The sequence below is a fragment of the Lacinutrix sp. MEBiC02404 genome (genome assembly GCF_053601575.1).
Map to the genome: position 1 here is coordinate 57,672 of NZ_JBSHNV010000225.1, position 43,108 is coordinate 100,779.

Annotated in this window: 41 protein-coding genes (1 of these 41 running past the window's edge); 14 read left to right on the top strand and 27 right to left on the bottom strand. The window is 32.8% G+C overall.

Features of this window, described 5'->3' with window-relative positions:
- A protein-coding gene (locus ACVCXO_RS19250) for a bifunctional helix-turn-helix transcriptional regulator/GNAT family N-acetyltransferase (protein WP_452231233.1) crosses the window boundary here: on the top strand, nucleotides 1-700 show its 3' portion. Its footprint begins 251 nt before the window's first position; 700 of the gene's 951 nt are visible here — the last part of the coding sequence; its start codon lies beyond the left edge, outside the window; it ends in the stop codon at nucleotides 698-700.
- A 92-nt stretch (nucleotides 701-792) separates the two neighbouring features.
- Here ACVCXO_RS19250 and ACVCXO_RS19255 read toward each other — a convergent pair whose 3' ends face one another.
- Both ACVCXO_RS19255 and aceB read right to left on the bottom strand, forming a co-directional pair.
- Nucleotides 793-2,418 carry an isocitrate lyase gene (locus ACVCXO_RS19255; protein WP_452231234.1) on the bottom strand — a complete coding sequence of 542 codons (1,626 nt, stop codon included), beginning with the start codon at nucleotides 2,416-2,418 and terminating at the stop codon, nucleotides 793-795.
- A gap of 255 nt (nucleotides 2,419-2,673) precedes the next feature.
- The gene (gene aceB, locus ACVCXO_RS19260) at nucleotides 2,674-4,272 is read right to left on the bottom strand and encodes a malate synthase A (RefSeq protein WP_452231235.1); all 1,599 of its coding nucleotides are present in this window, start codon (nucleotides 4,270-4,272) and stop codon (nucleotides 2,674-2,676) included.
- Nucleotides 4,273-4,399: 127 nt separating this feature from the next.
- Between aceB and ACVCXO_RS19265 the strand changes: the two genes are divergently transcribed.
- Nucleotides 4,400-5,875 (top strand): helix-turn-helix domain-containing protein, encoded by a 1,476-nt coding sequence (locus ACVCXO_RS19265; protein ID WP_452231236.1) that lies wholly within the window; start codon nucleotides 4,400-4,402, stop codon nucleotides 5,873-5,875.
- Between the two features lie 67 nt (nucleotides 5,876-5,942).
- Here the strand turns inward: ACVCXO_RS19265 and ACVCXO_RS19270 are convergent, their stop codons facing one another.
- The 10 genes from ACVCXO_RS19270 to ACVCXO_RS19315 all read right to left on the bottom strand — a co-directional run bounded on the left by ACVCXO_RS19270 (nucleotide 5,943) and on the right by ACVCXO_RS19315 (nucleotide 17,173).
- Complete coding sequence (locus ACVCXO_RS19270) at nucleotides 5,943-6,596, bottom strand: peroxiredoxin-like family protein (protein WP_452231237.1); 654 nt, start codon at nucleotides 6,594-6,596, stop codon at nucleotides 5,943-5,945.
- A gap of 167 nt (nucleotides 6,597-6,763) precedes the next feature.
- Entirely contained in the window at nucleotides 6,764-8,473 is a 1,710-nt protein-coding gene (locus tag ACVCXO_RS19275) for a hypothetical protein (protein ID WP_452231238.1), read from the bottom strand.
- A gap of 140 nt (nucleotides 8,474-8,613) precedes the next feature.
- Nucleotides 8,614-9,147 (bottom strand): hypothetical protein, encoded by a 534-nt coding sequence (locus ACVCXO_RS19280; protein WP_452231239.1) that lies wholly within the window; start codon nucleotides 9,145-9,147, stop codon nucleotides 8,614-8,616.
- A 68-nt stretch (nucleotides 9,148-9,215) separates the two neighbouring features.
- Nucleotides 9,216-9,518, bottom strand: coding sequence for a GIY-YIG nuclease family protein (locus ACVCXO_RS19285; RefSeq protein WP_452231273.1), 303 nt, complete (start codon nucleotides 9,516-9,518; stop codon nucleotides 9,216-9,218).
- Nucleotides 9,519-9,595: 77 nt separating this feature from the next.
- Nucleotides 9,596-10,831 carry a DUF6638 family protein gene (locus ACVCXO_RS19290; protein ID WP_452231240.1) on the bottom strand — a complete coding sequence of 412 codons (1,236 nt, stop codon included), beginning with the start codon at nucleotides 10,829-10,831 and terminating at the stop codon, nucleotides 9,596-9,598.
- A gap of 208 nt (nucleotides 10,832-11,039) precedes the next feature.
- Entirely contained in the window at nucleotides 11,040-11,627 is a 588-nt protein-coding gene (locus tag ACVCXO_RS19295) for an NUDIX domain-containing protein (RefSeq protein WP_452231241.1), read from the bottom strand.
- Between the two features lie 169 nt (nucleotides 11,628-11,796).
- Nucleotides 11,797-13,755 carry an AAA family ATPase gene (locus tag ACVCXO_RS19300; RefSeq protein ID WP_452231242.1) on the bottom strand — a complete coding sequence of 653 codons (1,959 nt, stop codon included), beginning with the start codon at nucleotides 13,753-13,755 and terminating at the stop codon, nucleotides 11,797-11,799.
- Between the two features lie 280 nt (nucleotides 13,756-14,035).
- Entirely contained in the window at nucleotides 14,036-14,476 is a 441-nt protein-coding gene (locus ACVCXO_RS19305) for a hypothetical protein (protein ID WP_452231243.1), read from the bottom strand.
- 28 nt (nucleotides 14,477-14,504) lie between these two features.
- Complete coding sequence (locus tag ACVCXO_RS19310; RefSeq protein ID WP_452231244.1) at nucleotides 14,505-15,542, bottom strand: hypothetical protein; 1,038 nt, start codon at nucleotides 15,540-15,542, stop codon at nucleotides 14,505-14,507.
- Nucleotides 15,543-15,829: 287 nt separating this feature from the next.
- A complete protein-coding gene (locus tag ACVCXO_RS19315) occupies nucleotides 15,830-17,173 on the bottom strand; it encodes a microtubule-binding protein (protein WP_452231245.1) in 1,344 nt (447 codons plus the stop codon).
- Nucleotides 17,174-17,344: 171 nt separating this feature from the next.
- Here ACVCXO_RS19315 and ACVCXO_RS19320 point away from each other — a divergent pair, with 171 nt between their 5' ends.
- The 3 genes from ACVCXO_RS19320 to ACVCXO_RS19330 all read left to right on the top strand — a co-directional run bounded on the left by ACVCXO_RS19320 (nucleotide 17,345) and on the right by ACVCXO_RS19330 (nucleotide 18,663).
- The gene (locus ACVCXO_RS19320; RefSeq protein ID WP_452231246.1) at nucleotides 17,345-18,130 is read left to right on the top strand and encodes an MBL fold metallo-hydrolase; all 786 of its coding nucleotides are present in this window, start codon (nucleotides 17,345-17,347) and stop codon (nucleotides 18,128-18,130) included.
- Between the two features lie 83 nt (nucleotides 18,131-18,213).
- Complete coding sequence (locus ACVCXO_RS19325; protein WP_452231247.1) at nucleotides 18,214-18,459, top strand: hypothetical protein; 246 nt, start codon at nucleotides 18,214-18,216, stop codon at nucleotides 18,457-18,459.
- Nucleotides 18,460-18,663: a hypothetical protein gene (locus ACVCXO_RS19330; protein ID WP_452231248.1), complete on the top strand. Its 204-nt coding sequence runs from the start codon at nucleotides 18,460-18,462 to the stop codon at nucleotides 18,661-18,663.
- A gap of 55 nt (nucleotides 18,664-18,718) precedes the next feature.
- Here the strand turns inward: ACVCXO_RS19330 and ettA are convergent, their stop codons facing one another.
- From ettA to ACVCXO_RS19355, 5 genes are all read right to left on the bottom strand, one after another.
- Entirely contained in the window at nucleotides 18,719-20,410 is a 1,692-nt protein-coding gene (ettA, locus tag ACVCXO_RS19335) for an energy-dependent translational throttle protein EttA (RefSeq protein ID WP_452231249.1), read from the bottom strand.
- Between the two features lie 66 nt (nucleotides 20,411-20,476).
- On the bottom strand, nucleotides 20,477-20,659 hold the full coding sequence (locus ACVCXO_RS19340) for a CAL67264 family membrane protein (RefSeq protein ID WP_452231250.1): 183 nt from the start codon (nucleotides 20,657-20,659) through the stop codon (nucleotides 20,477-20,479).
- Nucleotides 20,660-20,921: 262 nt separating this feature from the next.
- The gene (locus tag ACVCXO_RS19345) at nucleotides 20,922-21,359 is read right to left on the bottom strand and encodes a MarR family winged helix-turn-helix transcriptional regulator (protein ID WP_452231251.1); all 438 of its coding nucleotides are present in this window, start codon (nucleotides 21,357-21,359) and stop codon (nucleotides 20,922-20,924) included.
- Nucleotides 21,360-21,397: 38 nt separating this feature from the next.
- Entirely contained in the window at nucleotides 21,398-21,928 is a 531-nt protein-coding gene (locus tag ACVCXO_RS19350; protein ID WP_452231252.1) for an NADPH-dependent FMN reductase, read from the bottom strand.
- A gap of 91 nt (nucleotides 21,929-22,019) precedes the next feature.
- Complete coding sequence (locus ACVCXO_RS19355; RefSeq protein ID WP_452231253.1) at nucleotides 22,020-22,376, bottom strand: DoxX family protein; 357 nt, start codon at nucleotides 22,374-22,376, stop codon at nucleotides 22,020-22,022.
- A gap of 145 nt (nucleotides 22,377-22,521) precedes the next feature.
- Between ACVCXO_RS19355 and ACVCXO_RS19360 the strand changes: the two genes are divergently transcribed.
- On the top strand, nucleotides 22,522-24,150 hold the full coding sequence (locus ACVCXO_RS19360; protein ID WP_452231254.1) for an acyl-CoA carboxylase subunit beta: 1,629 nt from the start codon (nucleotides 22,522-22,524) through the stop codon (nucleotides 24,148-24,150).
- Between the two features lie 57 nt (nucleotides 24,151-24,207).
- On the opposite strand, the gene ACVCXO_RS19365 is transcribed toward ACVCXO_RS19360, so the two are convergent.
- The 4 genes from ACVCXO_RS19365 to ACVCXO_RS19380 form a co-directional block, all read right to left on the bottom strand.
- Nucleotides 24,208-26,394: a YfbK domain-containing protein gene (locus tag ACVCXO_RS19365; protein WP_452231255.1), complete on the bottom strand. Its 2,187-nt coding sequence runs from the start codon at nucleotides 26,392-26,394 to the stop codon at nucleotides 24,208-24,210.
- 94 nt (nucleotides 26,395-26,488) lie between these two features.
- Nucleotides 26,489-27,568 carry an AMP-binding protein gene (locus tag ACVCXO_RS19370; RefSeq protein ID WP_452231256.1) on the bottom strand — a complete coding sequence of 360 codons (1,080 nt, stop codon included), beginning with the start codon at nucleotides 27,566-27,568 and terminating at the stop codon, nucleotides 26,489-26,491.
- Nucleotides 27,568-28,533, bottom strand: coding sequence for a CPBP family intramembrane glutamic endopeptidase (locus tag ACVCXO_RS19375; protein WP_452231257.1), 966 nt, complete (start codon nucleotides 28,531-28,533; stop codon nucleotides 27,568-27,570). The genes ACVCXO_RS19370 and ACVCXO_RS19375 overlap by 1 nt, the downstream gene beginning before the upstream one ends.
- 2 nt (nucleotides 28,534-28,535) lie before the next feature.
- On the bottom strand, nucleotides 28,536-29,570 hold the full coding sequence (locus tag ACVCXO_RS19380) for an o-succinylbenzoate synthase (RefSeq protein ID WP_452231258.1): 1,035 nt from the start codon (nucleotides 29,568-29,570) through the stop codon (nucleotides 28,536-28,538).
- 87 nt (nucleotides 29,571-29,657) lie between these two features.
- On the opposite strand from ACVCXO_RS19380, the gene ACVCXO_RS19385 reads away from it, so the two are divergent.
- Both ACVCXO_RS19385 and ACVCXO_RS19390 read left to right on the top strand, forming a co-directional pair.
- Nucleotides 29,658-30,575 (top strand): sterol desaturase family protein, encoded by a 918-nt coding sequence (locus tag ACVCXO_RS19385; RefSeq protein ID WP_452231259.1) that lies wholly within the window; start codon nucleotides 29,658-29,660, stop codon nucleotides 30,573-30,575.
- Nucleotides 30,576-30,603: 28 nt separating this feature from the next.
- The gene (locus ACVCXO_RS19390; RefSeq protein WP_452231260.1) at nucleotides 30,604-31,395 is read left to right on the top strand and encodes an SDR family oxidoreductase; all 792 of its coding nucleotides are present in this window, start codon (nucleotides 30,604-30,606) and stop codon (nucleotides 31,393-31,395) included.
- Between the two features lie 182 nt (nucleotides 31,396-31,577).
- Here ACVCXO_RS19390 and ACVCXO_RS19395 read toward each other — a convergent pair whose 3' ends face one another.
- The 3 genes from ACVCXO_RS19395 to holA form a co-directional block, all read right to left on the bottom strand.
- Nucleotides 31,578-32,342, bottom strand: coding sequence for a GIN domain-containing protein (locus ACVCXO_RS19395; protein WP_452231261.1), 765 nt, complete (start codon nucleotides 32,340-32,342; stop codon nucleotides 31,578-31,580).
- A gap of 72 nt (nucleotides 32,343-32,414) precedes the next feature.
- Nucleotides 32,415-32,780, bottom strand: coding sequence for a cupin domain-containing protein (locus tag ACVCXO_RS19400; protein WP_452231262.1), 366 nt, complete (start codon nucleotides 32,778-32,780; stop codon nucleotides 32,415-32,417).
- A 68-nt stretch (nucleotides 32,781-32,848) separates the two neighbouring features.
- Nucleotides 32,849-33,853 (bottom strand): DNA polymerase III subunit delta, encoded by a 1,005-nt coding sequence (holA, locus tag ACVCXO_RS19405; RefSeq protein ID WP_452231263.1) that lies wholly within the window; start codon nucleotides 33,851-33,853, stop codon nucleotides 32,849-32,851.
- Between the two features lie 107 nt (nucleotides 33,854-33,960).
- Here holA and ACVCXO_RS19410 point away from each other — a divergent pair, with 107 nt between their 5' ends.
- The 4 genes from ACVCXO_RS19410 (at nucleotide 33,961) to ACVCXO_RS19425 (ending at nucleotide 36,734) form a co-directional block, all read left to right on the top strand.
- Nucleotides 33,961-34,413: a type I restriction enzyme HsdR N-terminal domain-containing protein gene (locus ACVCXO_RS19410; RefSeq protein ID WP_452231264.1), complete on the top strand. Its 453-nt coding sequence runs from the start codon at nucleotides 33,961-33,963 to the stop codon at nucleotides 34,411-34,413.
- Nucleotides 34,414-34,424: 11 nt separating this feature from the next.
- On the top strand, nucleotides 34,425-34,751 hold the full coding sequence (locus ACVCXO_RS19415; RefSeq protein ID WP_452231265.1) for a DMT family transporter: 327 nt from the start codon (nucleotides 34,425-34,427) through the stop codon (nucleotides 34,749-34,751).
- Between the two features lie 39 nt (nucleotides 34,752-34,790).
- The gene (locus ACVCXO_RS19420; protein ID WP_452231266.1) at nucleotides 34,791-35,768 is read left to right on the top strand and encodes a glycosyltransferase family 2 protein; all 978 of its coding nucleotides are present in this window, start codon (nucleotides 34,791-34,793) and stop codon (nucleotides 35,766-35,768) included.
- A gap of 105 nt (nucleotides 35,769-35,873) precedes the next feature.
- Nucleotides 35,874-36,734: an OmpA/MotB family protein gene (locus ACVCXO_RS19425; protein ID WP_452231267.1), complete on the top strand. Its 861-nt coding sequence runs from the start codon at nucleotides 35,874-35,876 to the stop codon at nucleotides 36,732-36,734.
- A gap of 189 nt (nucleotides 36,735-36,923) precedes the next feature.
- On the opposite strand, the gene ACVCXO_RS19430 is transcribed toward ACVCXO_RS19425, so the two are convergent.
- Both ACVCXO_RS19430 and ACVCXO_RS19435 read right to left on the bottom strand, forming a co-directional pair.
- The gene (locus tag ACVCXO_RS19430; protein ID WP_452231268.1) at nucleotides 36,924-37,271 is read right to left on the bottom strand and encodes a VOC family protein; all 348 of its coding nucleotides are present in this window, start codon (nucleotides 37,269-37,271) and stop codon (nucleotides 36,924-36,926) included.
- A gap of 60 nt (nucleotides 37,272-37,331) precedes the next feature.
- Entirely contained in the window at nucleotides 37,332-37,952 is a 621-nt protein-coding gene (locus tag ACVCXO_RS19435; RefSeq protein ID WP_452231269.1) for an L-threonylcarbamoyladenylate synthase, read from the bottom strand.
- Between the two features lie 47 nt (nucleotides 37,953-37,999).
- On the opposite strand from ACVCXO_RS19435, the gene ACVCXO_RS19440 reads away from it, so the two are divergent.
- On the top strand, nucleotides 38,000-38,863 hold the full coding sequence (locus tag ACVCXO_RS19440) for an alpha/beta hydrolase fold domain-containing protein (protein ID WP_452231270.1): 864 nt from the start codon (nucleotides 38,000-38,002) through the stop codon (nucleotides 38,861-38,863).
- 20 nt (nucleotides 38,864-38,883) lie between these two features.
- On the opposite strand, the gene ACVCXO_RS19445 is transcribed toward ACVCXO_RS19440, so the two are convergent.
- Nucleotides 38,884-41,226, bottom strand: a complete 2,343-nt coding sequence (locus tag ACVCXO_RS19445) for an ATP-dependent helicase (RefSeq protein ID WP_452231271.1) — start codon at nucleotides 41,224-41,226, stop codon at nucleotides 38,884-38,886.
- Between the two features lie 150 nt (nucleotides 41,227-41,376).
- Between ACVCXO_RS19445 and ACVCXO_RS19450 the strand changes: the two genes are divergently transcribed.
- The gene (locus ACVCXO_RS19450) at nucleotides 41,377-42,927 is read left to right on the top strand and encodes an FMN-binding glutamate synthase family protein (protein WP_452231272.1); all 1,551 of its coding nucleotides are present in this window, start codon (nucleotides 41,377-41,379) and stop codon (nucleotides 42,925-42,927) included.
- Nucleotides 42,928-43,108: the final 181 nt, after the last annotated feature.

The window sequence follows — 43,108 nt, forward strand, 5'->3', positions numbered from 1 at the left end:
AACGGTAACCGCATCTAAAACAGATAAAAGAAAAAAGAATATTCAGCTATCAAAAAAAGGAGAACAATTTCTTATCGAAGTCCATCCAATTTGGAATGCAATTGATCTAGTAATAAAAGATTTTACGACAGATGCTTCTACTTCTTTAATAGAACATTTAAATAGACTAGAAAGTAAATTAAATACGCAATGTATGAGTCAATTAATTATAGATAAAATACAAATGAAAACACAAACAGCATTAGAAATTATCGCTTTTAAGAACAAGTATGCCAGCGATTTCTATACTTTAAATATGGAATGGTTAAAAAAATATTTTGAGGTAGAACCTTATGATAAAAAGGTATTAAGCGAACCTGAAAATTATATTATAAATAAAGGCGGGTATATATTTTTCGCAAAATTAAATGACGAAATTGTTGGTACCGTTGCATTAATGCCAATACAAGAAAAAGGAACGTTCGAACTAACAAAAATGGCAGTTTCGCCAGAACACAGAGGCTTTAAAATAGGACAGAAACTCATGCAACATTGCCTAGACTTTGCCAAAGAACAAGAATTTAAAAGACTACTACTCTACTCTAGCCGAAAATTGGAAAATGCCATCTACATTTATAGAAAATTCGGTTTTATTGAAGTACCTGTGGAAGCAAATTGCGTTTATGAACGTTGTGATATTAAAATGGAATATCCGCTGTAAATAGAACAAAAAAAAGACGTTTCTAAAGTAGAAACGTCTTTTTAACCAACTAAACTTAACTATTAAATTTGTATAACTACTGTGCTTCCACCTTAAGCACTTAGTTTCTCTGCTTTTACATTATTTGTTTCTTTAACCTCAAATTGATTAGAAGTATTATTTTCTCCTCCAGCTTTTAAGGCTTTATCTCCTGCAAAAAATGCTTTATGGTCATCTCCAAGATCAGAACCCGCCATTCTTTGATGCTTTACACAAGAAACTCCTTTTCTAATTTCTTGTCTTTGTACACCTTTTACGTATGCTAACATGCCATCTTCACCAAAATAACCTTCGGTTAAATCATTCATGTGTAATGCCGTTGTATGATAGGTTGGTAAAGTAATTAAATGGTGAAAAATACCAGCTTCTCTTGCTCCATCCTTTTGGAACGTTTTAATTTTCTCGTCTGCGCGGAAGCACAATTCGGTATTATCATATGCTGCATTCATTAAATTATTTCTGTCGTAAGCAGTCATATTTTCTCCTTCCGCAAGCATTTCTTCAAATACTTGTTTACGGAAATTTAAGGTCCAGTTGAAAGATGGCGAATTGTTATAAACCAATTTTGCATTCGGCACCACTTCTTTCACTCTATTTACCATGTGTGCAATTTGTTTCACATTTGGTGTTGGTGTTTCAATCCATAATAAATCTGCGCCATTCTGAAGACTTGTAATACAATCTAAAACCACACGATCTATATTCGATCCTTCTTTAAATTTGTATAAACCGTTTGGTAAACGTACCGGACGCACTAATTTGCCATCTCTTTTAAGCAATACATCATCTTCTTTTGCATCTGTAATAGCTATCTCTTTGGCTTCTACGAAAGCTAAATACTGCGACGCTAAATCTCCTGGCTCCTGACTCACTGGAAGTTTTTGTGTTAAACCTGCTCCTTCCGAATCTGTTCTTGCTACAATAATTCCGTCTTCTATTCCTAACTCTAAAAAAGCATAACGAATAGCGTTTAGTTTCGCAATAAAATCTTCATGAGGAACGGTTACTTTTCCATCTTGATGTCCGCATTGTTTCGCATCACTTACTTGGTTTTCTATCTGAATAGCACAAGCGCCAGCTTCAATCATTTTTTTAGTTAACAAATAGGTAGCTTCTTCATTACCAAAACCTGCATCAATATCTGCTATAATTGGAACAATATGTGTCTCAAAATTATCTATCTCATTTTGTACATCTTCCCCATTTTCTAGTCTTTTGAATAAATCATTTAATTCGATAGCATCTGCCTGACGTAAAAAATCATAGATTTCAGCTATAAGACTTGGTACTGCTGTTTTTTCGTGCATAGACTGATCTGGTAATGGTCCAAATTCAGAACGTAATGCGGCAACCATCCAACCAGAAAGGTATAAGTATCTTTTGCTCGTTGTTTTATGATGCTTTTTAACAGCAATCATTTTTTGTTGCGCAACAAATCCGTGCCAGCAACCTAATGATTGTGTGTAGTTTGATGTATCCGCATCATAGGCAGCCATATCTTCACGCATAATTGCTGCAGTATATTTAGCGATATCTAAACCTGTTTTAAAGCGATTTTGTGTCACCATTCTAGCAGCACTTTCTGGACTTATGGCATTCCAAGTATTTCCATACTTTGCTTTAAGATTTCTTACTGTTTCTAAAGCCGAACTATAATTACTTTGTGCTAAATTTTTCATAATTTTGTATTTATGTATTAAGATTTTTTTCTAGATTTTGATATTGTTGTCTCGCAAACTATTGCAGTAGTTGCGAGACTTTTTTTTTACCCTTAGTATGCGATAGAACTTCGTTGTGAAGTTTGGAGATACAATAAATACTAGTGTTTTTTATTTTTAGCATAGCATTGTTATGGTGAAAATAAAAGGCGCTGCGCAGCGATAGTATTTGCAGTAGCTCCAAGCTGTAATAGATTTTCTATTGTATACTATGGGTTAAATGTATTGGTATGCTGGAAGCGTTAAAAACTCTTCGAATTTTTCCTGGGTTACTAGTCTTTCAAACAACTGAATTGCTAATTCAAACTTGGTATTTTCTATCTTATCGGAACCAATTATGGTAATTATTTTTTCGACTTCACTATCCAAAATAGCATCAAATAAAGTTCTCGTAAACAATCTACCATCCTCTAACTTGACTTCGTTTTTTAGCCATTGCCAGACTTGTGTTCTGGATATTTCGGCAGTTGCTGCATCTTCCATTAAATTGTAAAGAGCTACAGCTCCATGACCTCGTAACCAAGCTTCGGTATATAAAATACCTACATTAATATTTTTTCTTATTCCTGCTTCGGTAACGGTTCCTTGAGGGATTTCGACTAAATCTTCAGCGGTAATATGTACGTCTTCACGAAGTACATCCAATTGGTTTGGTGTTAGCATATATTTGTTAAATTCTTCCATAGCCACTGCTACCAAATCTGGATGCGCAACCCAAGTACCATCATGACCATTTTTAACTTCGCGTTCTTTATCTTTTCTTACTTTTTCTAAAGCTGCAGCATTTGCTTGTTCGTTATTTTTAATCGGAATTTGTGCCGCCATTCCTCCAATAGCAAGAATTCCTCTTTTATGGCAACGTTGAATTACTAACTTTGAATAGGCATCCATAAACGGAGTTGTCATAGTTACTTGATCGCGATTAGGAACTACAAAATTTGGATGGTTTCTGAATTTTTTGATGTACGAGAAAATATAATCCCAACGACCACAATTTAAACCTACAATATGCTCTTTCAGCTCATAAATAATTTCATCCAACTGAAAACTTGCTGTAATCGTTTCTACTAATACCGTTGCTTTAAAAGTTCCTTGGGACACATTTAAATATTCTTGTGCGAAAACAAAAACTTCATTCCACCAACGTGCTTCTAAGTAATGTTCTAATTTTGGAAGATAGAAATATGGAGCAGTTCCATTTTCTAGCATCGCTTTGGTGTTATGAAACACATACAAACCAAAATCTACTAAGCTTCCAGAAGCTTCTTCATTATTAATTAAAATATGTCTTTCATTTAAATGCAAACCTCTTGGTCTCACCAATAAAACCGCTGTTTTATTATTTAATTGATACGACTTATCTTTTCTAGAATCATACAAAGAAATCGTTTTATTATTGGCATCTATTAAGTTTTGCTGTCCTTCAATAGTATTCGTCCAGGTTGGTGCATTACTATCTTCTAAATCTGCCATAAACGTTTTTGCGCCAGAGTTTAAAGCATTAATAATCATCTTTCTATCTACAGGACCAGTAATTTCTACCCGTCTATCTTGCATATCTAACGGAATTCTACCTGCAGTCCAATCGCCTTCTCTAATATTTTTAGTCTCTCTAGGAAACTCTGGAAATTTGCCAGTATCAAAAACGGCTTGTTCTTGTTCTCGTCTGCTTAATAACTCTATTCTTTTCGAATTAAATTTTTCATGTAAAGCAGTTATAAAAGTTAAAGCATTATCGGTTAAAATTTCTGGATAGTAATTTTTCACCTCCTTTGCGAATTGGATCTTCGTTTGTTTTAAAAGTATGTTTTCCATGTTGTTATGATTTTACTCTACAATATTAAAACAAACTTTTTAATAAAACAAGCGAACGTTCGCTAAATTTTATATTTCCGCTTTTTTTATAAAGTTCGCAATATTTTGTATCTTTGATTTTATAATTATGGAAGAAGAATATATAAAGCTCATATTTGGCTTGAAACTCAAGCAAATACGCACAGACAAGGATTTATCGCTTTTTGGTTTATCGAAACTTTCTGGGCTCTCAAAATCGTATTTAAACGAAATAGAAAAAGGAAAAAAATATCCAAAACCAGATAAGATTGCCACACTTTCTGAGAAATTAGATATCCCTTATGACCAAATGGTATCGCTAAAACTAGATAAGAACCTCGCTCCTATTGGTGAGATTCTTCAGTCGAAGATTTTAAAAGAAATTCCGTTAGAAGTATTCGGTATTAAAGAAAGCACTCTAATTGAAATTGTGGCAAATGCGCCAGCAAAAGTAAATGCTTTTATTAGTACGATTATTGAAATTGCAAAACATTATAATTTTAGTAAAGAAAGTTTTTACTTGGCTTCGCTGCGTTCGTATCAAGAAGCAAACAATAATTACTTTAATGATTTAGAAGAAAGTGTTATTGCTTTCGCGAAAGCATATCAAGTCGATTTAACCCAACCGATTACTTCTAAGGATTTGGAAGATATTTTAGTGGAAGAATACGGTTACACCATTCATAATAACGAATTAGACAAACATAAAAGCTTAATTAATCTACGTTCTGTGTTTGTGCCAAAAAACAAAACCTTACTGTTAGCTAGTGAAATTGATGATGCACAGCGGACTTTTATTTACGCCAAGGAATTAGCATATAATTATTTAAAATTAGAAGATAGACTGTATACTTTCTCTTGGATTAAATTTGAAAATTTCGATCAGGTTTTAAACAATTTTTATGCTTCGTATTTTGCAGGAGCATTAATTTTACCAAAAGCATTAATCACACAAAAACTAAAACTCATTTTTGATAAAAAGACTTTTGATACTTCTCTTTTTGAGAAAACAATGCAAAGTTTTAATGCTTCGCCAGAATCTTTTTACCAACGTTTAACCAATATTTTACCCAAAGAATTTAATATTCAGAATTTATTCTTTTTACGATTTACACATAAAGCCGGTAGTGATAAATATCATCTTAAAAAAGAATTACATTTATCACATCAACATTCTCCTCGTGCTAATGAAACGAATGAAAGTTATTGCCGACGCTGGGTTTCTTTACATGTATTAAAAGAAATTAGCGCCAACCAAAAAGAGCATGTATTTGATATGCAAATATCGAATTACCCAAGTGATAATATGAAGTATTTAGTGCTTTCTTCCGCTACTAAAGATCCTTTTAGAGAAAACCATTATCGAAGTATTAGTATTGGATTATTAATAAACAAACAACTACTTAAGAAGCTTCATTTTGCGGAAAACAAAAAAATAATAACACAAGATGTTGGTGTTACTTGTGAGCGTTGTGCGATTCATAATTGTGCAGTTAGAAAAGCGCCAGCTATATTTTTAGATCGACATGCAAAAAACAAAAAAATTGAAAATGTGGTAAGCGATTTGATGGAGAAGTTTAGTTAGAAAATAATTTTATAAAGGATACATTTTTACAATTACTAAAACACCTTTAAATTTTACACGAATATGGCTAATTAAGATAATTATTTAAAGCATCTATAACTTCATTTGGTTCTGAACGTGTTCTATAATCTACATTGACATAGCTCCATTTTACTAAGCCATCAGTACCTAAAACAAAAGTAGCTGGAATAGGTAATATATTTCTATTTCCATTATTAATTGTTTCTAAGTCGAGATTACGATCTACTCGCATGTGCTCCATTAAAAACTCAGGAACTTCCCAAGCAACTCCATATTGCGAAGCTACTTTTGCATCTTGGTCTGATAATACTATAAATTCTATTTCACTAATTTCATTTTTAGATAAGGAACCATCAGGCACCTGAGGACTAATAGCGACTAATGTTGCTCCTAGTGCTTTAATATTCTCTAATTTAGCTTGTAAAGCTCTAAGTTGTAAATTACAATATGGGCACCAATCCCCACGATAAAATGTAATAACCACAGGCCCTTTATCTAATAAACTCTTTAGTGTAACTAAATTTCCTTCAGGATTTGGAAGCACAAAACTTGGTGCTTTTTCACCAACCATAATAGCATTTTCTCCCTCCTGGAAAGCTTTTGCTTTATTAATAATAGCATCAACACCTTTCATAAAGTCAGGCTTAGCTTTTCTCCCAGCTGCAATTTTAGCATCTGTTTGCTCTTTTAAGGTTTTCATTAATTTTTTTAATTAAAAGCAGTACCGCTTATTTTTTTAGTGCATTTCTAATTGAGAAATATTTTTTATTAAGTAAATACTTTGATCACAATATGTGAATTGATAGCAAAAAAATACTTGAAACCGTTTACTAGATTTTTCACTAGTTTTACATCAAAAAGAAATCGCTACTCTTCTATTTTAACAGTTTCCTTTAAAGCCTTAATAGAATCAATCTGACGTTGTAATTTTTCAATTTGCAACGACTCTTTATCCACAGCAGGAATTGCTTTTATAGAATCTAAAATCTTTTGCGCTGTTTCTATCGTTTTTGTTTCCTCTGCAAAATAATAGCCAATACCTTCACTAGATCTCCAAGCTTCGTTTAATTGGTCGTATACTGTTTTTTCCCATTGACTCGGGTGTTTCGCATCAATCCAAACCACATCTCTATATTCACTATCTATTAAAGCTAAATCTGGAGTTGCAGAACCATCAAATTGTGCACTTTCGTCTCTTATTGCAGAAACGGTTCCTAGGAAAAACATACGTTTTCTACCAGCTATATCTTTAATATACGGTCTAAATTCTACAGGTTTGTTGACCGACCAATCGTATTCTTTTCTAGACTCTATTACTTTTAAAGGCATTGCCGAAACTCCTGCATATCCTTGCTTTTTGGAAGCATGATCATAATAATACAAAGCATCTGTACCATCTGCAGGAACAAATACACTATAGGTTAAACTGGTACGTTCATCACCAACTGGTTCTAAACCAAACCAATGATATAAACCACTATAAGCACTTACTTTGGTATCTGAAAAATCGAAATCCGTTACAAATGGTTGCTGATTTTGATCGTTCGGTAAATTCGGAATTTTAACTGCTGTTTTCATATTCCAAGGTAATGGATCACTAAATCCGCCAAGAAATTTTAAAGATTCTGCTTGCAGGCGAGAAACCTTTTCCGACAAGGTATTTTGTTTCGTTAAATACGGATGGTTTTGCATTTCTTCAGGTGAAATAAAAGTCCCTTTACCAATAGTAACACGTTCTAGATAATCATTAAAATCGTGTTCTCCACTATCTACAACCATTACACCTCCAAAGGTTGGATATGGAAATAAGAAGCCTTTCCACTTAATTAAACTTACGACTTCTACCCATTTTCCGGAATCATTTTTCATATAAAACGTATCGCTTGGCTCGTAATTAAAAAGCATCCAAGGATTAAAACGTTGCACCACTGCGTTGTATGTATTTCTACTAAACTTTAGAGATTCACCAATAGAAAAAGTTACTGCAATTCTGTTTTCACTAGAAAAACGTGGAAAAGGTGTGGTACTCGAAACCGAAAAAACTTCTTCGGTATTATCACTCATCCCTTGCCAAACGTATTTCTCTGTAGGCTGGATTGCCATCGTCCATTTATTTAAACCATCTACTCGAACTAAATGCGGTAAAGAAACATCTTTCGTTTCACCAACACTTTCGTTAGCCATCGAATAAATGTTTCTTAAAGGCTGGATACGTTCGTTTTGCGTTAAAGGCAATTCGTTTATTTCAATTTTATTCAGATTATTAAAAACGTTATATGTTTTCATATAATCATACATTTTAAAATGCCAACCTGCAAAATAAAGGATCCCAAAGAAAAGCATCATCATTACCAAAACACCAATTCGGCTCCCTCCAGAAGCTGTATTTCTAAATCTTCGCAAACCAAAATAGAGCACAATAGCACTTAGAAGAATTACAAAAATGTACTTTCTAAAAAATAGTAAGGCTGGTTGATAATCGTCACGCAACACAAATAATGTGATGATTAATATTAGCAATCCAATAATTACTATTCTTTTTTGCTTTCCTCCTTTATTCCAGTAGTTTTTTAACATTTTTTATAGCTTTTTGCCACTAGTTATTAGCCTTTAGCTACTATGGCAATTTGTTAGTTTTTTGTTTTGTCATTCTGCGCTACGACGCAGAATCTATTATTTTTTTGTGGATTCCGCATCCAATGCGGAATGACAAGTAGTTACATTAATCCTTTATCTTTTAAACGCTCTCTTGCGCTCTTCGTTTCTACTTTTGTTTCGTCTTTAATCTCTGCAATATCATCTTCTCTTTTAGAAAAAGTTTGTTCTCCTTTTTCCTTTAAGTCCTCCATAAAATCTTTTCCTTTTTCAATAGTTTCATGAAAAACATCTTCAATAGATTCGCTTTGTTCGTCTATCACTTCGCTAGATTTAAACACAAAATTAGCAATATAAGTTCCTACTAAGGTTCCTACAATCATCGATGCGAATAAAGAAATAGTTGCAATATCTATAGGAATTAAAAATCGTGCGATTACAATTCCTACTAAAAACAAGGAAGTAATAAATACAATACGCAACAATAAAGATTGCTGATATACAAAGCCTTTTTTACTTGTGGCACGCATTTGTAATTCTTTAGCATTAAAAAGCTTATTAAAAAAACGATAAACGCCATTTCCTTGTGATTCTCTCCAATACAGAAGGATTCCGAATAAAATAGAAGCGATAAATATGATTAGTTCTAGTGTCATGTTTTGTTAGTTGTTTTGTCATTCTGCGCTTAGCCTGTACTCAACTTGATTGGGTAACGCAGAATCCATTAATATTTCCAATCGGATGATAAATCCTCCCAATTCTTGTTTTCTTTTTCAATCAAATCAATTTTCCATTGTCGATTCCAATTCTTTAATTGCTTTTCTCTTTTAATTGCATCGTTTACATATTGAAATTGTTCAAAATAAACTAAAATATGCAAACCATACTTTTTAGTAAAACCTTCATACAGCTTATTTTTATGCTCAAACATCCTTCTTTCTAAATCATTCGTCATTCCAATATATAATGTTCCATTTTTCATATTAGAAAGTATATATGTGTAATACTGATGATAATTTCCTTTCATTTTATAATGGATTCCGCATCCAGTGCGGAATGACAAACCTATGTTTAAACTATAACTACTAAATTAGTCTAATTTCTTTATATATTGTTACTAATAGTTTCTATAACCCAATCTTTCATAGAGTCACTAAAGGTTTGATATGCTTTATAAAAAGCTTCTTTATCATACCAATATAAAAACAACACATCTTTTGATGAAACATTAATTAGCAGTTTCCAGATTAAATCTTGGTGTTTTGCATTTAACGACGAATGTGGTTGGTGTAATGCATCATAAAACTTTTGATCCACTAAATCATGGATTTTAAAAGCATTGCTTCGCTCTATTTTTTCTAAATAGATTTCTACGCCATTTACACGCTTTAAAGCTTCTGCATCTATGGTATTTAAGTATCTTCTAAATAGCACATTATCATTCAGAATATCTTTTATAGGATGTTTGGTTTCTTTTAATTCTTGATACAGCATCATTTTTTTTACACGACTGTATTGTGGCTTCTCTATAACTTTTTCTAAATCACATTCTATTAACATATGATTTCGCAATTTCTCCATCAGTTCTGGCTGTTCAATATGATAAATTAGCACGTCGTGAATGGTATCTTTTATCGCTTCTTTATAGGTATCCATATCTTCGAAAACCACAATTTCGCTAATAAAATCTCTTAATACATAAACGCCTCCAAGCGCTCTTGTATAAAAAGAGTTGGTTTGAAATTCTAAAGCTGGTAATTCTAAATCTCTCTCACGCAAATCACCAAAGGTCTTCGCCGATTTTAATAATTGCTGTTGTAAATCTTCATCTATAAAATTATTACCTGTTTTAAACTTTTCTATTAGTTGAAATTGCTCTTTTTGCACATGATACAATTCATTTATCAAATGAAAATTAATAGAAACAGTATCATATTTAAGCACATCTAATGGCTCATAAAAAGCATCAATATGCTGATTGAAATCTAAACAAATAGCGCAATCTCTAGTGATATCATTAATTTTACCTTCGTACGTACTAAAAACAAGTTTCATCATTTCCCGATCAAAAGTGTGATATGGAATATAAACTGGTTTTCCTTTTTGTAATGGTGAAATAATAATGCCGTGCGGATTAGCATCACCATGATTTAGGTAATGCATGTCTTTTTTTTCTGCAGCTATTTCCGGACTCCAACCAACGCCGTCGATAGAAAAACTAGTAAGTGTGGTTGCATCAAAGCCTAGTTTCACTAGACATTTGTTGTAACGTTCTACTAATTTTCCACTTATTGGAATTAGTTCACTTTGGTATAAATTTGCTGCTTTTAATTTTTGCATCTTTTTATTTCTTCATCAGTTCGAGGACAAAAACGAATTGCTTCTCGATACTATTTTTTAAATTTCCACCTGTATCTGCAATCTAAATACATTTTAAATGGAATAGCTTCAAAAATCACTTGCTTCTCGATACTATTCTCTCCTTCGTCGAAAATCACTTGCTTCTCGATACTATTTTCTCCTTCGTCGAAAATCACTCGAAGTGACGTTATTGTTCTTTTAATAAATTATTAATCTGTGCATATTGCAATAACATAATTGTTTTTGCATCCATAATCCTTTGATCGTTCATCATTTGAATAGCTTCGATAAAAGAAATTTCTAAAACTTCGATTTCTTCGTTTTCACTTTCTAATCCGCCACCATCATTTACCTGCATGGCGTCTGTATATTCTGCGACAAACAAATACATTTTTTCTGTAACTGCTCCTGGAGAAGTGTATGCTTCTAAAACTTTAGTTGCTTTTGGTATTTTATAACCAACTTCTTCTTCTACTTCTCTAATAATACAAACTTCGGGTGCTTCGTTTTTATCAATTGCACCTGCGCAAACTTCAATAGACATGCCGTCGTTTTTATTGTTTGCATACGCAGGCATTCTAAATTGTTTGGTTAAAATAATGGTCTGTTTTTCTTTGTTATATAATAACACGCAGGTTCCGTCACCTCTATCGTAACTCTCTCTAGATACGCGTTTCCAGCTACCATCGTTAAATTGATAATCGTAATCAATTTGATTTAAAGTTGCCCATGCATTGGAGAGTATTTTAGTTGTTATGTTTTTTAGTTTGTTCATGTTTTAATTTCAAATTTCAGATAACTATTTCTCGATACTATTTTTCGTAGCTCAAAAATCACTTGCTTCTCGATACTATTTTTTCGTGCCTCAAAAATCACTTGCTTCTCGATACTATTTTTTCGTGCCTCAAAAATCACTCGAAGTGACATACGTTTTCATTATTCAACTATTTATTACCAAAAGTATCTCTTGCTTTTAAATCAATATTCATTTGATTGATTCTAGCATCTACCTTACGTTTAAAGTCGGTATCTGCAATTGTTGCTACATTATCTAGGTAACGCACTACTTCTTGTCTTCTTATTTCTGAAAAATCTAAACCTTTCATATTGGCACGCATTAATTCTTGTAGCATATTAAACTTGGTATCGTAATCTTTTTTGAAATAGATTTCCGGATTATCGAACCAATCTTCTTCTAAATCGAAATCGGTTAAACGAAGTGAAACAGCACTTTGAATATTACGAACATCACGAGAAGAAAAGAAAGGAAAGATCTTTTGAATCTCCATATATAGATTTGCATAAAACAAATGATGATTCGTTTTAAAATGCTTTTCTACTTTACCATAAGCATCTAAAACACGCTGTTCTGTTGGTTTATTAGAAACATTTAGAATTTCTCCCATACTTTTTGCTAATCCTTGATCTTGCAGATAACTATAATTTTCTGGACCTTGCATATTTACAAAATCTGGCATGGTAGTATCTAATTTACGCCACCATAAATGATCTTGATCTAAAAAATCATGCTCGGTTCTTGCGCCATCAATTTTAAAACGTCCTTGCACACGAGAAATAACTGCTTTATCTAACATTTCTGGAAGATTGGTAAATAAACCTACCGAACTATTTCCATAATTTACAGCATAAGCACCTTCCGTATAACGTAAAAACACTCCGATTACTTCTTTAACTCCAGCGGAAACACCTTGCGCCGTTCGTTCTTGTAAATTGTTTTCGGCATCATCAATTGGTGCAAAAATTAATTTTGTAGGATCTTGTAATGGTTTCATCCATTCCACCATTTTTTCGGCAGAACCACCTTGAAAGGTACTAATTAAAGTATCTGGCATTGGGTGAAATAAAAATGGAATATCTAAATTATCTGCATGTTCTTTTAGTCGTGTTGCAATAGCTGCAATAAGCATACTTTTTCCCGTTCCCGGAATACCATATCCCATAAAAACAGGCATAAAACCACCAAGTTCTTGAAACGGATTCAATTTTGCTTCAAAATCATAACTCAGCATACGTTCTGTTAAACGTCTAGCAAAGTGTTTTGCATCTCTATTACCTACAATTTGCTCGAATTGTATTTTATTAAATTCGATACTTTTTGCTGTTCCTTGAAATACATTATCCCAACCAGAAACTGCAAAATCACTTTTTTCTAGCTTGTAGGTTCTATCTACAATAGTTTCGGTGTATTCTAAACTACTTTTACGCAGTTGAATTTCATCAATTAAAGCTTCAAAATAAACCACTGTAAAATCAATAACATCTTTATCCGATTTTATAATATCTGGATGTGATAAATATTTATCGTAATAAAATAAGCTACAAGAAATTCCTTTTAAAGGCGAAAGCAAAGAGACTTCTGGAATACCAGCAAATTTTTGCTTCATCACCGATAAATCATCGGAAGCATGTGATTTTAAGTCAAAGAGAATTTTATATGCAGTTGCAAAAAGCATGTATGCTGTTGCGGTGTGCATTTTACTTTCATATTCTCGCTTTCCATTCGTATCTAAAGCCGATTTGTTTTCATTTAAGGTCGATAAACCAGACGCATCATAATAACTATCTTTTATCCAAACCCCTAAAGTAATTCCTTCTTGCACCGCATAAAGCGTATGGTTTAAGTGAATTGGAATTGCTACAGATTCGGGTAATAAACGTTTTTTTAAAGCTAAAATGGTTTTAGAAATCGAAGTTACATGTACATTACTTCCATTATTTGCTCTCGACAAATAGAGTAATATAGATTCGTCCTTGCCATTATCTTCTTTATTCTTGGCACGTTGTCCTTGTTCCCATTGTACCGATTTTATATACGTAGTTGCTTCATCACGAAGCATATCTAATTCGTTTTGCTTTATTGGAAAAGTTGAGTTGTGTTCCATTTGTTTTTAGTTAAAAAATTATTAATGAATAGGGAGAAATAGCCACTAATTCACAAATGCTTATTCTGAATAACTCTCCTCCTTTTTTTAAGGAGGAGTGGATTCCAATTTGAAAAAATTAGAAGACGTGGTGGTTATTACCCTTCCGCCTTTAATTCTAAAAAGAATTAAATCCACCTTCCCTTAAAAAAAGGGAAGGAATTAATTTCTATTATTTATTTTATTCAATTCTAAAATTTGAATTGAGGCTTTTGCAAGTTTATTCCCAATTTCTAAAGTTTTAATTTAATCGAAAATTGTATAGCTTTGCGGATTCTTCAATTTCAGTATCCAAATTACCATCAAATTTAAAACTATGAATCATCCATGTATCGTTTGGTTTATAAAATTGGAATGTGAAACGAATTGGTTGTCTATCATATTTCACCAAGTAGCTCATTAAAATATAACTATCTGCTAATTTTTTTTCAAGAATCAACTCTTTACCATAATACTTACCAACATAGTCTTCATTTAAACCTTGCAACTGACTTTTTAATTGAATAATCGCATCTGCCGATTTACTAATCCATTTATTCGGTTTATATAAGTTATCTATTGCTACTGAAGAACCTTTTTCTTTAAATTCTTTAAAGAATAATTCCACTACTTCAGTTGGATCTCCTTGTGCCACAGTAGAAAATGACACAAAAAACATAATAATTAGTAATACTTTTTTCATTTAAAGATTCTTTTAATTAGTCTATACGTTATTTCAATTCTGAAATCTGAATCGGAGCTTTCGCCAATTTATTCATGATTTCTGGTGTTTTATTATATAGTAATTGAATGATTCTGTGTGGTGCAAATACATAGCGCTGTCTAAAAACAGCATCCCATTTCTGAAAAGTTTGTTTACTAAAAAAACCGCCTTCTTTAAATTCGCTTTGTGATTTTAACGCATCTACTTTAAAGGAAATAGCATAGGAATTTAAAGGAATTGTTTTACTAGCAATACCTTCTAGAATAGCGTGCGTTACTTTATTTTCGTCTTTTGCAAATATGTTATGTATTGGTCCTAAGTCCACACGTTTTATCAATTTAGGAAACACTTTTGGCAACCGTTTATCAATTCCGTAAGCCATGGTATCGATATTCATTTCTCGATCTGCAACGTTTTTAAGCGTGGTATATATTTCGTCTCTTTCTTTTTGCGGATTACTTCCGTCATAATCAAAATACATATAGCAAACAAAAGGTCTATTGTGTGAAACATCATAAAAACTCCAACTTACTAGATGCTCTCCTGGAGAATTTTCTGGTGCTTTTAGAATTTTACCTTGTACAAAACGATTAAATATGAATTCCTTTTTTGCCGAAGCATAATACACTATAGAAGCTGCTTGAAATAGTTTTCGTTTGCTGATTGGTTCTTTTTTATGAAGTAGCGTATCTAAAAACTCTTCTTTTAAAGTGTCTATACTTGTGAGTTTACCTAAGTATTCTTCGCGTAATTCTAGATCGTTGAATAGATAACGAAACTCTAAGTAATTTGGAAAACCAGAATCTGTTAAATCCACCTTCATGTTTTCCTCCTCATCATACATATATTTCACACGCATGGCTTCTACAGAATACAGAAGTAAATCACTGTATTGTTTAAACAGAAGTATTTCTTGTTGGTTTAATATTTGCTTTTGTTGTACTGCAACTAGGAGTTCTTTAAGCGCAAAGTCTACCATATTATGATAGAAAACATATTGCTCTTTGGAATCGAGTATTGCGGAATCTAGTGGTGTTACTATCATTGTTTAGTATTCAGTAAGCAGTATTCCGTAGGCCGTTTGCCGCGAATACATGAATATTTCTTTAGACCTGACAGGTTTTAAAAACCAGCGATGTCTTTTTTTTTGCGTTAAGGATTGAAGCGGCATACTTTTGCTTTTTTGCAAAAGATATAGCGGAAAGCCTGACTTTTTGTTTTCCTGTACGGTTTTAAAAACCGCACAGGAAAACAGAAAGGAACGCCCAAATTAAAACTACTCATAAAACCATGAGATTGCTTCAAATTTGTTTTGTAAAATTCGCAATCCTTTTATGACAACATATCGTCGTCGTTAACTTCTGGTTTTGGAGCATCTGCAGGAGCAGCATCGCCACCTGAAGGTGCATTTGCATCTGCTTTATAATAATCTTCAAAAATTTCTTTCATATCGATACCGTAACGCTCTGCGAAGTTTTTTTGAATTGCTGAATCTTTAGCTCTAATCTCACTTAAAGCCTCTGCATAACTACCATAAACACCTTGCATTACTTTTTCGTGCACCGGAATATTATCCATCATTTCCTGACGCGCTTTTGCACTTGCGGTATGCATAGAAGCAAGAGTTGCACCAATATGCTCATCTGTTTTCACACCTAAATGTTCTAAAATAGCAGCGAATTCCTGATCTGTTCTTGCTTTTAAAGCTACCACATAACCGTCATAATATTTAAGACGCTCATCGGTATCGGACTTTAATTTTGCACGATGTGTTTGTAAATTACTACGTAAAGAAGTTAGTACTTTAATAGTTAAATTATGCTTGTGTACAAAACTATCTTTAGAAGCAGCAAGTGTTGTATATGCATTTTTAAGTCCTTCTAATTCTTCTACTTTTTGTTCTAAAGTGGTTACTGCCGATAATGCTTTGGAGTATTCTTCAGATTGTTTATCTGAAACTTCTTCCAATGCTTGACGTGCTTGTTTTAGTAATGCGTATTGTGCTTCTAGCTTATCTTCTACTTCTTTCTTTTTTTGTAGTGCTTTTGTATGGTTATTACTTGCTTCTACAATTGCCGTCTTAAGACTTTCTTCTACTTCTTTAATTTCTATTTCTCTATCTTTTAAACGTTTTACTGCTGCCTGACTTTTAAAAGAAAGTTCGTTTAATAAGGTTTGCACATCAGCGCTTTCAATACGTTGTTGAAATAATGCTTTTGCTTTATTGTCTGCTTCGTCCCGTGTTTTTTGTGCTTGTTGTAATTCTTGTTCTGCGTCTTTTATTTTACTTTTTCTTCCCCAAAGGTTATTCCAAAACGTATCTGGTTTAGCGTTAGCATCTTCTAGCTCTACTTTTGCACGTTCTAAACGCTTAATAGCATCGTCTATAATTTTTTGTTCTGCTGGATTTAATGCGGAAAAACCTTCGAACATAATACCAACTTCATCTTGATAGTCTGTTAAATCTTTAATAGCATCTAACAAAGTAGTTCTGTCTTTTTCTGCCATATCTACAACATTATCTAATGTTGCATTTAAGATTTTCTGACGACTTTCTGGATCCTCTTCTTGTGCCAATTTAGACTTCATCTGGTCTATGGCTTTTCCCCAATTTACATCTACCTTTTCTGTTTTCTCGTTGGAGCTTGTTTCTAATAAATCAAAATCATCAGACATATTGCGTTGTGTGTTTTAAGTTGAACTATATTTCGTTAAGCAATTTCGATAAAAAATATCAGTATCAAAAACGAAATCGTTTAAAATATAAGTAGCGAATCATAATATTTTGTTACATATTTAATTAATTGTTTTTGGAGTATTACCTTTAAATTATATAAATAAATCCTTATGAAAAATACAATATCACTTCTAATTATTGCTCTTTTATCTCTTTCCAGTTGTAAGAACGATAGCAAAAAAAACACAGAATTAATTACAAAAACAGAAGTTAATACAACAGTTGGAACTGAGATTAACAAGGAAATAAAAATCACTCCAATTAGTCATGCAACTATGGTTTTAGAGTATGAAGATACTGTGATTTACACCGACCCTGTTGGTGGCGCGGATGCTTTTAAAGATCAAAAAAAACCAACCATTGTCTTAATTACAGATATTCATGGCGATCATCTAAGTACTGAAACCTTAAAAAATCTAGATTTAAGTAATGCTATTGTTGTGATGCCAAAAGCAGTATCCGAAAAATTACCAGAACTACATGCCTTAGAGCGTATTGTTTTAGATAACGGAAAAACAACTACTGTAAATAAGCATAACATTGAAGCAATACCGATGTATAATTTAAGAGAGGAAGCTTTAAAATTCCACGCAAAAGGAAGAGGAAATGGTTATGTTATTACCCTTGGCGAAGAGCGTATTTATATTTCTGGGGATACCGAAGATATTCCTGAAATGCGTACTTTAAAAAATATTGACAAAGCTTTTGTTTGTATGAACTTACCTTACACAATGCCTGTAGAAAGTGCTGCAAGTGCTGTTTTAGAATTTAAGCCTAAACAAGTATATCCCTATCACTATAGAGGAACAGAAGGTTTTAGTGATGTTTCTTTGTTTAAAACTCTGGTTAATAGCAGCAATAAAAACATAGAAGTTATGCAACTAAACTGGTATTAATATTTTAATAATGAACACATTACTTAAAATGTTTTTTATATATTTGAAGCAGATTATCCCAAAAAAATAATCTACAATTAATTATGATTCTCATACTTACTTGCTATTTTTTAGCTTTAATAGAACAAACTAGTGTTGTTACTCTTTTAGGTATAAGTGTAATATTCTTTTTAGTTTTATTAATTCTTGGGATAAGAAAGTCATATAAGTTGAAAGTTGAAAATGAAAAACTGATGCGTGCTACCGATCATTTATTAGAGGAAGACGAAAAGGAATATACCGATTTCACAGAAGGACACATGTATAGTAATAGCACAAAAAAAGAATAAATGATTACAGTTATAGTTACTACTACTTTTAGTACAGCAGTTTTTATTTTAGGATTTTTCTTAAAGAAAACATTATATACTTATGAACACGAAGCAGATATTTTACGTGAATTGGATGCTTTTGAAAAAAACATTGCGGAAATAAATGATATTACAAATATCCCGGATTACCAATTAGGTTCCGGTCATATGTACTCTAAATAATAAACAAAAAAACCTGCTAAATGCAGGTTTTTTTTATTCTAATAAGAGCTAGCAGTTAACGTACTAACTTTTTATACTTAATTCGCTTTGGCATTAAATCACCACCAAGACGTTTCTTCTTATTTTCTTCATATTCACTAAATCCACCTTCAAAGAAATATACTTGACTATCGCCTTCAAAGGCAAGAATGTGTGTACAAATTCTATCTAAAAACCATCTATCGTGACTAATTACAACAGCACAACCAGCAAAGTTTTCTAAACCTTCTTCTAATGCACGTAATGTATTTACATCTAAATCATTGGTAGGCTCATCTAAAAGCAATACGTTTCCTTCTTCTTTTAGCGTCATTGCAAGGTGTAAACGGTTACGTTCCCCTCCAGAAAGTAGTTTCACTTTTTTATTTTGCTCTCCACCTGAAAAGTTAAATCGACTTAAATAGGCTCTAGAATTTACTTCTTTTCCTCCCATCATTACCAATTCTTGCTCATCACTAAAGTTTTGCCAAATTGTTTTTTCAGGATCTATATTAGAATGCTTTTGATCTACATAAGCAATCTTAGCGGTTTCACCGACTTTGAATTCTCCTTTGTCTGGTGTTTCTTCTCCCATAATCATACGGAAAATAGTAGTTTTACCAGCTCCATTAGGTCCAATAACACCAACAATACCAGCTTGTGGTAAGCTAAAGTTTAAATCTTCATAAAGTAGCTTATCATCATACCCTTTACTAATCCCAACAGAATCAATAACATTTGTCCCTAAACGAGGTCCGTTTGGTATATAGATTTCTAATTTTTCGTCAAGTTGTTTTTGATCTTGACTCATTAATTTATCGTAATTCTTTAAACGCGCTTTCTGTTTTGTCTGACGTCCTTTTGCTCCTTGACGGACCCATTCTAACTCACGTTCTAATGTTTTTTGACGCTTGGAAGCTGTTTTGCTTTCTTTTGCCATACGTTTTGACTTTTGGTCTAACCATGAAGAGTAATTCCCTTTCCAAGGTATTCCTTCTCCTCTATCTAGTTCTAAAATCCAACCAGCAACATTATCCAAAAAGTATCTATCATGCGTTACAGCAATAACAGTTCCTTTATATTGCGCTAAATGATGCTCTAACCAATGTACCGATTCTGCATCCAAGTGATTGGTTGGCTCATCTAATAATAATACATCTGGTTCTTGCAAAAGCAAACGACATAAAGCAACTCTACGGCGTTCTCCACCAGAAAGTACACTTATCTTTTTGTCTCCATCTGGAGTACGCAAAGCATCCATAGCAATTTCTAGTTTGGTATCTAGTTCCCAGGCATTAGCGGCATCAATCTGATCTTGAAGCACTGCTTGACGGTTCATTAGCTTTTCCATTTTATCGGCATCGCTATATACTTCTTCTAAACCAAACTGATCGTTAATACTGTTATATTCATCAAGAATTGCAACGGTTTCCGCAGCACCTTCTCTAACAATTTCCATAACCGTTTTATCTTCGTCTAGCTGTGGTTCTTGTTCTAAGTAACCCACAGTATAGCCCGGAGAAAAGACTACATCTCCCTGATAGTTTTTATCTATTCCAGCAATAATTTTAAGTAAAGTAGATTTACCAGAACCGTTAAGTCCTAATATTCCAATTTTTGCTCCATAAAAGAAGCTTAAATAAATATTTTTTAAAACTGGTGTTTGTGCACTTTGAAATGTCTTGGTTAAACCAGACATAGAAAAGATTACTTTTTTATCGTCACTCATAATATTTTACGTTATATAGTTTATTGATATCTTTTTTTATTCTTAAATTCAGTTAATAAGGCAGAATTACATTCTTCCTTTTAAAGCATTAAATACCCATGCAATTGCAAAAAATCCAATTCCTACTGCCGCAAATCCCCATCCTGCTACATCATCATATCTAAATGCTCCTAAGGCAATTAGTGCTAAACCTACAAAAATCATAATCCATGTAGCCCAAGCTAATACTGTATTTTTATTCATAGCCATTTTCTATTTCAATTTTTAGTTAGTAAATACAAATATCGCTATTTTGTATAAAAAAAGCATCCTAAATAGATGCTTAATTTAAATTACAGAAACTTCTAAGAAGCCCAAAACTGAATCTGCTTTATATTTCATTTTAAAACGTTCTACTTTTTAAACATTCCTACTACCTAATGTTCACGCAATTTTTGAATTATTTTTTATTTATCTATGCATATATATAGTATAAATAATATACTATTTCTGATGAAGAGTCCATATCAAATTATCTAATTTTATCTAACAAATCACTCAGTTGAGATGCTTCTTCTTCCGTTAAGTTTTCAAGTAAATCTTTTCGATTTGTTTTAGATATAACATCCAAAAGAAGTAACCCTTCCGTTGTAATTTTAATATGTACCACTCTTCTATCACCGGGACAAGCTATACGCTCAATGAGATCTTTAGCACAAAGTTTATCCATTAAACGCGTCGTATTAGGAGATCTATCAATCATTCGCTCTTTAATGGTTTGTACCTTTAAAGGTTCTTCTGCTCCTTTTAAAATTCGTAAAATATTATATTGTTGTGATGATATTTTAAAAGGTTTGAAAAATGAATTTTGATAACTATTAAGCCAATTTGCTGTAAACATAATGTTAAGCATCGCTTTCACTTTATGATTTGGAAATGTGGAGTTAATATCTTTAGAAATGTTTCCCATGATTTTATGTTTAATCTATATACACCTCACTTACAATATTATAAAGCTTTAGAAAATAGGCCGACCTTATTTAACATTTCTTCCTTTAATATATTATTTACAATCTTTCCTTCTGAAAAATTATCATTAAACAAAGGCAGTGAAAAATCAGCAATAATATTCCCACCCATAAATGGAAAACGTCCTTTAGCGATTTCTAACACACTAGATCCGCCTCTACCGCCAGGAGAAGTAGCCATAAGTAACATTGGTTTTTCACTCCATAATTTACCATCGATTCTAGACATCCAATCAAAAATATTTTTAAACACCGTTGCATAAGCACCATTATGTTCTGCCAAGGAAAGAATAATTCCATCCGAAGATTTTATTTTCTCCAAAAACACTTTTGCATTCTCTGGAATACCATGTTCGGTTTCGTAATCTATTCCGTAAAGTGGTAATTCAAACTCATTAAGATCTAAGACTTCTACTTTAGCTTCTTGAACTAGATTTCCAGCATAACTTGCTAATTGTTTATTTATAGATTGCTTACTGTTGCTTCCTGCAAATGCGATGATATTTTTCATGTGTTTATGTTTATTGTTTTTAAATGGTCACCTGTTGTTCGCTAGTAATCCTTTTATGGATAATAAGCCTTTTTAACATGCTCGTTTCAAATTAGTTTTGTGTTTTTTTGTTAAAAATATAAGATATAATTAATAGAATAAAAGCTACTAATGCCGCCATTTGCTCTCCGTCACCTATCATAACATGTGCAAAAAAGGCTAGAATGAATGCAAAAAAGAAACCAGCATATGCCCATTCTTTTAGTACTTTAAAGTTAGGATTCCAAAGTGCAAATAATCCAAATAACTTAGCCACAGCATAAGGATAAATGATATAGCTTGGATATCCGAAATTAGTAAACATTTGCGCTACATCGTCATGTTTAAAAAAATACATACTCACCGAAAACAGCATGATTAAGGTTAATAATCCGGTGGCTACATAAAAAATAATTTTATCTCTTTTCATTTTTAGTTTGTTTTAGTTGCCACAAATGTACAACAAAATAATTATAGTTTCCTAGGTAAATATTTCCATGTAATATTATTTAACAAAACATTCACTTTTTATACAAGCTTTGGTTTTGTAAATTCGTAGCAAATAATTCTTATTCATGGATATCAATTTCAATAAAAACGAAGATCATAATAAACTTCTAGTTTCCGATTTAACCAAACGTTTTGCTAAAGTAAAACTTGGTGGCGGACAAAAACGTATAGATAAACAACACGCTAAAGGTAAAATGAGCGCTAGAGAGCGTGTGGATTACTTGCTAGATTCTAAAGCTAAATCTATTGAAATTGGAGCTTTTGCAGGAGAAGATATGTACGCAGAACATGGCGGATGTCCTTCTGGTGGCGTTATCGTTAAAATAGGATATATTAAAGGGAAGCAATGTATTGTTGTTGCAAATGATGCTACCGTAAAAGCTGGAGCTTGGTTTCCTATTACCGGAAAGAAGAATTTACGTGCGCAAGAAATTTCTATTGAAAACCGATTACCAATCATATACTTAGTGGATTCTGCTGGTGTTTATTTACCAATGCAAGACGAAATTTTTCCGGATAAAGAACATTTCGGACGTATTTTTAGAAACAATGCCATCATGAGTAGTATGGGAATTACGCAAATTTCTGCTATCATGGGAAGCTGTGTTGCAGGAGGCGCATATTTACCAATTATGAGTGATGAAGCTTTAATTGTGGATAAAACAGGAAGTATTTTTCTTGCTGGAAGCTATTTAGTAAAAGCTGCAATTGGTGAAAGTATAGATAATGAAACGCTTGGTGGAGCAACTACACATTGTGAAATTTCGGGAGTTACAGACTATAAATCTAAAGACGATAAAGATGCTTTAGATACGATTAAGCGATTAATAGATAAAATTGGCGATTATGATAAAGCTGGTTTCAATAGAGTAAAAGCAATCAAACCAATTGAAAACCAAGAAGATATTTACGGTATTTTACCAAAAAGTCGTGCCGACCAATATGATATGTACGAAATTATTAAACGTTTGGTAGATAATAGTGAGTTTGATGAATACAAGGCGGACTACGGAAAAACAATTATTACAGCATATGCAAGAATTGATGGTTGGGCTGTTGGTATTGTGGCAAACCAGCGTAAATTAGTTAAAAATGCGAAAGGAGAAATGCAATTTGGTGGTGTTATCTATAATGATAGTGCCGATAAATCTACGCGATTTATAGCGAATTGCAACCAGAAAAAAATTCCGTTAGTCTTTTTACAAGACGTTACTGGTTTTATGGTTGGAAGCAAAAGTGAACATGGAGGAATCATAAAAGATGGTGCCAAAATGGTAAATGCTGTTAGTAATAGCGTGGTACCAAAATTCACCATTATTCTTGGAAACTCTTACGGAGCAGGAAACTATGCCATGTGTGGTAAAGCATACGACCCTAGACTTATTGTAGCTTGGCCAAGTGCAGAACTTGCTGTTATGAGTGGAAACTCTGCTGCTAAAGTGTTACTACAAATTGAAAAAGCTTCCCTAGAAAAGAAAGGTGAAAAAATTACTCCGGAAAAAGAAGCAGAACTTTTTAATAAAATAAAAGACAGATACGATAATCAGGTTTCTCCGTATTACGCTGCTGCTAGAATTTGGACAGATGCGGTTATAAACCCATTAGATACCAGAACATGGATAAGTATGGGAATTGAAGCTGCAGACCACGCTCCTATTGAGAAGAAATTTAATTTGGGTGTTTTACAGGTTTAAAAGATATTTATTTAAAATAAAAAAAGGCATTTGATATATTCAAATGCCTTTTTTAGTTTACAGACTTTGATAAGAATTAACCAATCTTATAAACTCTGCTCTATAGCCAAACGTATCCACAGCTCTTCCTGCTTCAGCAAGATGAATAACATCTTTTATATTCGAGTTATTATGATATTGCGAATGTCTTATTTGCATACCAAATAATGCAACAGATGCAGCAAATTGCATGTCTTGAGAAGCTGCAACTACAACGTCTTTTTGGATATGTACCATTTCTATACTTTTTTTATCCTCTGGTTTTTTGTATCTAAATTTCACCGTTAATAATTCGTCTTGAAAATCCGTAGAAATTTCCTTTTTAGTGTACTTTAAATCGGAAACATCTTTTAAATATGCGCTCTCTACTCCTACAGGAATCACTTCGTATAAAGCAGTTACTGTATGTCCGCTTCCCAATTCCCCAGCATCTTTTGTATCATCTATAAAATCTTCGTCTGCCAACAATCTATTTTCATAACCTATTAATCGGTACGCTTGCACTTTATTCGGATTAAACTCTACTTGAATTTTAACATCTTTTGCAATGGTATAAAGTGTTCCTCCAAATTCTTTTCCAAACACTTTTTGCGCTTCTTGCATGGTATCTATAAATGCATGATTACCATTTCCCTTATCTGCTAAAGTTTCCAGTTTAGAGTCTTTATAGTTTCCATATCCAAATCCTAAAACGGATAAGAACACACCAGATTTACGCTTTTCTTCAATTAATGTTTGCATGTCTTTATCACTAGAAGCGCCAACATTAAAATCGCCATCTGTTGCTAAAATTACTCTATTATTCCCTTTCTTTTTAAAGTTTTTTTCGGCTAATGCATATGCTAATTCAATTCCTTGTCCTCCAGCTGTGGACCCGCCAGATTGTAATTTATCTAGTGCTTGTAGTATTTTCGTTTTATCATTTCCTGAGGTTGGCTCTAGTACAACTCCTGCTGCTCCAGCATAAACGACAATGGATACTTTATCTTGCTCACGTAGCTGATTTACCAATAATTTAAAGGCAGATTTTAAAAGCGGCAGTTTGTTTTGTGCACCCATGGAACCAGAAACATCAATTAAAAAAGTAAGATTACTCGCAGGTAATTCTTCGTTATTATACGTCTTACCTTGTAAACCAATCTTTACCAATTTTGTTTCTTTATTCCAAGGTGTAACGGACAATTCTGTATGTATGGAAAATGGATGTTCCCCCGTTGGTTGCGGATAATTATAATCAAAATAATTCACCATTTCTTCAATCTTTACAGCATCTACAGGAATAGTTTGCGCATTGTTAATCATTCTTCTAATGTTGCTATATGAAGCTTTATCTACATCTATAGAAAAAGTAGATAATGGCGCAACTTTAGTAATCTCAAAATTATTTTCTACAATTTCTTCATACACATCTTGCGTCTCTATGGTTTTTTCATTAGCTGATGATTTGATTGCTTTTTTAAGCGCTTTTGACAATTTATAATTTCCTTTTTTTGTCTGAATAATTAGAACGCCATTTGCTCCACGAATACCATATAGCGCTGCTGCATTTGGGCCTTTAACAACAGAAATATTTTTTATATCCTTCTTATCTAAACTCGCTAAACCAGAAGAACTAGAATTAGCATCTTCTAAAACTACACCATCCACAATTACCAAAGGCTCATTGTTTCTAGAAATAGACGAATTACCTCTTACTACTATTTTTGAAGAACTTCCAACCAAACCATTAAATTTGTTTTGAACCAACAATGATTTTGCATTAGATAATCGCTTTACTTTGCGTTTGTTTCCTGAGGAATTAACAGAAATGCCACTTACTTTTCCTGAAAGTGCCGTTGTTACATTTCGCGAAGAATAACCAAGAGCTTTCCTTTCTTTCTTAACACCTAATGCTGTAATAACCACTTCATCTAATGAATTATCTGGCTGTAATGAAACATTAATGCTATTCGACTTTCCAACAGTTTCTTGTTTCGATGCATAACCAACATAGCTAAATATTAAAACATCATTAATTTTAGCTTTAATAGTATAGTTCCCATCAAAATCGGTAGAAGTTCCTATAGAAGATCCTTTTACAATAACTGTTACTGCAGGAAGTGGCAATCCATTCACGTCACTTACAACACCAGTTATGTTTTTTTCTTGTGCTTGCAGTTGTATTGTAATGAACAACACAAAAACAATTTGTAGTACATTTTTCATATTCGTTAGTTTTAAAGTTTTTGTAAACTTATACCTAACCTATGTTTTGTAAAACTACAAATGAGTGAAGTGTCCTTTTGAGTGCGTTAACTTGTTATTTTAAAGTTTTTAATGTTTCCTGACGAAGAATTTTGCCAGTATCACTTTCTATAAATTTTTCAATACAATATATTTTCTTCGGAACTTCAAATTTTTCTAATTCTGAAAAGAACGAAGCTTCTATCGTTTTATTTTCACTTTCAATAACCAGAACAACACTTTCCCCTAAGATTTCATCCTTTTCTTTAGTAATGAAAAATCTATTATTCATCTTATAGGATAGTTTTGCTTCTATCTGTTCTGGAAATAATTTTACTCCTCCAGAGTTTATTACATTATCGAAACGTCCTAACCATTCAAATGTAGTTTGAGTATGTAATTTAACCACATCATTAGTCACTATTTTGGTTTCCGAAAGTTTTGGTGCTTCAATTACCAAACAATTTCTATCGTCTTGTGTTATTGTAATGTTTGGTAGGATGTGAAAGTAAGTGCTCTCGTCTGCACTCGAAGTGACGTCTTCAAAATTATTAATCTTCTTTACTGCAATATGTGTTATGGTTTCGGTCATACCATAGGTTTCAAATACATTTGTTTTTATATCTTGAATAGCATGCTTTAATCCGTTAGAAACGGAAGCTCCACCAACAATTATAGTTTTAATATTATTACAATAAGACAACGTTTTTTGAAGCTGTAAAGGTACCATAGCACAAAATTCATAGTGCTTTTCATAATCAAAAAGAGGCTGACTCGTTGGTTCTGCAAGATCCAATTCTAGGCCTAAAATCATAGCTCTTACTAGCATCATTTTTCCTGCAATATAATTGCTTGGTAAACAATGTAAAGCTTTGTCTCCTGGTTCTAACTTAAAAAAATCTCCTGTTGCAATAGCAGAATGTACCATTGCTTGTTTTTGTAATTTAATCGTTTTTGGTTTTCCTGTAGAACCAGAAGTTTGCACCAATACATAATCTTTATCGTCCAGCCAATCGATTAAAAAGTCACCAATATTTTTTTCAAAAGGCAATCCTTCTTTTACATGACTATACGCAACTTCTTTAAGCTCTTCATATAAAAAAGAGCTCTCATTTAATTTAAAACGATTGTGTATTTTATTATATTCTGGTATCATTATTCTATTATTTTATAATCTTCTTTAATAGGCTCCTCTACTTTTCCAAAAAGTTTTTCGCTCCAATTTGTCCATTTATATTTTTTAGCTAAAATGAAAAGAATAATAGGAAAAACAACAAATACAGGCATAAACACATCTATAAATCCTGCTGAAGTTGGCTCGGAAACATCTTTAAAAAGGGAATCGGTTTGAAAAGCTGTCCAATCTGCTGTTACCAATAAAGCGGTAAATAAATTATTAGCAGCATGAAACCCTAATGCTAGTTCCAAACCATCATCCATAAGTGTCATAATTCCTAAAAAGAATCCTGTACCTATATAATATACCATAATTACATTACCTAGTTGCTCTACTTCTGGATTTGCTAAATGCATTAACCCAAAAACAATAGAAGTTAAAAATAACGGAAACCATCTTGTTTTAGTAATAACACCCAATGCTTGCATTAAATAACCTCTAAAAAAATACTCTTCCATACTGGTTTGCAACGGAACTAATATTATAGCAATTACGGCAAGCGTTAAAAACGGAACTAACTTAAAATTCCACACATACCCTTCTGGTTCCATAAAATAATCTACAAATACAAAAGTTGAAGAAACTGTTCCCCAAAGTATAAAAATGAACCAAAATCTGCTCCAATCTATTGTTTTTCTTGCTGTTGTTAATTCTGTAATAGACTGTTGATGAATCACTTTAGAATTAAAAAATACACCAACCAAACCAATAGCAAAGGATAAAAGCATTAAAAACAAAAACATATTATTTCCTAATATATCCGCCATTTCTGGGATATCTGTTGGGAAATCGCCATTTTGTATTCCTTCTAAACCTATGGTATATAAAATCCCTGCGACTAACGGAATCGATCCTATTAATTGCCATACTATAAAAATGATGATGAAACCTAGTAAATATCTCCACCACTCATGTAATGATTTAAACGCTTGTTCTATATACATATCTAAAAATTAGTTTTCCAATTTGTTTTATTTTGATACTGCAATGTACCATTTTTTACTTCTAACGGACTTTCATAATTATTACTAAAAAGACTTCCTGTACCAAGTCCTTGCGGCAATTTACTTTGCAAGCTGTAGGTGAATTGTGCAATTGCATTTAAACCTACATTACTTTCTAATGCACTGGTAATCCACCAACCTATTTTTTGTTTTTCAGCCAAATCTATCCAATTTTGACTTCCTGCAAATCCACCAACCAAACTTGGTTTTAAAATAATGTATTGCGGATGTACTATTTGTAGCAATTCCTCTTTTTTTGTTACATCAAAAACACCAATTAATTCTTCATCTAATGCAATTGGTAATGGAGTGTCTTCACAAAGTCTAGCCATTTCCTGAATTTGTCCTTGTTTAATAGGTTGTTCTATAGAATGTAAATCAAAATGCGAAAGTATCTTTAATTTTTCTAAAGCTTCCGAAGGTTTAAAAGCGCCATTTGCATCTACTCGCAATTCCATGTCCTCCGCCGAAAATTCTTTTCTAATCGATTTTAAAAGTTCTAATTCTGTTTTAAAATCAATGGCTCCAATTTTCATTTTAATACAACTAAAACCAGCTTCAATTTTGTCTTTTATTTGTTGCTTCATAAACGCTTCAGAGCCCATCCAAATTAATCCGTTAATAGGAATACTATCATTTCCTTGTGTAAATTCGGAAGGAAAAAGAATAAAAGGATTTTCACTTTGCAAGGATAAAAAAGCTTGCTCTAGTCCAAATTGAATACTTGGAAATTCGATTAATTCCGCTAATAAAACATCTAATCCTAAATGAATATTAGTACAAGTCCATTGTAGTTTTTCTTCGTAATTAGGTACATCATCTGCGCTTAAGCCTCTAAAAAGTCCGCATTCACCTATTCCTTTCTTTCCTTCATGTTCAACAATTAGAAACCACGTTTCTTTTGTTTTTAAAACACCTCGAGAAGTTCCACTAGCTTGTTTAAAGTTTAAAATATATTGTTGGTAGGTTGCTATCATAGTTAGTTTCAAAAATAGACAATAATTTTTGTATTTTGCATACCTAACAACTAGCTTTCTTCTAGTTTTAATTTTTCAATAAAAAAAATGACAGAATTTCCAGATATCATTCTTTACGCCATTCCGTTTTTTGTTTTAGCCATGTGCTTAGAAATTTATATTGTATTAAAAACACAAAAAGGAACATACGAAACAAAAGACGCTACTACCTCTATTGCCATGGGTTTAGGAAATGTATTTTTGGGGTATTTTAGTAAAATTGTCGTTCTGGTAAGCTTTTTATTTGTCTATGATAATTTCCGATTATTTACTATTCCTATAACTTGGTGGAGTTTTATTCTTATTTTCTTTGCAGACGATTTTGCATACTATTGGTTTCATCGAATTAGCCATGAATGTCGCTTATTCTGGGCTTCGCATGTGGTGCATCATTCGTCACAACATTATAATTTAAGTACAGCAGTTAGGCAAACATGGTCTGGCGGATTTTACTCTTTTGTATTTTGGTTGTGGTTACCAATTATTGGTTTTCATCCAGGAATGATTATGTTACAAATGTCTATTAGTTTGATTTATCAATATTGGATTCATACCGAAACGATTAACAAAATGCCTTCTTGGTTTGAAGCGGTTATGAATACACCTTCCCATCACAGAGTGCATCATGGCAGCAATCCTTTATACCTAGATAGAAATCATGCGGGAATTTTAATTATTTGGGATAAGCTTTTTGGAACCTTTCAACCAGAACTTAAAGAAGAAAAAGTGGTCTATGGTTTGGTTTCCAATATAAACACCTATAATCCTGTAAAGATTGCATTTATAGAATGGATTAATATGTTTAAAGATGCTTTTTCGGGTAAAAAAACTTTAAAAAACAGAATGCTATACTTCATAAAACCGCCAGGATGGAAACATGACGGAACAGGAAAACTGAGTGGTGATTTACGAGAAGAATGGCTGAAATCGGTTGGCAGTAAAAAGTCTACGGTGAAGGTTAAATAGTGTTCCTTGTTCCATAAATAAAAAAAATATGAATTTTAATAATAAAGTAGTTTGGATTACTGGAGCTTCTAGCGGAATTGGTAAAAGTTTAGCGATTACACTTTCTAAAGAGAATTGTAAATTAATACTTTCTTCCAGAAGAAAAGAGGCACTTGAAGCAGTAAAAGCTTTATGCAATACTCCTGAAAACATTATTGTTTTACCTTTAGATTTAGCGGAAACAGCTACCCTTAAAAACATAACAGAAACTGCTATTTCTAGCTTCGGAAAAATTGATATTCTGATTAATAATGGCGGTATTAGCCAACGTTCTTCTATCATTGAAACCACTCTAGAAGTAGACAGGAAATTAATGGAAGTCGATTATTTAGGAACCATTACTTTAAGTAAAGCGCTTTTACCGCATTTTGTCGCGAATCAATCTGGACATTACGTGGTGGTTTCTAGTCTTATGGGAAAATTTAGCTCTCCTTTACGTTCTGCTTATTGTGGTGCGAAACATGCGTTACATGGTTTTTTTGATGCGATGCGTTTAGAACACGAAAAAGACAACGTAAAAGTGACCATGATTTGTCCTGGATTTGTAAATACTGATGTCGCTAGAAATGCATTAACAGGAGACGGAAGTAAACAAGTACAGCAAGATGAAATGACCGAGAATGGTTTACATGTGGATGTATTTACTAAAAAAATGATACAAGCAATTCGGAAAGAAAAATTTGAAGCTTATATTGGTAAAAAGGAAAGATTCGCTGTTTACCTAAAACGAATCTCTCCTCGATTATTACACAAGCTTGTTTTACGAAGTAAAGTGAGATAGACTACTTAATTTCTATTGAACCTTGTCCATTCCAGTGCATTTTGTGCTTTTTTAGAGCATCAAAATTGTATTGAGAATAAGAAGTTTATTTCCTAAAGAAGTTCTCGATATAATTTTTTTTTCAAAAATCACTCGAACTGACATTTTTAGTATTCTTTGAGATCTAAATACACAAAAGGGAGTTAATTTATTTTAACAATTTCTACTTCACCTATAGAAAGCCCTTTTTCTAGTGTGGCACTACCTCTATAGGTAATTGTAGGTTCGCCGTAAGAAACTATTTTTAGCTTATCGGAAACATTACATTGGTAACTTCCATCTCCATAGGCTGTAATTTTAGACGATTTATTATTCACTTGTAAAAGGTCTACAACAGATTCCCCGTAACCAATGATTTTTTGATTTTCAATGCTTCCGCTTTCAATTTTTAAATGGCTTTCTCCATAAATGGAGACTTTTAATTCTTTTAAAGTAACGTCTTTCATTATTACTTCTGATTCGCCATAAATACTAAATGTCATTCTATCGGAAATAATAGCGTCTTCAAAATGAAAGCGTTCTTCACCTCTTAACGAAAAGGATTTTACTTTTTTATAATATACAATCGCTTTTGCAACGGTGCCTTTATATGCCGCAACGGTTCTATTTTTGGTGCTTTTTTCTTTATCCTTTTCGGTCACTGTTTTTGCATCGTCTAAATATAACTGAAGGGTTTTCCCTTTTACTTCTACATTCATTTCGTCTAAGTCTTCCGTTAGCATTTCAATAACCACTTTTTCTACCTCGCCAGTTTTAAAGACAACTTCTATATGCGGACTAACAATAACTTTATCAAAAGTTTTTACGGTAAAGGTTTTAGATTGTGCTTGTATTACTGAAGTTTGGAATAAAAATATTGCTGTAATAACAAGAAAAAGAGTTGATTTTGATTTTAAAAAAGTATGCATGCGTTTGATTTTAAGTTATTAAATACAAACTAAAGACATCGTTTTTTTTAAACTGTTACAGTTTTGTAAAATTTACTTGTATTCTACTATTAGATAAACAGAAGTACTATCCCCAACATTTAAAACTTCGTGCTCTGTCACCATATCTTTACTCCAGCTAGTTCCTGTTTTTACATCTACAGTTTTAGTACCATTTGCATCCGTAATTTGAAAAGTTCCTCCTTGTAATGTATATCCAAAATGTGGCTGATGCTCATGTTTTTCATGTCCAACTCCTGGAGCAAACGTACATTTTAACACGCGTACTTCTTTGTCTTCATGTACTATTTCGCAAACACTTTCTCCTTCCCAACCTGCTTGTAAAGGATCTGGAAGTGTTGTTTTTTCTTTACAGGAAAAAATAGAGATACAAAAAAGAAAGATTAAGATTTTTTTCATGTGGTTTGTTTTTATTGCACTTCGACAAGTTGCCTGTGACACTTAATTATGGATTGTCTCTATGGTTCTTAATGCATGATTCTAACCAACAACTCTTTTAGTAAATCTCCTTGAGACACAGAATTACTGCCAACACCTTTACTTTTTACATCAAACTCACGTAAAGTACCAATAACCTCACTCACTTTTCGCATCGGGTAATTTCTAGCTGCAGTGATATATTCATTTACAAAATAAGGATTCACCTTTAATGCAGAAGCTACATTTCGAGGATTCTTATCACTTAAACCATGTAAATGTAGAAGTTGCGAAAAGAAATTAAAAAGCAACGAAACCGTTACTACCATAGGATTATCCTTTGGGTTATCTGCAAAATAGTGTGCAATTTTATGTGCATTTAATATATTTCGTTCACCAACTGCTTTACGTAGTTCGAAATTATTATAATCTTTACTGATACCAATATTTTCTTCAATATGCTCTGGTGTAATCTCGGTTCCTGCTGGTAAAACAATTTTAAGTTTATCTAACTCATTGCTAATTTTACTTAAATCGGTTCCTAAAAACTCCATAAGCATTTGTGATGCCTTTGGAGAAATCGTGTAATTCTGTCCAGAAAGTACACGACGAATCCAATCTGAGACCTGATTTTCGTATAATTTTTTACTTTCAAAAACAACACCAACTTTCTTAATTGCCTTGTATAAAGCTTTACGTTTATCTAGTTTTTTGTACTTATAATTAAAGACTAAAACGGTTGTTGGTTGCGGATTAGCAGCATAAGCAGCCAATTTTTCAATAGATCGAGATAAATCTTGCGCTTCTTTAACAATTACTACTTGGCGTTCTGCCATCATTGGGTACCGTTTTGCATTTCCAACAATATCATCTATAGTTACATCGCGACCATAAAGAACCATCTGATTAAAACCTTTCTCTTCTTCGGCTAACACATTTGCTTCAATATAATCGGATACATTATCTATATAATAGGCTTCTTCTCCCATTAAAAAATAAATGGGTTTTAGATTGCCTTTCTTTATGTCTATTAATAGTTGTTTAACTTCGTCCAAAATAAATATGATTCCAATTCTTAAAATTTCAAAATCCAAAAATAAAGGACTTGAAATTTGCTATTTGTTTTATGAAAATTAACTTTGATAAAAACTGAATACATCTAATGCAAGAGTTAAACTTTTCAAAGTTTTCGTTTCGTTCCAAAAATAGCGAAAATAAAACGCTTATTTATGATGAAATACGCAAAAAATTTGTGGTTTTACAACCTGAAGAATGGGTTAGACAACATTGCGTTCAATATTTAATGCAAGAAAAAGGATTCCCAAAATCGCTAATTAATGTAGAGAAAGAATTAAAAGTAAACAACTTACGCAAACGGTATGACATTGTAGTGTTTAATCCAGACGGTAGTATTCATTTAATTGTGGAGTGTAAATCGGCTAAAATAAAAATCGATCAAACTACTTTTGACCAAATTGCACGCTATAATTTAGCTTTAAATGCAACCTATTTAATGGTTACTAACGGAATTAATCATTATTATTGCGAAATGGATTTTGAAGCAGAACGTTATCAGTTTCTAACCGAAATTCCAGATTATAGTGTACAACCTTAAATTAACGGGAAATGAATTGGATATTATTAATTATAGCAGGTCTTTTTGAAGTCGCTTTTGCTGCCTGTTTAGGGAAAGCAAAAGAAACCTCAGGTTCTGAATCTACATTATGGTACGTTGGCTTTTTTGTCTGTTTATCTATAAGTATGTTTTTACTTGTAAAAGTAACTAAAGTGCTGCCTATTGGAACTGCTTATGCGGTTTGGACAGGCATTGGTGCTATTGGAACCGTATTATTAGGAATCCTTATCTTTAAAGAACCAGCTACCTTTTGGCGACTCTTTTTTATAGGAACACTTATCGCTTCTATTGTGGGATTAAAAATAGTATCTAACTAAATATAAAATATTACTAAGAAATCAGTAAAAAATTAAACATTGAAAATAGCTGTCGTCATATTAAACTGGAATGGAAAAGCACTTTTAGAAAAGTTCTTACCTTCTGTGGTTAGGCATTCTAAAGAAGCAACTATTTATGTTGCCGATAATGCATCCACCGATGATTCGGTAGCTTTTGTTAAAGCGAATTATCCGGAAATTAAAATCATACCCAATACTGAAAACGGAGGCTATGCACAAGGCTACAACCAAGCATTACAACAAGTAGAAGAAGATATATTCTGTCTTTTAAATAGCGATGTGGAAGTATCTAAAAACTGGCTTACTCCTATTCTATCCGAATTTCAAACCAATACGAAAACCTCTATTATCCAACCAAAAATATTAGACTACAAAAACAAGAGTCATTTTGAATATGCAGGAGCTGCAGGAGGTTTTATAGATAAATATGGCTATCCGTATTGCAGAGGACGCATATTTGATACCGTCGAAAAAGATAAAAATCAATACCAAGACACAACTATTTTCTGGGCTTCAGGAGCCTGCTTTTTCATAAGAAAAGAAACCTTTAAAACGTTAAAAGGTTTTGACGAAAGCTTTTTTGCACATATGGAAGAAATAGATTTATGTTGGCGCGCTTTCAACCTAAACTATACCACCAAATATATTGGCACTTCTACGGTGTATCATGTTGGCGGAGCAACTTTACAAAGTAGCAATCCTAAAAAAACTTTTTTAAATTTTAGAAATAGTTTGTTTACGATAACTAAAAATGCTTCCGGTTTTCTATTCTTTTTAATCTTCACCAGATTAGTTTTAGATGGTGTTGCGGCAATTAAGTTTTTACTACAATTTAAAATAACACATATCCTTGCAATATTTAAAGCGCATTTTAGTTATTACACCGCATTACCAAGATTATTAAAAGAGCGAAAAATACTGCCAAAGAAAAAGGATTATTACCAGACAAAATCGATTGTTTTTTCTTATTTTATAAAAGGTAACAAGACTTTTTAATTGTTTACAAAAATGTTAAAGTTTTTGTTAATGATGGAATATTGTATCATTCTTTTGTATAATTTTGTCCTGTTAAATTAACATTATTTAATCCATTCATTTATTATGAAAAAAATTGTATTACTAAGTGCAACAGCACTTTTGCTTTTAAGTTCATGTGTTTCTAAAAAGGAATTCGCAGCTATGGAAGCCAAACAAAAAACCACACAAGATTTATTAAATACAGCAACGGTCAAACTGAACTCCTGTTTAGAAGACAAATCTGCTGTAAGCGCTCGTGCAATAGCATTACAAGAGCAATTAGCAAATTTAAAAGACACCAATAAAGATTTAATACAAACTACTCAAGGTATGACTGTATTAACGACTAAAGGTGCTTCAAATCTGGAGAAATCTTTAGAAAGCTTAAAAGAAAAAGATCTTAAAATTTCTAGATTGCAAGATGCTTTAACTAAAAAAGATAGTGTAACACTAGCTTTAGTTACAAGTTTAAAGAAGGAAGTTGGTTTAAACGACGAGGACATTCAAATTAACGTAGAGAAAAGCGTTGTTTTTATCTCTTTATCAGACAAGTTATTATTTAAAACAGGTAGTTACAATATTTCGGATAGAGCAAATGAAATCTTAGGAAAAGTTGCTACAGTAATTAACGGTAAACCAAATTTTGAAGCAATGGTAGAAGGTCATACAGACAATGTACCATATAACAGAGGTGGTGTTTTAGTTGACAACTGGGATTTAAGTGTAAAACGTAGTACTTCCATTGTTAGAGCGTTACAAGAGTTAGGTGTAAAACCAGAACAATTAATTGCTGCTGGTCGTGGAGATCATTTACCTTTAGTATCTAATGATACTGCGGAAAATAGAGCAATTAACAGAAGAACTAAAATTTACATTCTTCCAAAAATCGATCAGTTTTATGAAATGATTGAAACGGAAATGAAAGCCCTTTCTGAAGAAAACTAATTTTTAGAAAAGAATATTATTAAAAGCGCAACTTAACGGTTGTGCTTTTTTTTTGGCGTTACCTTTTGTTCATACCTAACAGGTTTTGAAAACCTGCCAGGATCACAAAAGGTCAGGCTTTCAAGGCTCGCTATCATAGATGAGCTCAAACAAACCTTTCTATCCTTAACGCAAATCGAACTATCTTATTTAATCATAACACCAAACAGCAAGTTCGTTACCAGAAGGATCTAAAAACTGAAATCGCTTTCCGCCAGGAAAAGAAAAAGTATCCACACTAATTTCCCCTTTTGCTTCTATAATTTGTTGTTTTATTTTCTCTAAATTTTCATGATATAAAACCACCAAAACACCATTTATAATTTCGGCATCTGTTTTTTCAAAACCTCCTGCTAGTCCAGCATCTTCAAAAGAAGTATATGTTGGTCCGTAATCGGTAAAAGTCCAACCAAATGCATTCGTATAAAACGCTTTTGTAGCTTCTAAATCTATGGATTTAAATTCTATGTAGTTGATGTGGTTGTTGGCTGGTTTCATAATTTTAAAATTTAGTTTCTATTTAAAAGATTGCTTCGCTTTGCTCGCAATGACATACTTTTAGAAGATATCTAAACTTCCTTTTCCTTCTCTTACAATTATTGGATCGCCTTCCGAGAAATCGATAACTGTAGACGCTTCATTATCGCCATAACCACCATCAATAACAAGGTCTACTAGATTACCCCATTTTTCCAAAATTAATTCCGGATCTGTAGTATATTCTAAAATAGAATCGTCATCACGAATAGAAGTAGAAACAATTGGATTGCCAAGTTCTTTAACAATTTCGAGCGCTATATTATTATTTGGCACACGAATACCTACTGTTTTTTTCTTTTTAAAAACGACAGGTAAGCTTTTTGCTCCTGGAAGAATAAAAGTATATGGTCCGGGAAGCGCACGTTTCAATATTTTAAAGGTAGAAGAATCTATTTGCTTCACATAATCGCTTAAATTACTTAAATCATGACAAATAAAAGAGAAGTTTGCTTTTTCAAGCTTTACACCTTTAATTCTTGCAATCCGTTCTAAAGCTTTGGTATTAGTGATATCACAACCTAAACCGTAAACGGTATCTGTAGGATAGATAATTAAACCTCCTTTTTTTAAAACCTCAACCACCTTCCTAATCATCTTACTATTAGGATTTTCCTCGTATATTTTTATAAACTCCGCCATAATAACTATCTTTAAAAAGCGTTTACAAAGTAGTTAATTAATTTATTATGCGAAATATCTTCAGGCATTTATTATCATTCATTCTATTTATTAGTGTGTTTTCATGTGATGACACAGATAATAGTGAGGATTTAACTAGTATGAACCCTTTAGAGTTTTATGAGGAGCTCAATATATCTTATGGTGCAGATAGCGATCAAGTTTTCGACCTATATCTTCCTGCTAACCGAACAGAAGACACTAAAATTATGATTTTAATTCATGGTGGAGGTTGGACTTCTGGCGATAAAGTAGATATGCAAGGTTTTAAAGATTATATGTTACAAAACGTATCGGATATGGCTGTTGTAAATATGAATTATAGATTAGCCGATAATACATCGCAAGCATACCCAATGCAAATAAATGATATTACTACTGTTGTTAATTATTTAAAGACTAGACAAAACGAATATGCTATCTCGGATGATTTAGGTTTTATTGGCGCAAGTGCAGGAGCACATTTATCGATGCTGTGGAGCTACGCTTTTGATGTAGATAACCAAACAAAAATGGTTTGTAGTATTGTTGGCCCTACAAATTTTACAGATCCTGCCTATCTTAATAGTACAGACCCTGAATTACAAGCAATATTAAATGCGTTTAGCGTCGATACAACAATCGCTACTTTAGAAGAAGTAAGTCCGTACCATCAAGTAACCGCAGACGCGCCTCCTACTATTTTGTTTTATGGCGGACAAGATTTTTTAATACCTACATCACAAGGAACTGCAATGCGAGATAAATTAGAAGATCTCGGTATTATTCATGATTTCACTCTATATCAAGAAGAAGGCCATGGCTGGGCTGGCTTAAACTTACTAGATACTACAATCAAGCTGCACACTTTTATTGAGGCGCATTTATACTAAAGGCTAAAGGCTAAATAAAACTATCCAATCACTTGCAGTTTAGCAAAACGAAGCAATAATTTCTTCACTCCACCAGTTAAAAACTTAATTTCTGCTTTCATATCACCACCAACACCTTCAATTTTTAAAACTTCTCCTTTACCAAAGCGCATATGTTTTACCACGCTACCAACTCTAAGTTCACCATCAAACAAGTTTGTGTTCGCACTAGTACTTTCTGTGGTTTTTGCTACAGGTTTTAAATTTTTTGGTGTTGCTATTTTAAAGTTATCTGGTTCTTTTTTAGTCGTACCTTTTTTCTTAAAAGTAAGTTCTTTCGGTTTTTTAAATCTAATTTTACTTGGTGGTGTATCTCCAAAAATATCCGAATCTAACATTGGATTAAAACGTCTTTCTTCTTTAGGAGTTGTGTTTTCTACAAACGTTTCGTCTATTTCATCAATAAAACGACTAGGTTCTGAGTCTACTAATTTCCCCCATCGGTACCGCGATAAAGCATAGGTTAAATAGGCTTGTTTTTCGGCTCTAGTAAGCGCAACATAAAACAAACGACGCTCTTCTTCTAATTCGCTACGTGTATTCATACTCATAGCACTTGGAAATAAATCTTCTTCTAAACCAACTATAAATACATGATTAAACTCTAGTCCTTTTGCTAAGTGAATAGTCATTAATGCCACGTGATCTGCATCGCCTTTATCTGCATCCAAATCGGTAGCTAGAGCAACATCTTCTAAAAACTCTGCTAAGGAATCTCCAGCATCTGCAAGCTCCATTTGGCCTTCCACAAAATCTTTTATCCCATTTAAAAGTTCTTGCACGTTATCTAAACGTACAATACCTTCAGGTGTGCCGTCTTTATTAAATTCACGGATTAGTCCGCTACTTTTAGTAACATGCTCGGCTAAATCAAATGCATTTGCCGTTTTATTCATTACTTGATAGCTTTCAATTAAAGTCACAAAATCACGTAACTTATTTTTTGTACCACCATTTATATTAATTTCAACTTTATCAATATTTTGTAAAACCTCAAAAATTGTTTTCCCGTAACCATTAGCAGCCACAATAAGTCGGTCAATAGTAGTTTGCCCAATTCCTCTTCCTGGATAATTAATAACACGTTTTAGTGCTTCCTCATCTGCTGGATTAAGAATTAAACGTAAATATGCGGTTACATCTTTTATTTCTTTACGTTGATAAAAAGATAATCCGCCATAAATACGATACGGAATATCCCGTTTACGCAATGCATCTTCAATAGAACGAGATTGTGCATTGGTACGATACAAAACTGCAAAATCACTGTTATGCAATTGGTTGTTCATTTTTTCATCCCAAATCGTTCCTGCTACAAAACGACCTTCGTCTCCATCGGTTAAAGAGCGATTTACTTTCACTTTTGCACCTTCGTCATTTGCTGTCCAAACTACTTTGTCAATTTTAGTCTTATTATGTTCAATAACAGAATTAGCTGCACCAACAATATTTTTTGTAGAACGATAGTTTTGCTCTAATCTAAAAAGTTTCACATCATCATAATCCTTCTGAAAATTCAAAATATTATTAATGTTTGCGCCACGGAAAGCATATATACTTTGCGCATCATCTCCTACTACACATATATTTTGAAAACGATCTGCTAATGCACGAACAATAAGGTATTGACTATGGTTTGTATCTTGATACTCATCTACTAATATATAACGGAATTTATTTTGGTACTGTGCTAAAACATTAGGAAAACGAGTTAACAACTCATTCGTTCGCAGCAGTAAATCATCAAAATCCATGCAACCTGCTTTAAAGCAACGATCTACATATTCTTTGTAAATCTCTCCCATTTTTGGTCGTCGTGTCATGACATCGGCTTCCATTAACTCCGGATTCTTAAAGTATGCTTTTACGGTAATTAAGTTATTTTTATAGGAAGAAATTCTACTAAAAACCTGTTTGGTTTTATAGATATCTTTTTCTAAGCCCATTTCTTTAATAATAGAACCTAAAAGACGCTGTGAATCTTGCGCATCATAAATGGTAAAATTACTAGGAAAACCTAAATGGTGCCCTTCAAAACGAAGGATTTTAGCAAAAACGGAGTGAAAAGTTCCCATCCATAAATTCTTGGCTTCGTTACCAACAATACTGGAAATACGTTCTTTCATTTCCTTTGCCGCCTTATTAGTAAAGGTAAGGGCTAATATGTTAAACGAGTCTACACCTTGACTCATTAGATATGCAATTCTATAGGTAAGCACTCTAGTTTTCCCAGAACCTGCTCCTGCAATGACTATCATAGGACCATCTTTTTGAATAGTTGGTGCTAATTGTGCTTCGTTTAACTGACTTAAATACTTCTCCAAATCTCTTTGATTTTATAAAACGTGAAAATAACCAATCCCTGAGTTTTTATGCTTCCTAATTATTAATAATTATAAACAATTAGAGTATTACTTAATATTTTTATTTTTTGAATATCTTTACCATCCGATAAAAAATTAATTTCAAAAAATATGTTAGAATTCTTAGGTCAGATAACTTGGTGGATGTGGATTATTTTAGTTTTAATAATTATTGCTATTCGCGATGTTTTTCAAAGACACCACACCATAAGTCATAACTTCCCTATTGTTGGGCATTTTAGATACATGCTTGAAAAAATGGGTCCCGAATTAAGACAGTATTTAGTTGCTAATAACAGAGAAGAATTACCTTTTAATAGAATTGAACGTGGTTGGATTTATGCTTCGGCAAAACACGAAAACAACTACGAAGGTTTTGGTACAGATCGCGATATTTATGCACATCAGCATATTTTTATTAATAATGCGATGATGCCATTTGAAATAAAAGACAAAAACCACCCAAATAATATAGATCATTGTTTTTTGCCTTGCGCTAAAGTGATGGGAGAATTCAATAAACGTAAAAAACCATTTAGACCTGGATCTGTTATTAATGTTTCGGCAATGAGTTTTGGTTCGCTTTCTGCCAAAGCTGTGGAATCTATGAATAAAGGCGTTAAAATGGCTGGTGCTTATCACAACACAGGAGAAGGTGGTTTATCGCCGCACCACAGTCATGGTGGTGATGTAGTTTTTCATTTTGGAACCGGTTATTTTGGTGTTCGTGCTGCAGATGGTGGTTTTTCTATGGATAAATTAATAAAATTAGTAAAAGAGAATCCTTTTATACGCGCCATAGAAGTAAAACTTTCGCAAGGTGCAAAACCAGGAAAAGGAGGTGTTTTACCAGGAGCAAAAATCACTCCTGAAATTGCAGCAATTAGAGGTGTTGAAATTGGCAAAGATGTGCTCTCTCCACCAAACCATAAAGCATTTAGTAATGTACCAGAAATGGTAGATTTTATTGAGAAAATTGCGGAAGCTACAGGATTACCTGTTGGAATTAAAGCTGCTATTGGTAAATTAGAACAATGGGAAGAGCTTGCAGATATTATGAAAGCAACAGGAAAAGGTCCTGATTTCATTACGGTTGATGGTGGCGAAGGTGGTACTGGAGCAGCACCTCCAAGTTTTGCAGATCATGTATCTTTACCTTGGGTTTATGCATTTGGTGATTTATATAAATTATTTCAAAGCAAAGGCTTAAGCGAGCGTATTGTTTTTATTGGTAGTGGTAAATTAGGTTTTCCTGCCAAAGCAGCAATGGCTTTTGCAATGGGAGCCGATTGTATCAATGTTGCTCGTGAAGCGATGATGAGCATTGGTTGTATACAAGCACAAGTTTGCCATACTAACAAATGCCCAAGTGGAGTTGCTACACAAAGCAAATGGCTACAAAACGGGATTGACCCTACTTTAAAATCGGTGCGATTAGCGCAATATTTCAAAACGTTTAGAAAAGAGTTTATAGAAATTACACATGCTGCTGGTTACGAGCATCCTTGTGAGTTTAAAATGAGTGATATAGAAATTAATGTAGATGATCATAACCTCGCTACCAATTTAAGTAAAACCTATATGTATGAAAAAACCCCTGTCCCTTTTCATGGTATGCAGAGTTTAAAAAATTGCATGTATTTAGGTGGAAATAAAAAATAAAAAAGAGGCTTCTGTAGAAGCCTCTTTTTTTATCTTAATCATGTCACGTCCTGAAATAGCGATACACTAAAACCTTAGTGTAATGAAACCAATAGAAAAGACGGACTACGTCAAGCGTACTCAAAAGGATTACTCTCTTTCTTTTAAGTTAGAAGTTGTCATGGAAATCGAGCAAGGATTT

Excerpts from the sequence above, each read along its gene's own strand:
- ACVCXO_RS19400 (WP_452231262.1), bottom strand. The coding sequence starts at position 32,780 with ATGAAAAAAATCTTAATCTTTCTTTTTTGTATCTCTATTTTTTCCTGT.
- ACVCXO_RS19305 (WP_452231243.1), bottom strand. The coding sequence starts at position 14,476 with ATGAAAAAAGTATTACTAATTATTATGTTTTTTGTGTCATTTTCTACT.
- ACVCXO_RS19390 (WP_452231260.1), top strand. The coding sequence starts at position 30,604 with ATGAATTTTAATAATAAAGTAGTTTGGATTACTGGAGCTTCTAGCGGA.
- ACVCXO_RS19425 (WP_452231267.1), top strand. The coding sequence starts at position 35,874 with ATGAAAAAAATTGTATTACTAAGTGCAACAGCACTTTTGCTTTTAAGT.
- ACVCXO_RS19310 (WP_452231244.1), bottom strand. The coding sequence starts at position 15,542 with ATGATAGTAACACCACTAGATTCCGCAATACTCGATTCCAAAGAGCAA.
- ACVCXO_RS19380 (WP_452231258.1), bottom strand. The coding sequence starts at position 29,570 with ATGATAGCAACCTACCAACAATATATTTTAAACTTTAAACAAGCTAGT.
- ACVCXO_RS19360 (WP_452231254.1), top strand. The coding sequence starts at position 22,522 with ATGGATATCAATTTCAATAAAAACGAAGATCATAATAAACTTCTAGTT.
- ACVCXO_RS19265 (WP_452231236.1), top strand. The coding sequence starts at position 4,400 with ATGGAAGAAGAATATATAAAGCTCATATTTGGCTTGAAACTCAAGCAA.
- ACVCXO_RS19320 (WP_452231246.1), top strand. The coding sequence starts at position 17,345 with ATGAAAAATACAATATCACTTCTAATTATTGCTCTTTTATCTCTTTCC.
- ACVCXO_RS19355 (WP_452231253.1), bottom strand. The coding sequence starts at position 22,376 with ATGAAAAGAGATAAAATTATTTTTTATGTAGCCACCGGATTATTAACC.
- ettA (WP_452231249.1), bottom strand. The coding sequence starts at position 20,410 with ATGAGTGACGATAAAAAAGTAATCTTTTCTATGTCTGGTTTAACCAAG.
- ACVCXO_RS19375 (WP_452231257.1), bottom strand. The coding sequence starts at position 28,533 with ATGTATATAGAACAAGCGTTTAAATCATTACATGAGTGGTGGAGATAT.
- ACVCXO_RS19345 (WP_452231251.1), bottom strand. The coding sequence starts at position 21,359 with ATGGGAAACATTTCTAAAGATATTAACTCCACATTTCCAAATCATAAA.
- ACVCXO_RS19340 (WP_452231250.1), bottom strand. The coding sequence starts at position 20,659 with ATGGCTATGAATAAAAATACAGTATTAGCTTGGGCTACATGGATTATG.
- aceB (WP_452231235.1), bottom strand. The coding sequence starts at position 4,272 with ATGGAAAACATACTTTTAAAACAAACGAAGATCCAATTCGCAAAGGAG.
- ACVCXO_RS19370 (WP_452231256.1), bottom strand. The coding sequence starts at position 27,568 with ATGATACCAGAATATAATAAAATACACAATCGTTTTAAATTAAATGAG.
- ACVCXO_RS19410 (WP_452231264.1), top strand. The coding sequence starts at position 33,961 with ATGCAAGAGTTAAACTTTTCAAAGTTTTCGTTTCGTTCCAAAAATAGC.
- ACVCXO_RS19295 (WP_452231241.1), bottom strand. The coding sequence starts at position 11,627 with ATGAACAAACTAAAAAACATAACAACTAAAATACTCTCCAATGCATGG.
- ACVCXO_RS19270 (WP_452231237.1), bottom strand. The coding sequence starts at position 6,596 with ATGAAAACCTTAAAAGAGCAAACAGATGCTAAAATTGCAGCTGGGAGA.
- ACVCXO_RS19300 (WP_452231242.1), bottom strand. The coding sequence starts at position 13,755 with ATGGAACACAACTCAACTTTTCCAATAAAGCAAAACGAATTAGATATG.
- ACVCXO_RS19415 (WP_452231265.1), top strand. The coding sequence starts at position 34,425 with ATGAATTGGATATTATTAATTATAGCAGGTCTTTTTGAAGTCGCTTTT.
- ACVCXO_RS19290 (WP_452231240.1), bottom strand. The coding sequence starts at position 10,831 with ATGCAAAAATTAAAAGCAGCAAATTTATACCAAAGTGAACTAATTCCA.
- ACVCXO_RS19275 (WP_452231238.1), bottom strand. The coding sequence starts at position 8,473 with ATGTTAAAAAACTACTGGAATAAAGGAGGAAAGCAAAAAAGAATAGTA.
- ACVCXO_RS19450 (WP_452231272.1), top strand. The coding sequence starts at position 41,377 with ATGTTAGAATTCTTAGGTCAGATAACTTGGTGGATGTGGATTATTTTA.
- ACVCXO_RS19330 (WP_452231248.1), top strand. The coding sequence starts at position 18,460 with ATGATTACAGTTATAGTTACTACTACTTTTAGTACAGCAGTTTTTATT.
- ACVCXO_RS19285 (WP_452231273.1), bottom strand. The coding sequence starts at position 9,518 with ATGAAAGGAAATTATCATCAGTATTACACATATATACTTTCTAATATG.
- ACVCXO_RS19365 (WP_452231255.1), bottom strand. The coding sequence starts at position 26,394 with ATGAAAAATGTACTACAAATTGTTTTTGTGTTGTTCATTACAATACAA.
- ACVCXO_RS19430 (WP_452231268.1), bottom strand. The coding sequence starts at position 37,271 with ATGAAACCAGCCAACAACCACATCAACTACATAGAATTTAAATCCATA.
- ACVCXO_RS19255 (WP_452231234.1), bottom strand. The coding sequence starts at position 2,418 with ATGAAAAATTTAGCACAAAGTAATTATAGTTCGGCTTTAGAAACAGTA.
- ACVCXO_RS19280 (WP_452231239.1), bottom strand. The coding sequence starts at position 9,147 with ATGACACTAGAACTAATCATATTTATCGCTTCTATTTTATTCGGAATC.
- ACVCXO_RS19395 (WP_452231261.1), bottom strand. The coding sequence starts at position 32,342 with ATGCATACTTTTTTAAAATCAAAATCAACTCTTTTTCTTGTTATTACA.
- ACVCXO_RS19440 (WP_452231270.1), top strand. The coding sequence starts at position 38,000 with ATGCGAAATATCTTCAGGCATTTATTATCATTCATTCTATTTATTAGT.
- ACVCXO_RS19350 (WP_452231252.1), bottom strand. The coding sequence starts at position 21,928 with ATGAAAAATATCATCGCATTTGCAGGAAGCAACAGTAAGCAATCTATA.
- ACVCXO_RS19385 (WP_452231259.1), top strand. The coding sequence starts at position 29,658 with ATGACAGAATTTCCAGATATCATTCTTTACGCCATTCCGTTTTTTGTT.
- ACVCXO_RS19315 (WP_452231245.1), bottom strand. The coding sequence starts at position 17,173 with ATGTCTGATGATTTTGATTTATTAGAAACAAGCTCCAACGAGAAAACA.
- ACVCXO_RS19435 (WP_452231269.1), bottom strand. The coding sequence starts at position 37,952 with ATGGCGGAGTTTATAAAAATATACGAGGAAAATCCTAATAGTAAGATG.
- ACVCXO_RS19325 (WP_452231247.1), top strand. The coding sequence starts at position 18,214 with ATGATTCTCATACTTACTTGCTATTTTTTAGCTTTAATAGAACAAACT.